At 71.3% G+C, this 44,851-nt stretch carries 43 protein-coding genes, 1 tRNA gene and 2 pseudogenes; 16 read left to right on the forward strand and 30 right to left on the reverse strand.

What is annotated here, in order from left to right; translation table 11 throughout:
- Positions 1–34 precede the first annotated feature (34 nt).
- The 3 genes from ACPXBU_RS14210 to ACPXBU_RS14220 all read left to right on the forward strand — a co-directional run bounded on the left by ACPXBU_RS14210 (position 35) and on the right by ACPXBU_RS14220 (position 2,004).
- Positions 35–637, forward strand: a complete 603-nt coding sequence (locus ACPXBU_RS14210) for an ATP-dependent Clp protease proteolytic subunit (protein WP_393366048.1) — start codon at positions 35–37, stop codon at positions 635–637.
- Positions 638–708: 71 nt separating this feature from the next.
- The gene (locus tag ACPXBU_RS14215; protein ID WP_425758335.1) at positions 709–1,476 is read left to right on the forward strand and encodes a hypothetical protein; all 768 of its coding nucleotides are present in this window, start codon (positions 709–711) and stop codon (positions 1,474–1,476) included.
- Between the two features lie 177 nt (positions 1,477–1,653).
- Positions 1,654–2,004, forward strand: coding sequence for a DoxX family protein (locus ACPXBU_RS14220; protein WP_393366045.1), 351 nt, complete (start codon positions 1,654–1,656; stop codon positions 2,002–2,004).
- Positions 2,005–2,105: 101 nt separating this feature from the next.
- On the opposite strand, the gene ACPXBU_RS14225 is transcribed toward ACPXBU_RS14220, so the two are convergent.
- The 3 genes and pseudogenes from ACPXBU_RS14225 to ACPXBU_RS14235 all read right to left on the reverse strand — a co-directional run.
- On the reverse strand, positions 2,106–2,795 hold the full coding sequence (locus ACPXBU_RS14225; protein ID WP_425758336.1) for an alpha/beta fold hydrolase: 690 nt from the start codon (positions 2,793–2,795) through the stop codon (positions 2,106–2,108).
- Positions 2,796–3,274: 479 nt separating this feature from the next.
- Positions 3,275–3,350 (reverse strand) — tRNA-Arg (locus tag ACPXBU_RS14230).
- 200 nt (positions 3,351–3,550) lie between these two features.
- Positions 3,551–3,916: pseudogene (locus tag ACPXBU_RS14235) on the reverse strand (transposase); the annotation flags it as partial.
- Here ACPXBU_RS14235 and ACPXBU_RS14240 point away from each other — a divergent pair.
- The 3 genes and pseudogenes from ACPXBU_RS14240 (at position 3,902) to ACPXBU_RS14250 (ending at position 5,446) form a co-directional block, all read left to right on the forward strand.
- Positions 3,902–4,111 carry a hypothetical protein gene (locus ACPXBU_RS14240; protein ID WP_425758337.1) on the forward strand — a complete coding sequence of 70 codons (210 nt, stop codon included), beginning with the start codon at positions 3,902–3,904 and terminating at the stop codon, positions 4,109–4,111. The pseudogene ACPXBU_RS14235 and the gene ACPXBU_RS14240 sit on opposite strands and share 15 nt — an antisense overlap.
- Positions 4,112–4,207: 96 nt before the next feature.
- Positions 4,208–4,774 (forward strand): hypothetical protein, encoded by a 567-nt coding sequence (locus ACPXBU_RS14245; protein WP_425758338.1) that lies wholly within the window; start codon positions 4,208–4,210, stop codon positions 4,772–4,774.
- A gap of 2 nt (positions 4,775–4,776) precedes the next feature.
- Positions 4,777–5,446 (forward strand): annotated as a pseudogene (locus ACPXBU_RS14250) (nucleotidyl transferase AbiEii/AbiGii toxin family protein).
- Positions 5,447–6,005: 559 nt separating this feature from the next.
- Here the strand turns inward: ACPXBU_RS14250 and ACPXBU_RS14255 are convergent.
- Entirely contained in the window at positions 6,006–6,470 is a 465-nt protein-coding gene (locus ACPXBU_RS14255; RefSeq protein ID WP_425758339.1) for a group II truncated hemoglobin, read from the reverse strand.
- 162 nt (positions 6,471–6,632) lie between these two features.
- Entirely contained in the window at positions 6,633–7,592 is a 960-nt protein-coding gene (locus ACPXBU_RS14260; RefSeq protein ID WP_425758340.1) for a hypothetical protein, read from the reverse strand.
- A gap of 189 nt (positions 7,593–7,781) precedes the next feature.
- On the opposite strand from ACPXBU_RS14260, the gene ACPXBU_RS14265 reads away from it, so the two are divergent.
- On the forward strand, positions 7,782–8,297 hold the full coding sequence (locus ACPXBU_RS14265; protein ID WP_425758341.1) for a TetR family transcriptional regulator C-terminal domain-containing protein: 516 nt from the start codon (positions 7,782–7,784) through the stop codon (positions 8,295–8,297).
- 17 nt (positions 8,298–8,314) lie between these two features.
- Here the strand turns inward: ACPXBU_RS14265 and ACPXBU_RS14270 are convergent, their stop codons facing one another.
- A complete protein-coding gene (locus ACPXBU_RS14270) occupies positions 8,315–8,821 on the reverse strand; it encodes a hypothetical protein (protein WP_425758342.1) in 507 nt (168 codons plus the stop codon).
- Positions 8,822–9,023: 202 nt separating this feature from the next.
- Here ACPXBU_RS14270 and ACPXBU_RS14275 point away from each other — a divergent pair, with 202 nt between their 5' ends.
- Positions 9,024–9,368: a DUF1801 domain-containing protein gene (locus ACPXBU_RS14275; protein ID WP_393366026.1), complete on the forward strand. Its 345-nt coding sequence runs from the start codon at positions 9,024–9,026 to the stop codon at positions 9,366–9,368.
- Between the two features lie 120 nt (positions 9,369–9,488).
- Here the strand turns inward: ACPXBU_RS14275 and ACPXBU_RS14280 are convergent, their stop codons facing one another.
- Positions 9,489–9,671 carry an NUDIX domain-containing protein gene (locus ACPXBU_RS14280; protein WP_425758343.1) on the reverse strand — a complete coding sequence of 61 codons (183 nt, stop codon included), beginning with the start codon at positions 9,669–9,671 and terminating at the stop codon, positions 9,489–9,491.
- A 163-nt stretch (positions 9,672–9,834) separates the two neighbouring features.
- Positions 9,835–10,206, reverse strand: coding sequence for a winged helix-turn-helix transcriptional regulator (locus ACPXBU_RS14285; protein ID WP_393366022.1), 372 nt, complete (start codon positions 10,204–10,206; stop codon positions 9,835–9,837).
- A gap of 46 nt (positions 10,207–10,252) precedes the next feature.
- On the opposite strand from ACPXBU_RS14285, the gene ACPXBU_RS14290 reads away from it, so the two are divergent.
- The gene (locus ACPXBU_RS14290) at positions 10,253–11,185 is read left to right on the forward strand and encodes an NAD(P)-dependent oxidoreductase (protein ID WP_425758344.1); all 933 of its coding nucleotides are present in this window, start codon (positions 10,253–10,255) and stop codon (positions 11,183–11,185) included.
- On the opposite strand, the gene ACPXBU_RS14295 is transcribed toward ACPXBU_RS14290, so the two are convergent.
- The gene (locus ACPXBU_RS14295) at positions 11,145–11,795 is read right to left on the reverse strand and encodes a CGNR zinc finger domain-containing protein (RefSeq protein WP_425758345.1); all 651 of its coding nucleotides are present in this window, start codon (positions 11,793–11,795) and stop codon (positions 11,145–11,147) included. The genes ACPXBU_RS14290 and ACPXBU_RS14295 overlap by 41 nt on opposite strands.
- 149 nt (positions 11,796–11,944) lie before the next feature.
- Between ACPXBU_RS14295 and ACPXBU_RS14300 the strand changes: the two genes are divergently transcribed.
- Positions 11,945–13,162, forward strand: a complete 1,218-nt coding sequence (locus tag ACPXBU_RS14300) for an MFS transporter (protein ID WP_425758346.1) — start codon at positions 11,945–11,947, stop codon at positions 13,160–13,162.
- 131 nt (positions 13,163–13,293) lie between these two features.
- Here ACPXBU_RS14300 and ACPXBU_RS14305 read toward each other — a convergent pair whose 3' ends face one another.
- Positions 13,294–14,715 carry a glycoside hydrolase family 6 protein gene (locus ACPXBU_RS14305; RefSeq protein WP_393366015.1) on the reverse strand — a complete coding sequence of 474 codons (1,422 nt, stop codon included), beginning with the start codon at positions 14,713–14,715 and terminating at the stop codon, positions 13,294–13,296.
- Positions 14,716–14,812: 97 nt separating this feature from the next.
- Positions 14,813–16,033 (reverse strand): DUF418 domain-containing protein, encoded by a 1,221-nt coding sequence (locus ACPXBU_RS14310; RefSeq protein ID WP_425758347.1) that lies wholly within the window; start codon positions 16,031–16,033, stop codon positions 14,813–14,815.
- A gap of 366 nt (positions 16,034–16,399) precedes the next feature.
- On the opposite strand from ACPXBU_RS14310, the gene ACPXBU_RS14315 reads away from it, so the two are divergent.
- Positions 16,400–17,782 (forward strand): lectin, encoded by a 1,383-nt coding sequence (locus ACPXBU_RS14315; protein WP_425758348.1) that lies wholly within the window; start codon positions 16,400–16,402, stop codon positions 17,780–17,782.
- A gap of 126 nt (positions 17,783–17,908) precedes the next feature.
- Positions 17,909–19,153 carry a PP2C family protein-serine/threonine phosphatase gene (locus ACPXBU_RS14320; RefSeq protein WP_425758349.1) on the forward strand — a complete coding sequence of 415 codons (1,245 nt, stop codon included), beginning with the start codon at positions 17,909–17,911 and terminating at the stop codon, positions 19,151–19,153.
- A 9-nt stretch (positions 19,154–19,162) separates the two neighbouring features.
- On the opposite strand, the gene ACPXBU_RS14325 is transcribed toward ACPXBU_RS14320, so the two are convergent.
- From ACPXBU_RS14325 to ACPXBU_RS14360, 8 genes are all read right to left on the reverse strand, one after another.
- Positions 19,163–19,513, reverse strand: a complete 351-nt coding sequence (locus tag ACPXBU_RS14325) for an STAS domain-containing protein (RefSeq protein ID WP_393366008.1) — start codon at positions 19,511–19,513, stop codon at positions 19,163–19,165.
- Positions 19,514–19,625: 112 nt separating this feature from the next.
- Positions 19,626–20,786 carry an alanine racemase gene (locus ACPXBU_RS14330; RefSeq protein WP_425758350.1) on the reverse strand — a complete coding sequence of 387 codons (1,161 nt, stop codon included), beginning with the start codon at positions 20,784–20,786 and terminating at the stop codon, positions 19,626–19,628.
- On the reverse strand, positions 20,783–22,381 hold the full coding sequence (locus ACPXBU_RS14335) for an IucA/IucC family protein (RefSeq protein ID WP_425758351.1): 1,599 nt from the start codon (positions 22,379–22,381) through the stop codon (positions 20,783–20,785). The genes ACPXBU_RS14330 and ACPXBU_RS14335 overlap by 4 nt, the downstream gene beginning before the upstream one ends.
- The gene (locus tag ACPXBU_RS14340) at positions 22,378–24,003 is read right to left on the reverse strand and encodes an IucA/IucC family protein (RefSeq protein WP_425758352.1); all 1,626 of its coding nucleotides are present in this window, start codon (positions 24,001–24,003) and stop codon (positions 22,378–22,380) included. Before ACPXBU_RS14340 ends, ACPXBU_RS14335 begins: the two co-directional genes overlap by 4 nt.
- Positions 24,000–25,172: an ATP-grasp domain-containing protein gene (locus ACPXBU_RS14345; protein ID WP_425758353.1), complete on the reverse strand. Its 1,173-nt coding sequence runs from the start codon at positions 25,170–25,172 to the stop codon at positions 24,000–24,002. Before ACPXBU_RS14345 ends, ACPXBU_RS14340 begins: the two co-directional genes overlap by 4 nt.
- Before the next feature lie 153 nt (positions 25,173–25,325).
- Positions 25,326–25,799, reverse strand: coding sequence for a hypothetical protein (locus ACPXBU_RS14350; protein ID WP_425758354.1), 474 nt, complete (start codon positions 25,797–25,799; stop codon positions 25,326–25,328).
- 237 nt (positions 25,800–26,036) lie between these two features.
- Complete coding sequence (locus tag ACPXBU_RS14355; protein WP_425758355.1) at positions 26,037–26,693, reverse strand: DUF305 domain-containing protein; 657 nt, start codon at positions 26,691–26,693, stop codon at positions 26,037–26,039.
- Between the two features lie 14 nt (positions 26,694–26,707).
- The gene (locus tag ACPXBU_RS14360) at positions 26,708–28,663 is read right to left on the reverse strand and encodes a sigma-70 family RNA polymerase sigma factor (RefSeq protein ID WP_425758356.1); all 1,956 of its coding nucleotides are present in this window, start codon (positions 28,661–28,663) and stop codon (positions 26,708–26,710) included.
- Between the two features lie 309 nt (positions 28,664–28,972).
- Here ACPXBU_RS14360 and ACPXBU_RS14365 point away from each other — a divergent pair, with 309 nt between their 5' ends.
- Complete coding sequence (locus ACPXBU_RS14365; protein WP_393365993.1) at positions 28,973–29,158, forward strand: hypothetical protein; 186 nt, start codon at positions 28,973–28,975, stop codon at positions 29,156–29,158.
- Positions 29,159–29,197: 39 nt separating this feature from the next.
- On the opposite strand, the gene ACPXBU_RS14370 is transcribed toward ACPXBU_RS14365, so the two are convergent.
- Positions 29,198–30,259, reverse strand: coding sequence for a DUF2855 family protein (locus ACPXBU_RS14370; protein WP_425758357.1), 1,062 nt, complete (start codon positions 30,257–30,259; stop codon positions 29,198–29,200).
- Positions 30,260–30,326: 67 nt separating this feature from the next.
- Positions 30,327–31,541, reverse strand: coding sequence for a PP2C family protein-serine/threonine phosphatase (locus tag ACPXBU_RS14375; RefSeq protein ID WP_393365988.1), 1,215 nt, complete (start codon positions 31,539–31,541; stop codon positions 30,327–30,329).
- Positions 31,542–31,811: 270 nt separating this feature from the next.
- Here ACPXBU_RS14375 and ACPXBU_RS14380 point away from each other — a divergent pair, with 270 nt between their 5' ends.
- Positions 31,812–32,840, forward strand: coding sequence for an ice-binding family protein (locus tag ACPXBU_RS14380; protein ID WP_425758358.1), 1,029 nt, complete (start codon positions 31,812–31,814; stop codon positions 32,838–32,840).
- 56 nt (positions 32,841–32,896) lie between these two features.
- On the opposite strand, the gene ACPXBU_RS14385 is transcribed toward ACPXBU_RS14380, so the two are convergent.
- The 8 genes from ACPXBU_RS14385 to ACPXBU_RS14420 all read right to left on the reverse strand — a co-directional run bounded on the left by ACPXBU_RS14385 (position 32,897) and on the right by ACPXBU_RS14420 (position 40,847).
- Positions 32,897–34,387, reverse strand: coding sequence for a glycoside hydrolase family 130 protein (locus ACPXBU_RS14385; protein ID WP_425758359.1), 1,491 nt, complete (start codon positions 34,385–34,387; stop codon positions 32,897–32,899).
- The gene (locus ACPXBU_RS14390; RefSeq protein ID WP_425758360.1) at positions 34,384–35,436 is read right to left on the reverse strand and encodes a glycosyltransferase; all 1,053 of its coding nucleotides are present in this window, start codon (positions 35,434–35,436) and stop codon (positions 34,384–34,386) included. The genes ACPXBU_RS14385 and ACPXBU_RS14390 overlap by 4 nt, the downstream gene beginning before the upstream one ends.
- The gene (locus ACPXBU_RS14395; protein ID WP_425758361.1) at positions 35,433–36,569 is read right to left on the reverse strand and encodes a glycosyltransferase; all 1,137 of its coding nucleotides are present in this window, start codon (positions 36,567–36,569) and stop codon (positions 35,433–35,435) included. Before ACPXBU_RS14395 ends, ACPXBU_RS14390 begins: the two co-directional genes overlap by 4 nt.
- 105 nt (positions 36,570–36,674) lie before the next feature.
- Positions 36,675–37,679, reverse strand: coding sequence for a glycosyltransferase family 4 protein (locus tag ACPXBU_RS14400; protein ID WP_425758362.1), 1,005 nt, complete (start codon positions 37,677–37,679; stop codon positions 36,675–36,677).
- The gene (locus ACPXBU_RS14405) at positions 37,676–37,849 is read right to left on the reverse strand and encodes a hypothetical protein (protein ID WP_425758363.1); all 174 of its coding nucleotides are present in this window, start codon (positions 37,847–37,849) and stop codon (positions 37,676–37,678) included. The genes ACPXBU_RS14400 and ACPXBU_RS14405 overlap by 4 nt, the downstream gene beginning before the upstream one ends.
- Before the next feature lie 313 nt (positions 37,850–38,162).
- A complete protein-coding gene (locus tag ACPXBU_RS14410; RefSeq protein WP_393365978.1) occupies positions 38,163–39,194 on the reverse strand; it encodes a medium chain dehydrogenase/reductase family protein in 1,032 nt (343 codons plus the stop codon).
- 91 nt (positions 39,195–39,285) lie between these two features.
- On the reverse strand, positions 39,286–39,828 hold the full coding sequence (locus ACPXBU_RS14415) for a TetR/AcrR family transcriptional regulator (protein ID WP_425758364.1): 543 nt from the start codon (positions 39,826–39,828) through the stop codon (positions 39,286–39,288).
- A gap of 137 nt (positions 39,829–39,965) precedes the next feature.
- Positions 39,966–40,847, reverse strand: a complete 882-nt coding sequence (locus ACPXBU_RS14420) for a helix-turn-helix transcriptional regulator (RefSeq protein WP_393365974.1) — start codon at positions 40,845–40,847, stop codon at positions 39,966–39,968.
- A gap of 132 nt (positions 40,848–40,979) precedes the next feature.
- On the opposite strand from ACPXBU_RS14420, the gene ACPXBU_RS14425 reads away from it, so the two are divergent.
- Positions 40,980–41,846, forward strand: coding sequence for an oxidoreductase (locus ACPXBU_RS14425; RefSeq protein WP_393365973.1), 867 nt, complete (start codon positions 40,980–40,982; stop codon positions 41,844–41,846).
- A 75-nt stretch (positions 41,847–41,921) separates the two neighbouring features.
- Here the strand turns inward: ACPXBU_RS14425 and ACPXBU_RS14430 are convergent, their stop codons facing one another.
- Complete coding sequence (locus ACPXBU_RS14430; RefSeq protein WP_425758365.1) at positions 41,922–43,469, reverse strand: MFS transporter; 1,548 nt, start codon at positions 43,467–43,469, stop codon at positions 41,922–41,924.
- A gap of 106 nt (positions 43,470–43,575) precedes the next feature.
- Between ACPXBU_RS14430 and ACPXBU_RS14435 the strand changes: the two genes are divergently transcribed.
- A complete protein-coding gene (locus ACPXBU_RS14435) occupies positions 43,576–44,055 on the forward strand; it encodes a winged helix-turn-helix transcriptional regulator (protein WP_393365969.1) in 480 nt (159 codons plus the stop codon).
- Positions 44,056–44,851: the final 796 nt, after the last annotated feature.

A 44,851-nucleotide genomic window follows, 5' to 3' on the forward strand; every position in this document is an offset into this window, starting at 1 on the left:
CCCACCGCTCGCCGGCGTGGTGGAAGGCGGCGGCATGATCTCCCACGGGGTACGGATGCTGGACGGCGCGCAGCCGTCCTTCGGCGACCAGGTGTTCGAGCGGCTGCTGCGGGAACGGATCGTCTTCCTCGGCACCGAGGTGACCGAGGAGTCGGCCAACCAGCTCTCTGCGCAGATCCTGCTGCTCGCCGCCGAGGACGCCGATCGGGACATCTTCCTCTACATCAACTCGCCGGGCGGGTCGGTGAGCGCGGGGATGGCGGTCTACGACACGATGCGCTACGTCCGCAACGACGTGGCCACGCTGGCGCTCGGGCTCGCCGGCTCGATGGGGCAGTTCCTGCTCTGTGCGGGCGCCGCCGGCAAGCGGTACGCGCTGCCGCACTCGCGGATCATGATGCACCAGCCCTCCGGCGGAATCGGCGGCACCGCCTCGGACATCACCATTCAGGCCGAGAACATGCTGCACGTGAAGCGGACGATGCAGGAGTTGACCGCCGAGCACAGTGGACGGACTCTCGACGAGATCCAGCAGGACTGGGACCGGGACCGGTGGTTCACCGCCGAACAGGCCCGGGACTACGGCCTCATCGATCAAGTGATCACCCGAGCCCAGCAACTGCCGACGCCGGTCTGATCCGCCCTGGCCTGCTGGCGCCGCCACCACTGGCGAAAATCGGGTAGCGGCCGCCTATTAGGGTCACGTCTATGCGCCGACTGATTCCCACCCTATCGATAGCCCTCGCCGTCGCCCTCGTCGGCGGCTGCGGCACCAAGTCCGACGACTCCGCGGCGCCCGGCGCCTCGGCCGCCCCGGCACCGTCCAAAGTCGAACCGGTCGCGGCCGTCAAGCAGGGCATGGACCGCAGCCTCGCGGGCACGCTCAGCATGCAAGCCTCCGTCAAGGCCGGCAACCAGTCGATCACCCTCGGCGGAAAGATGGACCCCGTCGCCAAGGCGATCCAGATCAGTGGCAAGGCCCCGGAACCGATCGAGGTCCGGCTGATCGGCAACACCGCCTACATCAAGTCGGAGTCGATGGAGGGCGAGAAGCCCTGGATGAAGATCGACCTCGGCAAGCTCAAGCCGACGAGCACGCTGCGTCAGTCGTTCGACCTCAAGTCGCAGACCGGCCTCGTCGGTGGCACCGTGTCCGCCCAGGAGGTGGGCGGCGGCCGTTACACAGGCATCGCCGATCTCAACAAGGCCGCCGAGGCCGCCAGCACCGAGGCCGGAATGCGGGAGGGCCTCCAGTCGACCGCCAAGTTGGCGAAGGACCCGACGGCGGTTCCGTTCGAGGCGACCCTCGACGCCGACGGACGCCTCACCGCGCTCTCCTACACCATCGCCACGAAGTCGCTGGGTGACCTCGTCACCGAGATGAAGATGAGCGACTTCGGCAAGCCGGTCACGGTGGAAGCGCCACCCGCCGGCGAGACCGAGGCTGCCGCCGACGAGATGTACGCGTTCCTCTGACCGACCGACACATCGTCGGCGGCACAGGCGTGGGCTGCGGGTCTCCCGCAGCCCACGCTGCGTCTGACACACCACACGACCCGGCGTGGCACGCGCTGTGCCCCAGGTCACAGCACCTCGGGTAACAATTCACGGCACCGACCCGTCCTTGAGGCAGACAACCACAAGGGAGGGCACATGTTCGCCGCTTACGTCACGCTCACGATCCTCGCCTCGGTCTTCACCGGCATCGCCGCCGTCACCTACCTGATCGGCCACGACTACCCGAAGGCCCAGATCGACATGAAGCGCCTGCCACATTCGTGGATGCCCCGGTTGGGCCTGACGCTGGCGGCCGGCTCCCTGGGGCTGCTGGCCGGTTTCGCCGTACCGCTGGTGGGCACCCTCGCCGCCGCTGGCCTCGTGCTGTACTTCGTCGGCGCGCTCATCGCGCACCTGCGGGTGGGTTCCCGCCACCTGGTCGGGTGGGCCGTCTTCTTCACCACCACCGTTGCCACGCTGGCGGTGAACCTGGCCTACCACTGGTGATCCGTGCCGGCAGACCTTCTCGTGGTTGCCTCGTCGTCGGCTGCCGATCGGGCCCGGCGGCGAGGTGGCAGGCACCTCAGGCCAGTCGGTGGACGGCGTCGTTACTCGGCGAGGAACGCCGTCAGGGTCCGGAGAAACTCGTCGGGGACGGCCTCGTGGACCATGTGACCGGCCGTGATCGTCGTCAGCCGCGCGTCGGCCAGGCGTTCGGCGAGTTCGACGAGATGCTCCTGGGGGATGGAACTCGCCGGGCCGCCACCGATGATCAGCGTGGGTGCCGTGATCTGGGCGACGATCTCGGCCCAGCCCGGATCCGGATCGTCGATCTCCGGTCGGATCTGCTCCACCAAGTGCCAGTCGAAGGGTAGGTCCCCCGCGGGACGCTCGGGGAGTCCGGGCGGGCGTGGGTGCAGATATCCGATGTCCTCGAGCACGAGCCTGCGGACGCTGTCCCGCCGTTCGGCGGCCACCCGGCAGGCCACCAGGCCGCCGAGGGAATGGCCGACCAGGTCCACCGTTCCGAGATCCAACCGCTCCAGGACACCGACGACGTCGTGCGTCAACAGTTCCAGGCTGTAGCTGCCGGGCCAGTCGCTGGCACCGTGACCCCGCAGGTCGACGGCGTACACCGTGCGCTCGGCGCGCAGACCGGAGGCGATCACGTCCCAGTCACGCGCGCTCCTGCCAAGGGCGTGCAGCAGCACGGCAGGCGTCCCGCTGCTGTCAACTGCGGACCACTCCCGCAGGGAGAGGTGCAGATCTCCGACCGCGACGTCCATCAACTCAGGCATGCCCCGAGCCTGACCAACAGTCGACCCGGAATTCAAGACATTCGTCCGTGGGCAGAAGAGCGGGCTCTCCCGCACCGGCTCGGGCGCGCATCAGAGCAGGCGCTTCAAGGCCTGGGTGAGTCCGTCGCCCTCTTACGCCAATTTGTCGGGCAACGGTTCCTCCCACAACGTCGGGCGCTGCTTCAGCCGCGCGGGACGGGAGCGCAACCGCGTCGTACCTGACGCGGCCCGCCGCTACGGCCCGGTCACCGGCCGCCTCTTGTCGATGACGGTACAGGCACCCTCGACGAGGGATCGACATCTTTAGATTGGATGCCGCGGATCTTCAGCAGTTATTGCACGGCACCAGCCCGCGTCGCCGGCCTCGCCTCGCCGCCGGGCACGGTTGCCACGAGCGTCGAGGGTGTCCGGATGGTCCGGACCCGAGCATCTGCCGACAGAAGACCCTGGCTGGCTTTTCGCTGGTCAAGACCTCGCGCTGGTGCCCCCGGCAGGATTCGAACCTGCGACACACGGTTTAGGAAACCGATGCTCTATCCCCTGAGCTACGGGGGCGCGAGGGCACAGTCTAGCGACCTGCGGGTTCACCTGGGGTGGCAGGGAGTGGCCCACGTTCACCCCCGTCACCCGGACCGCCGTTCTCCCAGCACAGGAGCACACCCGGAGCACACGAGCCCCGGTTTGCGACCGGCGGTCGGCCGTGATGGCCCGCGTTGGCATCGGTTGACCCGGGTTGGCACCCGCTGGAGGAGTCTCTACGCGAGTTCGTACAGTGCCACCTCTGCTGATCTTGGTTGTTTGGGCTGGTAGGGAGTCGTGTCGCGGATGCAGGCCCAGAGGACGTTGAGGCGTTGTCTGGACAGGGCGGCGGTGGCTTGGCGGTGGGTCTTTCCTTCGGCTCGTTTCTTGTCGTAGTAGGCGCGGGATCGTGGGCAGTGGGTCAGGGCGGTGAAGCTGGACATGCTGAACACCCGGCGTAGCCCGCGGTGGTAGCGGTGGGGTCTGACCTGGTGGCCTTGGCGGCGGCCGGAGTCGCGGGAGATCGGCGCGAGTCCGGCGTGCGCGGCGAGTGCTGCGGCGCTGGGATAGGTGGTCAGGGTGCCGGCATGGGCGACGCCCTCGATACCCTCTTCCTCGCCGGCCCGATCTCCTACGACGGCCTACTCGTCCAATGCGCCGGCCGCGTCATCCGCGCCGCACCCGGCAAGGACGTCGCCGAGGTCCACGACTACCACGACCCGGCCGCCCCCATCCTTGCCGCCTCACTCCAACGCCGCATGCCCGGCTATAGGGCCCTCGGCTTCACCAGAACATGAGTGCATCCGATCGCAATCACCATGGCTGGTCCTGCCGGTCACAGAGATATGACCAAAAGCCAAGCGCGCTTGGCCTAGCGTATTAGGCTGACGAGCATGAGCCAGTTCTCCGAAGATGAGCTGCATGAGATTGTCTCCCGGTACGAGGCGACGCGGGCGGCCGCGTTGACCGAGCGGGACGAGCAGCTGCGGGCGTTTCATGCGGCCGGCTGGCGGCCGGTGGATCTGCAGCGGATCACCGGGTACAGCCGGGAGACGATCCGTCAGGCGCTACGACCGGAGGTTCGGCGGGCGACCAACATCAGCCGGCGCAGGACATCACCCCAGCCGCCGGCGGACTACCAGCCCTACGGAGACCGGAAGCCCTACGTTGTGGCCGAAACCCTCGCCGCACTGCACGGCCCCACCAAAGGGACGGTGACGCTTCCGCGTCACCTCGACTGGTCCGGCCACGCCGAGTATGACCTGAGCCGGGCCGCGCGCCTGGCCAGCATGTACAAGGTGGTGCTCACCGAAGCCAGCACCGTCGAGGACCTGAACACCTGGCTCGACGCCGACCTGCTCCGGCGACTCTGGCCCACCCTCTGGCTGCCACCCCAGCTCCGCCAGCGCTGGGAAGAAGCCTTCCCCGAACTTGCCGCCACCCGCAACAACGCGGCATAGCGGTGGACCCCTTCCACGAACGCCTCGCCCGCACCGGACTCACGGCGGCCGATCGATACGGCTTCGCGCTGGCCGGCGGCTACGCGGTCCAGGCCGCCGGGCTTGTCGAGCGGCCCAGCGAGGACGTCGACCTGTTCACCGCCTGGGACCGCCGCAACGAGTTCACCGCCGCGGTCACCGCCGTCGTGCACGCCTACCGGGACGACGGCCTGACCGTCGAGACCGAGCGCCAGTACGACACCTTCGCCCGGCTGGCCGTCACCGACGGTATCCGGGTTTCCAAGGTCGAACTCCGCGTGGACTGGCGCGCCAACGAACCGATTCTCATGGCGATCGGACCGGTACTCCACCCCGACGACGGTCGCGAACAAGATGAGCGCCCTCTACGGACGAGCGTTCGCCCGTGACTTCATCGACATCGACGCCACGCTCCGATCCGGCCGCTACACCGGCGAAGCCCTCCTCGACCTCGCGCAGCGCGCCGACCGCGGCTTCGACCCGCGCGTCTTCGCCGACGCCCTCGGACAAGCCGCCCTGCTCGATCCTGAGGACTTCGCCCAGTACGGCGTCACCGGCCGAGCGCTGGACGATCTCCGCAACCGATTCACCGAATGGCGCCGTGAACTGCTCAGCGAGGAGGAATCCACTCGACCCGACGGCTCCGTCAGCTAGCGCTCCAGCTGATCTTCGGCAAGCGATCGCAGCAAGGCCGCAAAGCGACCGGCACACACAGGCAGAAAGCAGAAAGCCGCAGGCCATCGCCCTGCGAACATCGACGGAGCGTCGGTTTAGGAAACCGATGCTCTATCCCCTGAGCTACGGGGGCGCGAGGGCCTAGTCTCGCGACCTGGGGTTCAGCTGGGGTGGCAGGGAGTGGCTCACGTTCACCCACGTAACCCGGACCCCCGTTCGCCCAGGCCAGGGAGGGTCGGCTGCCATCTGGGCGACGACCCGGCCGCGGTGGCAGGGACTGGCCCCCGTTCACCTGCGTTGACCCGGGGTGACTTCCGCTGGAGACCACACAGCGACCACATCACCGAGATCAACATGGGCTTGTCAGGAACCCGAAAGGCCACGATGACCGCATGCTCCGGTGCGCCACCACGGATCCGTCTCGCCCGTCCCGACGCGGACGCCGTCAGCACCTCATGGTCGCGACGGACATCGGCGCCCCCTCATCGCGGCAGGTGCGGACGTCCATGGCAGCTGGCCGGAGGGAGCCTCAAGGCCGTCAGGGTCTTCCAGATGCCGAATCAGACTGCCGCGACCACGTCCACGCGGGAACTTCACGGATCGGATGCAGCTGGTCGTCGCTCTCGGCATGCGAGTTCTGCTGGGCCACGCGGGCGCCGAACTCGAGGTGTTCGCGCACGGCCGCGCGGAAAGCGTCATCGTCCGGTAGGCCGGCTTCGTCGATCGCTTCGAGGTAGAGGGCGATGAACCGCTCCCGCTGCTCGTCGGTGATCTTCAGATGGCGGTGGACATCGATGATGTGCTGAAATCCCAGTCCGCCGGTGAACCTGTCCGGGCCGCCGAAGGACTCGGCCGTGAACCACGTGAGGTGTTCGACATGGCTCGGCTGGCGAGCGGGGAACACGCCGCGCAGCACGGGGTCGTCCAGCACCTTCGTATAGAACAGTTCCTCGAGACGATGCAGCGCCTCGTCGCCGCCGGCAAACTCGTACAGAGTGGACATGGACTCGTCCTTCGTTGCCTGGACTGAGCGACTGGCGCGCTCGACCGCTGTGAACGTACCTCGTAATGACAAGCATGGTGACCTCCGCGTCGACCTGGAGTGGCACGGATTGGCCCGGGGGTTCGACGGTGCTGCGGCGGGCCGGTGGCAGAGCCGCACATGTCAGAGGCGGAAGATCCGAACTATCAACCCGGCGTCGTGCATCGTGTGTGGCGCGAAGGCGTGGTACGCCCAGGCGTGCACCCAGGCGTTGCCGGTCCGTACGGTGAGCCAGGTCTTGAATGCGCCGGGCACCGTGTAGATGAGGAGTACGAACAGGATCGTCAGCGTGGCCTCGCGTGGCGACCCGAACCTGCCCCAGCCCTCGAACACGTGCAGTGCCGCGTACGTCAGGCCGCCGAGGACGAGGGTCGCGGTGGTGGAGCCGGTCAGACGGGCGTATCGGGGGACGAGGATGCCCTGCACGAAGATGACTGTGGGCAGCACCGTGCCGGCGAAGTACAGCACGAATGTCAGTGGCACTCCGACGGCGAGTTGGCCCGGGGCCAGGCCTGCGAACGCGTGACCGAGCACCACCCATTGCGCGAGCGATTCGAGGACCAGCACGGCGAGGATGAGGATGACGTCGCCGCGCCGATCCGCCGAGCGCAGACACAACTGGCGGGCGGTGTAACGCCGCCGGAACCACAGGAGTGGCAACAGCGCGTAGACCACGACGTTGTACGTGGCCCAGCCGAGCGCCTCGGCGGGCCCGACCGGATCGGTGGTGCCGACGAGCGTACCGGCCAGGTGGAAGCCGATCGGGTGCCAGCCGAGCGCTCGGGCGATGAGCAGGCCACCGAGTTGGGCGAGGACGCCGTACGCCAGGACGAGTCCTGTTTCCCGGCGAGCGGTCGGGAGCGTCGGTGCGTGCTCGGCGATCATCGGTGCGGGTCGAGCGCGGGTGAGCGCGAATGTGACGGCGGCGAGCAGCACCAACTCGACGAGGGTGGCCTGAGCGGCGATCACCTGGCCGATCCCGGATGGCGGGTCGTGCTGCGCCGGCCAGTCGAAGGGTGCGTCGCCGGGCGCGAGAATTAGTACCGCGCCGTTGAGTGCGATCCAACCGACCACCGCTGCCATGAACCAGGGATGTTCTCGACGTGACACAGATGCCCCCGTTTATCTAGCACAGTTGTGTTAGCACAAGAAGGTAGCACGAGTGTGTTATAAAAAGTGGTGCCGAAGTTGGTGGATGCGCAGGCCCGACGGACCGAACTCGCTGAGGCGGTCTGGCGGATCGTGATGCGCGACGGCCTTGAGCAGGCATCCGTGCGAAACGTGGCACGCGAGGCCGGCCTGTCGATGGGTTCGTTGCGCCACTTCTTCACCACCCAGTCCGAGCTTCTCGGATTCGCCCTACGGCTGGCGGGAGAACGGATCGAGGAGCGGATCCGAGCCGTGGACACCACGGGCGACCAGCGTGCGGTGGTCCGGTCGATGATCGACGAGATGCTGCCGCTGGACCGGCCACGGCGCGGCGAGTGCGAGGTGTGGCTCGCGTTCACGGCACGCGCCGTCGTCGAACCGACAATGGCCGGCCTGCGCAGGGACATCGACAAAATCCTCACCGACGCCTTCATCACAATGATCCGGCGACTGGCCGACGCCGGTGCGCTCCGGCCCGGACTCGATCAGTTGGTCGAGGCGGAGCGTCTCTATGCCCTCGTCGACGGCGTGATCCTGCACGCCCTCCTGCGCCCCGGCCGGACGTCGAACGCAACCGCCAAGGCCACCGTCGCTGCGCACCTCGACCAGATCGCGCCAGCCACCGCGGACGAACGCTGATCAGCCGTACGGCGGCATCACCCGCCGTAGAGGTGAACGCGGTGGTCGACGTCATGGTCGGGCCTGCGGGAGATGAACTCGTCGCGTCGCACCTGGTCGTTGGCCACGAGAATCAGCCAATCCTCGTAGTACCAACTCGGATTGCACGCGCAGCTGGTGACGGTGAACCGGAAGTTTGCCCGGTACCGGCCGACCTGCCCGGGAAGCAGCGTGAAGAGACGGCCTGGACCACTCTGGCGAGGGTAGGCGGCCCGGCCGGGTAGCCGGTCGACGACCAACCTCGCGGTTTCCGTCGACAGCCACAGGCCGAGGTCGTGAGCACGCCCCACACCGCCACCGACTACCTCGTCCTGGCGCGTGTATCCGTTTGCCTCATCGGCGAGTACGTCGTGGACGACCACGTCACCGGCCGGCAGTGACGGAGGAAGCAGCACCGGACGACACAGCCCGCGTCGCGCATTCGCCTGCGGCGCGCCGCGGGCAGCCGCGCCCCACCGCACACGTATCCGCTGGACGGTGATCACGACTCACTCTGGCCCGCCGGGGCGGCGACGCACCAGTCGTTTTCGGCATCGTCGACCCCCGGCGCACCGGGGCAGACGGGCCGGGGGTACGGCCGGCGGATTCGCCCGAGGCGGGTGGCAGTGCAGAGTAAGAGCGAGGCGGTCACCGACCCTCGGCTACGACACGTCCGGAAGACCAGTGAGCACCGATCAGGGAGAAACTGTGAACGACGAGGTCACCCAGTACATCAACAAGACGCAGCCGTGGCAGGTCGAGGTCTGCGAGAAGCTGCGCGCGATGATCGACAAGACGGTTCCAGGCGTGGAGGAACGACTCCAGTACGGCAAGCCGCACTACCTCAAGAACGGCCACTACGCGGCCGTCATCGCGGTGGCCAAGGCCAAGGTCTCGTTCATGGTGTTCAACGCGACGGACGTCCCCGCGGTCAAGGGGTTCCTCCGGGCGATGGGCAACGGCGAGCGCAAGACCGTCGACATCACCGAAGGGCAGGACGTCGACTTCGACGCACTCGCCGACATCCTGGGTAAGACCAGCGCTGGCCTGTAGCTACGGGCGTGCCGCGATCGACTTGTGGTGCCGGCCGACGTCCGTCCTGCGGCGTGGGCCGGCACCGTGCCCGTCGAGTGCGCGGCGCGAGACCAACCTCGACAAGCCGTGGGGATCTGGTCAGTCGAAGACGTGACGACGCTGGACCTCGAAGCGGAGCGGGCTGATGTCGTACTCGATCTCCCCCAGCTTGCGCACGACGGTGAGCCCCGTCAGCCCGGTTTCTTCGCGGGCCTCGCGCAGCGCGGCGTCCGCCGGATCCTCACCTGGGCGGACGCTGCCGCCCGGCACCTGGATGCCCACCTCCTCGTAGCTGAAGTCGGCTGGTGCTCACCTTCTCGGGCATGGCGCCTCCCTCCGCTGGATTCCTGATGCGCCGACCCGCGCCGTAGCCACTTTTTTGTGGGTACTTGTCGGCGCGTCGGGCGTCGGGTGAATCTGGTTGTGGCGGGTCGCGGGGCCGGGATCACGGGGAGGTGGGTGATGGCGCGGGAGGCCCGTCGGCCTCGGTGAGCTTCTCCAGGCGACGGTGGCCCCAGTCGGCGACGGGAGCCAACGCCTCGGAGAGGTCCCGGCCGAACGCGGTCAGGGAGTAGACGGTCTTCAGGGGCAGCACCTCGTGCACCTCCCGGTGCACCAGCCCGTCGGTCTCCATCTCGCGGAGCGCCTGAGTCAACACCTTCTCGGTGAGACCCGGCAGTTGCCGGCGCAGCTCGCCGGGACGGCGGGGACCGGATTCCAGCAGCCAGAGCAGCGCCGTCTTCCATTTGCCGTCGATCACGGCGATCGCGGCGGTCACCCCGCAGACGTTCAGGTCCTGTGCACGACTGCGCGTCATCTTCGTCCTATTCGCTCTTTTTCCTATACTTTCTGGGAGCTGAAGCATGTCCTCGTACTCCGAAAAGTCTGTCACGGTGCTGGGCCTGGGGCCGATGGGGCGGGCCCTGGCCGGCGCGTTCGTGGACGCCGGCCTGCCGACCACGGTCTGGAACCGGACCCCGGGCCGGGGACGGGACCTGGTCGAGCGGGGTGCCGTCGCCGCCCGGTCGGCCGAGGAGGCGGTCGCCGCGAGCGGGCTGACGGTGGCCTGCGTGGTGAACTACGACGCCTCGGACGCCATCCTGAGACGCGACGCGGTCACCGACGCGCTCAGGGGGCGCACGGTGGCGAACCTGACCGCGGACACTCCGGGCCGGGCCCGGGACACCGCGCAGTGGGCGGTCGGGCACGGCATCGGGTACCTGGACGGGGCGATCATGACGCCGACCACCTCCATCGGGACGCCGGCCGGAGTGTTTCTCCACAGTGGCCCGTCAGATCTCTATCGGGTGCACCGTCAGGTGCTGGACGCGCTGGGCGGCACCCACACCCACCTGGGCGAGGAGATCGGCCGGGCCGCGGCGTACGACATCGCGTTGCTCGACATCTTCTGGACCGCGATGGCGGGCTATGCGCACGCGCTGGCGGTGGCGCGGGCGGAAGGTGTCACCGCGCGGGAGCTGGCACCGTTCGCCGCCGGCGTCGGCGCGATCCTTCCGCCGATCTTCGAGCAGGCCGCGGAGGAGGTGGACAGCGGCACCTTCTCCGGCGAGGACAACCCCATCACCTCGGCGGTGTCGTCGATGGCCCACATCGTCCACACCTCCGAGGCTCACGGCATCGACGCGGGCGTGATGCGCGCGGCCGAGGGCATGGCCCGCCGCGTGATCGGACTGGGCCACGGCACCGACGGGTTCACCCGGGTCACCGAGGTGCTGGGGCGCTCTCGCCTGCTGCCTACGAGCGTGCCGTCCGGGCGGCACGGCGACGCTCGGTGAGCCGCCGCGCCTTCACCACGTTGCCGCAGTCGGCCATGCGGCACCAGCGACGGGACCCGCTGCGGCTCTGGTCGAGGAACAGCCAGCCACAACCACCTTCGCGCACCGGGCAGCGGCGCACCCGGGTCAGGTCGGCCGTCAGCATGACGTCGAGGGCGGCCCCGGCGATCCGGTCGGGCACCAGCATGGTCGGCACCGTGCCGTAGGTCAGCCGTACCCGCGACGAGTCGAGCACGAATCGTGCTCGGGCGGCCGCGCCGGACCAGCGCTGGTGGAGGGCGACGAGCGCGGCGCCGGCCGCGACCGGGTCACCCGCCGTCGCGCCGTCCGCGTCCGTGATCGTCGCGAGCAGGACGAGATGCAGTCCTTCACGGATGTCCCGCACGGCGGCCAGTCCCGCCTGCGCGGCCGCAGGCTCGTCGCACCACGCCCGGTCGACCTGGTCGGCCTCCACGTCGCTGAGCACGCCCACCCGGACCGACCAGCGCAGCAGGGCGGAGCTGTCGGACAGGAAGTCGTGCGGCGACCCGCCCCCTCGTTCGAGTGTGTTGACCAGGTCGAGCACCGGGTGCCCGCCGACCAACGGCAGCTGGGACACGTCGAGTGGCATGCCGAAAAGGCTACCCCCTAAGCCATCGAAGGAGGTTACGCACCGATCGGGGAACGAGATTCCCACCGGTCTATGCTACCGTCAAAACCCTCTTAGCTGGAATCACACCGGAGCGGCTTGGACCGCGTTCAGGATCTGGGAGGTGGCCGATGGCGCACCAACGACGCGCGGCCTATGCCCTCGCCGCACTGTCCGCCGCCACCTTCTGTTACGTCACCACCGAGGTGCTTCCGATCGGGTTGCTCACCCTCATCGCGCCAGACCTGGGGCGCACCAGATCCGAGGCCGGCCTGCTGGTGACCGGGTACGCCGTGGTGGTCATGATCGTGGCGCTCCCGCTGACCCGGGTCACTCGGCGAGTGCCCCGACGCCCGCTGCTCGCCGGCGCACTCGGTGTGTTCGCCGCGGCGACGACGGTGTCGGCCTTCGCGACCTCCTACGAGGTGCTGCTCGCCGCGCGACTGGTGTCCGCCACCACCAACGGGGTCTTCTGGGCGGTGGTGTTCCCCGTCGCGATCTCGATGTTCCCTCCGCACATCCGAGGCCGGATCGTGGCTCGACTGTCGATCGGCAACGCTCTCGGCCCGGTCCTCGGCGTGCCACTGAGCACCTGGTTGGGCGGGCAGGCCGGGTGGCGGGCCGCCTTCGTCGCGATGGCCGTCCTCGGCTTCGTCACCTGCCTCGCTGTCGCCCTGCTCCTGCCGAGCGTCACGCCACTTCAGGGTGCGGGCGATGTCGGGCCCCTGCCGGATCGACACCGCTTCGTTCTGCTCCTCGTCGCCACCATCCTCGCGGTCACCGGCGCCATGGGCGCGTTCACCTACATGACAGTCTTCCTCCTCGACGTCAGCGGGTTCGCCGCCGCATCTCTCGGCCTGCTGCTCTTCGTCCAGGGCTCGTTCGGGGTCGCCGGCACCTGGGCGGTCGGCCGGGTGCTGGACCGGTTCCCGCTCGGTGTCGTGCTGGGTCTCCTCGGGCTCATCACCGCCGCGATGCTCGGCCTCTACGCGGTCGGCGGGAGCAGGGCACTGACGATCCCGTTGCTCGCCGTGGCGGGGATGTCCTTCAGCTCGCTGATCGCGGGAATCCAGCACCGCGTCATGCAGGTGGCCCCGTCGACCACCGACATGGCGTCGGCCAGCCTCAGCGTCGCGTTCAACGTCGGCCTCGCCGCCGGCTCGCTCATTGGCGCGGGCCTGCTGGCGACGATCGGGGTGCGCGTCATCCCGTTGTTCGGTGGCCTGCTGACGGCCGCGGCGTTCGCGTTGCTCGCCGGCCACGAGATGTCCCGCCGGAGAAGACACCGGGAGAGCGCCAGTCGTCGTCCCGACCTACCATCGGTCGGACAATCCGTGGCTCAGGTGTGAGTCGTGGACGAGAGCGCCTGAGCCGACGCATCCGCCGGCTGCCGTCCCGGCTGATCCGTCGCCGGCCCCGACGCGGACGGGCCCGGGGCGGAGCGTGGTGCTCCGCGCCGGGCCCGTGACGTCGAGTGGGGTCAGCTGGCCGCGCAGATGGCCGTCGCGCCCGGGCCGGTGCCGGTGCCCTGGAAGCCGAAGTTCGTCGACTGCCCGGCGCCGACGCGTCCGTTGTAGCCCACGTTCGTGAAGCTGACGGTCCCGCTGGTGCCGCTGGCCTGGGCGCTCCAGACGCCGGTGACCGCCGCGCCGCTGGGCAGCGTGATGGTCGTGGTCCAGCCGTTGATGTCCGCGGAGCCGGCGGTGACCGTCACGCTCGCGGTGAAACCGCCGGACCACTGGTTGACCACCACCGACGCGGAGCAACCGTTACCGGTCGGCGGCGGGGTGGTCGGCGGCGCCGTGGTCGGCGGCGCGGTCGTCGGCGGGGCCGTGGTCGGGGGCGCCGTGGTCGGCGGGGCGGTCGTCGGGGGTGCCGTGGTCGGCGGGGCGGTCGTCGGGGGTGCCGTGGTGGGCGGGTTGGGAACGCCGTTGGCCAGGCTGTAGGCCAGGTCGGGCTGGAACGAACCGGCCGTGTAGCGGCAGCCGTCCGCCTCACCCGGCGGCTTCACCCAGAGGTACGCGTCGATGTTGCTGTCGCCGGTGTTCGTCGTCGGGTACTGCCCGATGCGCCTGTCGCTGTTGTCGTCACCGCACCAGTCACCACTGGCGCCACCGTTACGGCTGGTGTCGATGACCTGGCGCTTGCCCGAGAGGCCCATGCCGTTGAGGGCGGAGATGACCGCCCGGCCGAAGTTCGCCTCGCTGGAGGTGGAGTTGTAGTTCGACACGTTGCTGAAGAAGCCGTCGGCGTACTGCACGCCGGCCGCCCGGAGCCGATTGGCCGTCTCACCCGCGCTGTTCCAGGTGGAGTGACCGGCGTCGAGGTACACCTTGGCGTTGGGGTTGCCCGACTTGATGGTCCGGGTGGCCGTCGAGATCGCCTGATTGCGCGCGTTGATCTCGCCGCTGCTCAGGCACGTCAGCAGGGCGAGCGAGTCGGTTTCCAGGATGATGATGACGGTCTGGTTGCCCAGTCCCCTGGCGAAGTTGGACACCCACGTCTGGTACTGGTTGAGGTCCGGCGCCCCACCGGCGCTCGCCCCGCCGCAGTCCCTGTTGGTGATCTCGTAGACCGCCAGCACCGGGATCTGTTGTGCCGCGTTGGCGGCACCGATGAACCCGGACACCTCGGACTGCACGGTGGAGGGGTTGAAGTTGGCGAACCAACGGGCCTGGGGCTGACTCGCGATCTTGTCGCGGATGACGGCCGCCCGCGAGTCGCCGGGGTTGGCGGCGACCCAGCGGACGACTGCCGAACTCGGGTCGCGGTAGAGCGATCCGGACAGCGTGCCGGCGGAGGCGGTGCCGACGGTGAGGCAGACGCCGACGGCGGTGGCGCCCGCGACGGCCGCCAGGCTGGTGGCTACCGATCTGCGGCGGAGCGAGGAGAGGATAGCCACGACGTGTTGCCTCCTGGTCACATAGACGTTTCCAAGTTGGTGGGAGCGTTCCCATGGACGGTAGCGGAGGCACGCTTCGCTGCCAAGACGTGGAGACCTATCGATGCAATGCCGGGCTGGTGTCGGCGGCGCGCAGCGGTGGCCACTGCCGCTCGGTCCAGGCCCGCAACAACCACTCCATCGGCCCGTACTGGAACCGCGCCATCCACGCCGCGCTGACGGCGAGCTGCACGCCGTAGATCGCGACCGCGATGAGGATGACGACAGCGGGTGCGACGGTGCCGGCGAGGCCCAGGCCAACGCCTGTGAACACCAGCACGCAGAGCAGCGACTGACCCAGGTAGTTCGACAGGGACATCCGGCCGGCCGGCGCGAGTACGGCGACGACCCGCCGCCCCCGGTCGCTCCTGAAGAACTGGAGCAGGCTGGCCGCGTACGCCGCCGCGAGCAGAGGCGCGGTGAGCACGCCCGCCGTCAGACCGGTCAGGTTGGCGGTGCCCCCGCCCGAAGCGAAGATCACGCCACCGGCCAGGCCGATCGGATAGCCCACCTGCTGCACCCGGCGCAGGAGCTGCCGGTTCTCGCCGACGGTGGCGAGTAGCCGGCGTCGCCCGGCCGCGTAACCGAAGAGGAAGGCCGAGAAGGCGAGCGGCCCCTGCACGAGGAGCGCGCCGACCATCGCCGGCAGCTGGCGTACGTGCTCGGCGATCACCGAGCCGAGCCCACCCTGCAGTGCCTCGGTCGACCTCTGCCCGGCCGCGAGTGCCGTCGCCGGATCGGTGACCAGCTCCACCCCGCCCGTGGCGGCGAGCGCGAGGACGAAGCCGATCCCGCCGGTCACCAGTACGGCGATACGCACCGCGGTCCCGACGCTGACTCGCCGCATGGCGAAAAGGACCAGACCGAGCAATGCGTACGTGGTCAGGATGTCGCCGTGGAACAGCAGCACCGCGTGCAGGATGCCGATCACGAAGAGCCCGGCCAGTCGTCGCCGGAATCGTGGTGCGAAGTCGACGTTTCGCCGTGCGGCGGAATCGAGCTGGAGCGTGAAGCTGTAGCCGAACAGAAAGGAGAAGAGCAGATACGCCTTCATCGCGAAGAGCGCCTCGACCAGCCACACGACCGCCTGGTCACCCCACGAGTCGTGCGCGGGATCCGGAACCAACTGGAAGGCGTAGCCGGAGGCGAAGAAGGCGATGTTGACGATCAGGATGAGGAGCAGCGCCGCGGCGCGCAACGCGTCGACGTCGACGATCCGAGTGGGCTTGTTGGACGGTGCCCGATTCCTGGCAATCGGGTCTTCGATGGAAGGGTTCATTGGCCACCTCCGGAGCATCAGGAGTTGTGTTTAATGACTCTCCCGTAACGCTATGAAGTGGCCCGCCCGGATGACAGCCAGTGAGCGGGAGGGCTGTCGGTGGGGTAGGCCCTACCCCCAGAATTCCCCTCCGTGCTCGCAACCTGCCGGACACAGCATTGACATACTTCACTGTCCGATCTAGCGTCGGGTCGAATCGATTCGAGGCCGAGTCGGGGCCCCGGCACCAACCGGGGGCGACCGGTCGAAGGTGTCGGGCATCCACGGTGTCGGCCGCCGACGATTCGACGACCACCTGGTCCCGCGTGGGCGGCGAGGCCAACCGTGCGTCTCAGTCAGTTCGTGTCGAGTGGCAGGAGCCCCATCGTGACAAGACGTAGACCCATCCTTGGCCTGTTGGCAACGGCCGCGGCTGTCGTCGTGACCGTGAGCGCGGGGGCACTGGCCGGCGGCCTGGGCACCACCGCGTCGGCCGCGGACATCGCCCCGGCCGCGGCGACCGCCGGGTGCGGCAAGGCACCCACGTTGACAAGCGGTCAGCGGACCATCCAGAGCAGCGGCCAGAACCGTAGCTTCATCCTGCGGATCCCGGACAACTACGACCGGAACCACCCGTACCGGTTGATCTTCGGATTCCACTGGAACGGCGGCACCGCAGGCGACGTCGACGGTGGCGGGTCGGACGGGGCGGCCTGGTCCTACTACGGGCTGCGGCAGCAGGCGAACAACAGCACCATCTTCGTCGCCCCCCAGGGCAACGGCAACGGCTGGGCCAACCCCAACGGCCAGGACGTCACGTTCGTCGACAACATGATCAGCCTGATCGAGGCGGACCTGTGCGTCGACACCACGCAGCTCTTCGCGCTCGGCTTCAGTTACGGCGGAGGCATGAGCTACTCGCTCGCCTGTTCCCGGGCGACAGTCTTCCGGGCCGTCGCGGTCTACTCGGGCGGGCAGCTCAGCGGCTGCAGCGGCGGCACCCAGCCGATCGCGTACATGGGGATCCACGGCATCGGGGACCCGGTGCTGAACATCTCCGCCGGACGGTCCCTGCGGGACAGGTTCGTCCGGAACAACGGGTGCACCGCGCAGAACCCGCCCGAGCCACGAGCGGGCAGCCAGACCCACGTCATCACCACCTACTCCGGCTGCCGAGCCGGCTACCCGGTGGTGTGGGCCGCCTTCGACGGTGGGCACGGCCCCGGCCCGGTGGACGGCGGCGGCGAGAGCGGCGCCCGGACCTGGACCAAGGGCGAGGTGTGGAGGTTCTTCACCCAGTTCGGCAGCACCGACCCGACGCCGACCCCGACCACGTCACCCACCACGTCGCCCACCTCCAGCCCGACCACTCCGCCACCGGGCGGCACGTCGGCCCTGCGTAACGCGTCCTCCGGGCGGTGCCTGGACGTCAACGGCGCCTCGCAGACCAACGGCGCGGCGGCGATCATCTGGGATTGCCACGGCCAGAGCAACCAGAGCTGGACCGCGACCGCCGCCGGGGAGCTGCGCGTCTTCGGCGGAAAGTGTCTCGACGTCAACGGCGCCGGCACCGCGAACGGCAGCTCGGTGATCATTTGGGACTGCAACGGCCAGTCCAACCAGCGGTGGACGGTAAACGCCAACGGCTCGATCACCGGCGTTGGTTCGGGCCGGTGCCTGGACGTGGTCAGCAGCGGCACGGCCAACGGCACGCGCATCCAGATCTGGGACTGCAACGGCGCGGCCAACCAACGATGGAGCCGCAGCTGAACCCGGCGAACGTCGCGGGACAGCAACGGTAGATCCGGCTCGGCGGCGGAACCACCCGGTTTCGCCGCCGAGCCGCGCCGCTGGCAGACCATGTCGGCGCCTCCGTTGGTTGCCTATGCTCGACGGGTGGAGGACAACGATCAGGCCGTGCTGGCCGGGATGCTCCAGTCAGCCGAGGAGGCCGCTCCGGTCGAGGCCGTCGAGGCCGTCACCGGCACCATCGCCACGGCGCTGGACGCGCTCGACGTCTCGCTGCTCATCGCCGACCTCAGCGGCCGGGCACTGGTCCGGCTGACCCACCAGCCGATCACCGGCCGCCCCGGTCGGCGTCAGGGCACGGAGGCCGCCGAGGTCTTTCCGTTCGACGGTGGGCCCTACGAGCAGGCGCTGCGCCAGCAGAGCACGCTCGTGCTCCCCGGAGACGGCCACTGGACGGTGCTCGCACCCGTCACCGAGCGCGGCGAGGCCATCGGCCTGCTGGAAATAGGCCTGCCCGACGAGCCGGACACCGCCGCGATCGCGGAGATCACTCGCACCGCACACGCGCTGGCGTTCGTGGTCATCGCCAACCGCCGGCACACCGACCTGTTCGAATGGGGGCAACGCAGCACCCCGTTCACGCTCTCCGCCGAGATCCAACGCCGCCTGCTGCCCGCCTCGTTCACCTGCGAGGCCGGCTCGTTCGCGCTCTCCGGCTGGCTGGAGCCCGCCGCCAGCGTCGGCGGGGACACCTTCGACTACAGCGTGGCCCGCGACGTGCTGCACGTCAGCGTCACCGACGCGATGGGCCACGGCGTGGCCAGCGCGCTGACCGCCACCCTCGGCGTGGGTAGCCTGCGCAACACCCGCCGCCGCGGCGACAGCCTGATCGCACAGGCCGAGGGAGCAAACCGGGCCGTCGCCGAGCACGCGAACGTACGCGGGGCCTACGTGACAGCCGTGCTGGGCCGCATCGACCTGGCCACCGGTCGGTGCGAGTTGCTCAACGCCGGGCACGTCCCGCCGATGCTGGTCCGGGACGGCCGGGCCACGCCGCTGGAGTTGCCCGCCAACTTCCCGCTCGGCATGTTTCCCGACGAGGGCTACCGCAGCGGGCTGGTGCCCCTGCGGCCGGGCGACCGGCTGGTCATCGTCACCGACGGGATGCGCGAACGCAACGCCGCCGACCTGGACCTGCCCGCCGCCCTGCTCGGCATCTCCCACCTGCATCCCCGCGAGGCGGTCCGGGCGCTGTCCGACGCGGTGCTGGCAATCGCCGGACCGGTCCTGGCCGACGACGCGACCCTGCTCATCATCGACTGGTACGGGGGTGACGGATCACGTTCGAGCACCGCCGGCGCGGACACCGCCCGCGCCAGCACCTTCCCCTAGTGGCTGCGGTCACGACACCACCCGCGCCGCCTCCTCGGCGTCGTCCACGGTGTCGAAGACGTCGATGACGCGGTCCACCGAGGTGATCGACAGCACCGTGCGCACCGAGCGACCGACCCCGGCCAGGGAGAGCGAGCCGCCCCGCTCCCGCAGGTCCTTGTAGGCGACCACGAGCGTGCCCAGGCCACTGGAGTCCAGGAAACCGACGCCGCTCAGGTCGACCACCACCACCTGCACGCCGCTCTCCACCAGCTGACGCAGTTGGTCCCGCAGCTCGGGCGTGGTGCTCATGTCGAGGTCACCGGCGACCTCCACCACGGTGCCGATCCGCCCCTGCCGCGTCGACAGCGTGAAGTCCACGTAACCCCCTCGATACGGCCGTCACCGGCAACTCGGCAACACGTCGCGCCGTATCCACGGTGCCAGAAACCAGCCGCGATCGCTCGTTGACGCGTCCCCCCAGCGGCGTGCCCTACGAACTCCGCAGCACGACCGCGTCGTCTCGGGCAGCCCATTCGGCGGCCACCCGAAGCGGGTCACCGGTGCGGAAGAGCGGCGGTTCGTGCAGCAGGAAGTCCCGGTGGCTGATGTTCCAGGCGTACGCGCCGGCCATGGCGAAGGCCAGCACGTCACCCACGCCGATCGGCCCGGCGGTGGCCGAGGAGGACAGGACGTCCTTCGGGGTGCAGAGCTGCCCGACCACGGTGACCGGCCCGCCGTCGGTGCGCGCCACGTCGGACCCGCGCCGCCGGTGCACGGTGAACGGCTGCGGGTGTCCCTTCGCCGCAGGCGTGCGCAGGTGGTGGGTGCCGCCGGCCACCACCGCGAACCACTCGCCGTGGGAGCGCTTCACGTCGATGACCTCGGTGAGGTACGCCCCGCAGTAGACGGTGACCGACCGGCCCGGCTCGATACGCAGCCGCACCCCGGGATGCGCGTCGAGGACGTCGGCCAGCGCCCGGCCGTAGCCGACCCAGTCGAATCGTGCGGCCGGGTCGGCGTAGTCGACGGCCATCCCCCCGCCGACGTCGACCTCGACGGCACCGACCGCGGTGACCGCCCACTCGACCACGGCGGCGGCGACCGCGCCGGCGAGCGGGGCGTCCAGCCCGCTGGCCAGATGCGCGTGGACTCCGCGTACGTCGATGCCGGCGGGCGGGCGGCGGGCACACTCCACCGCGTCGGCCGGGTCCATGCCGAACGGGCTGGGCCCGCCGCCCATGAGCAGGCTCGCGCCGGGCGCGTCGACCGGCAGGTTCACCCGGAGCAGCACCTGGGCGGACCGGCCCGAGGCGGCGGCCAGCGCGCCGAGTCGCCGCAGCTCGGCGGGAGACTCGACGTGGACGCGGCGGACTCCGGCGGCCAGCGCGGCGGCGAGGTCCGCGTCGGTCTTGCCCGGCCCGGCGTACGCGGCGGGGGCGCGGCCCGGCAGCACCTCGGCCAGTCTCCGCAGCTCGCCCCGGCTCGCGGCCTCGAACCCGTCCACGACCGGGGCGAGGGTCCGCAGTACACCCGGGTCCGGGTTGGCCTTCACCGCGTAGAGCAGCTCGACCGGCCGGGGCAGCGCCGCCCGGATGGCTGCGGCGTGTGCCGCCAGCGCGTCGAGGTCGTGGACGTAGACCGGGCGGGTCACCGGGCCCGGCCCATCGGGTTGGGCACCGGCACGAACGGCGCGGCCCGGTCCGCGTCGCGTCGCCAGCGCACCAGGAGGTTGGCCTTCGCCACAAGCGGCTCGCCGTCGAGCAGCGCGCGCAGCTCGGGCGGGTCGTCGAGGTCGGCGGCGATCGCCTCGACGACGGCCCGCAGCTCCTGCCACAGCCGCCGTTCGATGCCCGGCCGCGCGTCGGCGAGGGCTCCGCTGATGCCACCGAGGTGGTTGACGAACAGGCAGTAGACGATCCGGTGGCGGGCGTCCGAGGGGCCGTAGCGGACCTGCGCCGGAACGCCGTCCGGCCAGGTGGCCCACCTGTCGGCGGCGAGCTTCACCCCCTCCAGGTCGCGCAGCAACATGCGTACCGGTCGGCGGTCGGGGTCGAGCACGACGACCACGTTCTGCAGGTGCGCCTCGTGCACCACGCCGTGGCTGAGCCAGCAGCGCAGCACCGCCGGCACCAGCAACTCCACGTACGCCCGCCACCAGGCCACCGGGTCCGGTGTCGCCAGCGGCTCGGCGGCCAGCGCCGCCGCGAGGATCGGGGTGTCCCCGGGTCGCAGGTGCGGGCGCAGGCCGGTGCGCAGGATCGTCCCGTACGCCTCGTCCGGGCCGGGGACGTCGACAGTGCGGTAGGCGGGCTCGGCGAGCAGCCCGACCCCGTCCGGCAGCGGCACCCGGGCCAGCAGGTCCGTCAGGGCGACCGCGCCGGTCAGTTCGTACCTGGCGTTCTTGCGCAGGCAGTTGGTGATCCGCACGTGCAGGCTGGTCTTGACGAACAGGTCGGCCGCCGGGGCGTAGAGGGTGCGGACGCTTGCCGTCGGCCGCACCGGCACGCCGGCCTCCCCCAGGTCACGCAGCCCGGGGTGGGTCGGCGGGAGCAGTGACAGCTGCCACGGATGCACCGGCAGGACGCGGTGCCCGCGTGGGGGCCGGGGCGGGTCGAGGGCGGCCACCAGCGCGTCGAACGGCCCGACGCCGGCGACCAGATCCTGCGGTACGGCGAGCCAGCGCAGCCGGAACGAGGTACGCAACTCCGGCGCGTACGCCCGCCAGTGGTCCGGGTCGCCGCTGCGCCACTTCGGGGTGGGGTGGTGCGGGTGGCCGAAGACAAGTGACTGCTCCGAGTCGACGTACGCGTCGATGGCGGGCTCGCCGGTGGGGGCGGGATCCTCGGCCGGGCGTTCGGCGAGCAGCCGGGCCACGGTGTCCCGGCTGGCCCGGACCTGCTCGACGAACTCGTCGTTCGCCAGGCCGGTACGGGTGGTGAGTTCCGCCGCGACCAGAGCGGCCAGCCCGTCGGCGTCCAGGTCCTCCCAGCGCCCGTCGTCGGTCATCCGCTGCACCGGGCCGGCGTAGCGGTGCGCGCCGAGCGACGCGACCCGCGCGACGGCGCAACGCAGCGTGACGTGCGGGTGGCGCAGCAGCACCCGGGCGGCACCGTCGACGACGAGCGGCGCACCGTCCGGCGGGGCGAGCTCGCGGATCAGGCAGCCGAAGACGGCGTGGGCGGCGGCCAGGTCGGCGAGCTGGCCGGTGGCGGTGACCGGCCGGGGGCACAACCGCACGCTCGTCATCGTGTCTCCCGGAGGTAGTTCGGGCCGGTACGCAGGTAGTACTTGTTGATGTCGGTGCAGCCCAGCCGCTGCTTGGGCAGCAGGGTGCCGGCGGTGAGCATCGCCTTGATGGGCAACTGGGCGGCGCGCAAAACCTGGTCGGTGAGGGTCCGTGCCGCCGGCCCGTCGCCCCACCGGTCCCGGGCGGCGGCGAGTCGGGGCGCCAGCGCCTCGGCGGGGGACGGCACCGGCAGCCCCCGGGCGGCCAGGGCGAGCAGGGGCGCGGCGGCGGCCAGGTGCAGGGTGATGGTGATGAACACGTCGGCCAGCTCCTGCGGATCGCGCGCCCACATCCGGTCGTCGTGCAGGGTGAGCCCGCGCGGGCCACCGTACCGCGTGTCGAGTCGAGCGCCGTCGTTGTCCTTGTAGAGCAGGCCGACCGTGGCGTCGGGGTACACCAGCAGGTGGATGTTCTGCGGGTGCGCCTCCAGGGCGATGCCGTGGCGTAACCACAGGTGGACGTGCCAGTCGAGCAGCAGGTCCAGGTAGGACTCCAGCAGTCTCTCCGGCCGGTCGGGGCTGATCCGGGCCAGGACCGTGCCCGCCACCGGATCGGTCGCGGCGAGGGCCGCGACCGGCACCACCTGGACCCCGGCCAGGTCACGCGGAAACCGGCGCAGCAGGAAGCCGCGCCGCTCGTCGCCGTCGACGTGCGCCCAGGTGCTCTCGTCGGCGTGCCGGATCCGCCCGGCGAAGGCGGGTTCGGCGTTGGCGGTCCGGTCGAGCAGCGCCGCGACCGTCGCGCCGTCGGCGAGCGAGCCCGGCTGCAGGGTGCGTCGGTTGCGGGCGCCGAGGCTCGCGGTGGGTAGCGGCAGCTTGAGATGCAGGTACGGGTCCTCGTCGAGCGCCACCGTCCGCATGGAGAGGGTGGGCCGCACCGGGGTCACCGGCAGGTCGGTCACCGGGAGCGCGTCGCGGGCCACGGTGATCGGATGCGCGGGCAGCAGTAGCTGATCCGGTCGCGGTGCGCGGGGCCACCAGGACGGCAGCTCGCCCGCGAGCCGGACGTCCCGGGCGGGGGCCGCGTACCAGCGCAGCGCGAGACGCGGGGCGTGCTCCGGGGCGTACCGGAGCAGTTCTTCGTCGGTGAGACCGTGCCGGCACCTGTCGGTGGGGTAGACGGGGTGGCCGTGGTGGGCGGCGAGCACGTCGTCCAGGAGCGCCGCCGGCAGCCCGGTCGGGGTGCTCGCGCGCGCGGCGGCCACCTCGGCGAAGACCCGTGGTCGGTGCCGAGCGGCGAGCCGCCGGGCCCGGAGGTCGGCGCGGCACTCGGCGTCGAAATCGCGCCAGCCGGCCGCCGCCTCGGCGTTGTCCCGTGGGGCGAGCAGCGTCAACAGCCCGGCCAGGGTGTCCGTCCGATGGGTGGCGCCGTCGGCCAGCACCAGCACCGTCGGCGCGGCGCTGCGCAGGGCCTGCTGGAAGCCGTCCACCCGCACCGGAATGCGTAGCAGGCCGGTGGGGTGCGGCACCTGCCACCAGCCCGGCCCGTCCGGGCGGCCGGTGCTGAGCAGACCGAGGTGGTCCTCGCGCAGCAGGGCGTCGAGCACCCGGGTGAACACCTCCCGCTCGCAGTCGTCGCTCACTCGACGATGGTCCACGTGAGGTCGGCGCGGAAGGCTGCCAACGACGCCCGGACACTGTCCCGGTCCGGCCCGATCGCGTGCAGCACGGCCAGGTAGTCGCGGTTCGTGCCGGTGTGCTCGGCGAAGCGGCCCACCGCGCGCAGCGGGCGGCAGCCCAGCCGGACCTCGCCGTGCCCGGTGTCCAGCGGGCCGGGCGCGGCGGTGAGCCGGCCCGACCGGTCCGCGCAGACGTACTCGACCTGGGCGTACCTGTCCACGGTGGTGGGTAGGCCGAGGGCGGCCACCGGTTCGCCGAGGTGCACCCGGATGACGTGTTCGAACAGCGGCACGCCGAGCAGTTCGGCGAGGATCAGGTCCATCCGGTCGCCGATGAGGCGGTAGTTCACCTCGATGAGCCGGACCCGGCCGTCGTCGGAGACGACGTACTCGGTGTGGCAGGCGCCGAGGCCGACGCCGAGCGCGTCGAGGCACGCCCGCAGCTGGGTGCTCGCCGGCTCGGTCGGGGGTGACCAGGCAAGGCTCTCCTCGGTGAAGGTCGGTGGCGGGCCGAGGGCGGTGCGCCACCCGCCGAGGGAGGCGAGATCCGTGCCGTCGCCGAGGGTTTCGAAGGTCCGCACCTCGCCGGCGAGATACTCCTCCACCACCAGGGCCGCGTCCGGCCGCCGGCCGCGGATCTCGGCGACCCGGGCGACCAGTTCGGGTCGGTCGGCCACCAGGTACGCGTCCTCGCTGGCCACCCCCTCGCGGGGTTTGACCACCGCCGGAAACATCCCGGCCGAAACCTCAGGCGCGGTGCCGGGGTCGACGGTGACGGTGCGGACCAGATCGAGGCCGGCAGTCGCGATGGTCCGCCGGGTCGCGGCCTTGTCCTTGCAGAGACGGGCGGCGTCCGGGTCCTTGCCGGGCAGGCCGAGCTTTCGGGCGGCGATCGCGGTGGCCTCCTGGAGATGGTCGCTGTTGGACAGTAGCGCCACCGGCCGGTTCGACGCCGTCGCCGCGACCACCGCGCCCGCGTCCCGGACCGCGCAGCGCGTCACCGGTGCGTCCGCCGGCCATTCGGTGGGCCGGTCGGTCAGCACCGTGGCCGACAGCCCCAGCGACTCCGCCGCCGGGAGGAACCCTTCCAGGACAGCGTCGGTGGGGTTGAGCGCGGTCAGATAGATCCTCATACCGCCTCCGTCGACTACCCGATGTCGCGATTAGGGTAGCCTACCCTTATTGGGCGTTCTCGATCAGCACGGCAGCTCGGTCAGCACGGCAGCTCGATCAGCACGGCAGCTCGGTCAGCTCAGCAGTTCGATCAGCACGGCGGACGGTGGGCGTCAGCTGTTGGCGTTCCAGAAACCGACGAGGGTGGCGGTCCACCAGCCGAGCTGGGAGAGGGTGGCGGCGGCGACGCCGGGGAGCAGGGCGGACCAGGGTGGACGGCCCCGCACCGCGACGAGTCGTTCCCGGACCCGGCCGAGGAACAGCCCGTTGACCCCGACCAGCAGCACCGCGAGCAGCTTGACCCAGACCAACCCGGACGACGTGTCCGGGCCCAGGGCGGCGCCGCTGGCGAGCAGACCCACCAGGCCCAGCCAGATGAGCAGGTGCGCACCGCGCGCGGCGGTCAGCACGGTGCCGAGCGGTTCCCGGCGCAGCAGCCAACGGAGGCTGAACCAGTCCACCGTCAGCACCGCGCCGAAGCCCACCACGAGGCAGGTCAGGTGGCAGAAGAGGGCAACCATCCGCCAACCCGGCGAGAGGGTGACGTGTGGCGCGGCGAGGATCGCGAGCAGCCATCCGACGCTCACCGTCAGGATCGAGGCGGTAACGGCGGCGCGCCCGGCCGCGCGACGATGACCACCGCGCCAACCCGCCGTCGGTGTCGAGTCGGACAGCGACGTTCTCCGCGTACGCCGCGTCGCACGCCGAGCGGGGCCGGCGGCGTCCGACGTGCCGGCACGGTGAGCGGGACGTGACGCCCGCGACGAGGGAATGTCGGCCCGCAGGTCAGCTGCCCGCATCGGCCGGTCCTTTGGGCGGCATGCTCAGTTGACCGGGGCTGCCTCGGGCGCGCCGGGCCGACTGTCCAGGGTGCTCAGCTCGGTGGTCCGCGTCTGCTGGATCCTTCCGGCGAGCGCCTTCAGCTCCGGGCTCCCACCGGCGGTCTGCTCACCCCGGCACAGCACCACCGTCTGCGCGAGGTGCGCTCGGAGCAGGGCAGCCGCCCGGGCCGGCACCTCGGCGTCCGGCGCGCCGCGCAACTCGGCGAGGCTGGCGTCGGTGACCATGCCGGGCATCTGGTGCCCCTCGTGGATGTTCAGCTCCGCGACGTTGCCCGCGGCCAGCAGCCCACGGAGGTCCCGCAACTCCGTCTGATGGGCCTCCCGGACCTCGCCGAGAAGGGCCCGCAGCGACGGATCCCCGTCCGCCGGCCGGGTCTCGAGGTGCTCGATCAACGCGAGCACACCCTCGTTCATCGGGATCAGCAGTTGGATAAAGGCGTCGTCGGTGCCGTTGAGCAGCACGGGCGCGGTCGTCACCGGAGCGGCCGGCGGGGCGGTGGGCGGCTGGTCGGCGCTGCCCCAACCCCGGGTGAGACCGACGGCCAGCGCCGTCGCGACAAGGGTCACGGCGACGCCGACGATCCGCCAGGCGCACGCGGTGAACCCGTGGCGCGCGTCGCCGGTCCGGTGTTCGTCCATTCGTCCGCCCCCGCTCACCGGGCGGCTTGGAAGGCGCGGCCGACGACCGTCGCCTCGGTGCCGTCCGTGAACAACCCGGATCGGTCCTGGTCGGTGGCGGGCAGACCGAACCAGGCGTAACGCTGCACGTAGGGCAGTCGACCGAGCATGGCGGTGGCCGCGGTGAGGAAGGCCGCCTGCTGCTCCTGGCTCGGGAACTGTTGACGGCCGGAGTCGAAGCGGATCAGGGCGAACTCGGTGAGCCAGATCGGTTTCCGGTAGCGCTGGTAGACAGCCTGCAGATACTGCCGGAGTTGGTCGACGGCGGTGGCGCTCGTGAAGTCGGCGCCGAACCAGTGCAGCGTGATGAAGTCCACCCGGTGGCCCCGGGCCTGGGCACCGGTCATGAACCGGTCCAGCCACCCCTGCGGATCGGGCCCGCCCCAGGCCACCGCCGGGCTGCCCAGCCTGCTGCCCGTCGCCATCAGCTGCGGCCACAGGTCCAATGCCTGCTCGACGGTCATGTTCGCCTGCTCTGGCAGGTCCGGTTCGTTGAAGGTGAGCAGGTCCGGCCCCGCCGCCTTGGCCCGGGCCAACTCGGCGGCGGTGACGTTCTCCGCGCCACGGATCATGGGCACGAACGTCACGCCCCGCGGCGTGCTGATTCCCGGGTGCTGGGTGCCCCACGTGTAGTACCAGCCGGCCTTCGAGTTCGCCAGCGCCTGACTGGCGCCGGCGAAGTTCCACACCCCGACGCCCTTGCGGGCGGAGCTGACGGCCGGGGCGACCGGCGCCTTCGACGAGGGTCGGGCACTCGGCGACGGCGGGCTGCTCGGCGGGGCGACGGCGGTGGGCGCCGCGGACGGCGGGGCGGCCCACGAGGGTGCTGGTGGATCCTCCGGCAGGATCACCACCGCCGCGGTGATGGCGAGAACGGCCGCGGCCACCCCGGCGGCGAGAGAGGGGAGCAGGCCACGAGGCCGGTTCACCGCGAGGTCGAGAGCGCTCGGGCCACCGCCCCCATCGGTGGGCACACCACCGGCTGGGCTCGGCCCGGCGGCTGGGCTCGGCCCGGCGGCTGGGCTCGGCCCGGCGGCTGGGCTCGGCCCGGCGGCTGGGCTCGGCCCGGCGGCGTGTCCGGCCGTCGCGGGCTCATGCCCGACGGCCTGCGCACCGGCCGGAGACACCGCCGCGCCCGGGAAGTGGGCGCTGAGATCCGCCGGCAACGGCAGCATCGGCAGCCCGGCGAGCAGCCGGTCGATCGGCAGCAGGGTGGTGCCCAGCCGCCCACAGAACGCGCAGTCGCGGACGTGTCGGGCCAGTCGCTTGCGCCACAGCGGGCTGGGAGTGCCATCCCAGTCGGCGGTCGCGGTCGCCAGGTCCGGGCAACCAGGGTGGGCGCGCAGCGCGCGGACCACGCCGCGGGCGCTCTGGATCTGCTCCTTCATCCGGTGGATCCGCACCGCGACGTGTCCGGGCGACAGGCTGAGCGCGTCGGCGACCTCGTTGCGGGTGATCTCGCCGGTCTCCTCCAGCCACCACAGCGAGAGCAACTCCTGGTCATCCGGGTCGAGCCAGCGGGTCGCCTCGGCGACCTCGCGTCGCTGGTCGGTGAGACCGAGCCGGAGGATTGTCATGCCGGCGAAGTCGGAGGCGGGGTCGGGCACGTTGTGGATGACGTCGAGCCCGGCGTCGCGGTTGAGCGCGACACGTCGGCGCTGTTCCCAGTCACGCACCTGCCGGATGGTGATCGCCACCAGCCAGGACCGGTACGCCGCCGGGTCGTTGAGCGCGGGCAGGTGCCGGATCACCCGTACCAACGTCTCCTGGACGACGTCGTCGACGTCGGCGTGCCCCCGCAGCGCACGCCCGACGATGTTGTAGACCAACGGGAGCGAGGCCGCGACGACGTCGTCGAGGGCGCGCTGGTCGCCCTGTCGGGCCGCGACGACCAACCCGACATCGGGTAGTGCTCGACCGGCTGACGGCATGGCTGTCACTCCTCAGGTGCTCATCCGCGCGGACCGCGCTGTGTGCGCTGACCGCCCTCACGATCGGAGACTGGCACCGGCAGGTGGGATTACAGAATTCTCCGTCGTCGGCGGTCCGGTCGGACCGGGGTCCGTCGGCGGCGCGTGCGGATCGACAGCGCCGGGTATGGTGCGAGGTGTCGGTGTCGCCGGGTGTTCGCCCGTGCACGACACCCTGATCGGGCGCCGCCGTGCGGCGCCGACCCGGCACTCATCGGGCGAGACGTCCCGTGGCCCGGCCGCACTCCCTCACCGAAGACAGGATCCTGCATGACATCGAACGACAACGGCCGACCGGCCCTGTTTCTCGCCACGGCGAACGCCGACGGGCCGGACGGGTCGGCGGTGCCCGTCGACGGCAGCGCGGAGGCCATGCGCCGGCTGCGTCACCCGTTCGCGGTGCAGCCTGCCCCGCAGAGCCCGACCGCCGGCGACGACGGAGATCGGCGCGGCTGATCCGGCCGGGCGCTCCCGTGCCGGCAGCACCTCGCCGCTTCACAGTTGGACGACGTGCCCCACCCGTGGCGGCGTACGGCCGGCGAGGACGTCGAGCCAGGCACGTTGGAGGGCCTCCGGCCCGGCACCGACCTGGACGTCGAGCCACCCGCCCACGATGGCGGTGAAGCGCTGCCAGGCCTCGGTGAACCGCTCGTCGAGCCCCGCACGCCCCCAGTCCTGGCCGCGCTTGCGCATCTGGACCGGCGCGAAGAACACCTCTTCGGCGGCGTCGGCGTTGGGCGTCTGGTTGGTGAGGCCGACCGCGATGTCCCGGACCAGCCGGTCGCCGAGTCGCCGACGCAGGGCGGCCCGGGTCGAGGGTGCGCCGGACAGGTCGAGGTAGACGGACGCGACGGCGTCCAGATCGTCGATGTCGTCGTAGGAGACGACCTCGTCGTAGCAGCCGAGCGAGCGGGTGAAGGCCAGGTTGCCGGGCGAGGTGAGCCCGACCAGGCGCGGCCCGCGACCGTGCAGCTCGAACGCGGCCGCGTACGCGGTCTTGCTCGACGCCGACGACAGCAGCAGCGTCTCGGCACCGTAGAAGTCGTTGTCGGCGACCTGGTCGGCCAGCATGAACGAGGTGAAGAACAGCGGCCGGAACAGGATCAGCAGATCCTCCTGGTCGGGCCGGTACGCCGGGTCACCGGTGGTCGACCGGTACGCGTTGTACGGTGACGGCAACTCGGCCCGGTGCGGGCTCGCGTCCCGGAACCCGGACGCGTCCACCCGGTCCGGCCGCACCAGCAGGTGACCCGCGGGCGGGAGGTAGCCGTAGATCCGCTGCCCCGTCTCGACGCCCGGGACGGTCGACGTGACCACCTCGGCGAAGCCCCAGAGCGGCGGCAGGCCCCACTGCGGCCCGAGCCCGCGCGGCGGGAAGAACTGCCAGTATCGCATCGCGTCGCCGAGGACCGCGTAGGTCACGTTGTTGGCGGTGAGACCGACCCGGTCCACCCGCAGCAGCGCCTCGCCGTCGGCCACCGCGGGCGGGTCGCCATCGACGAGCGTGGTCTGCCCGAGGTCGTCACGTGCCACGGCGAAGGTCCATGAGTCGGCCATGAGGTGACGCTAGACACCCCTCCGGACCCAGACAAGTGCACTGGGAGTGCAAAATCCCACTCTCGGGTCAGGATCGGGACGCGGCGAGATCGCGGAGGTGTGCGAGCGGCAGGTGCGGTGGTCGCCACTCCAGGAAGAGGGCCGTGGCGTCGTCCTCCAGCCGGTCGTCCTGGTAGCCGACGACGGCGCGCACCAGGCGACGCATCGTCTCCGGGCTGGGCAACCCGTCGTTGAGGGCGCGGTTGACGAAGTCGACGAGCCGGTCCAACCCGAACTGTTCCCCGTCCGCGCTGCGCGCGTCGGTGATGCCGTCGGTATAGGCGAGGATGCGGTCGCCCGGGTGCAACTCCTCCACGTGCACCCTCGGGCGGTGCGCCGACAGGTGGCCCAGCCCGAGCGGCAACGCGGTTGGCCCCGGCAGCTCCCGAATGGCCTTGCCGTCGCGCAGCAACATGGCGCCCGGGTGACCCGCGTTGATCACGCTGAGTCGGCCGGTCCGATGGTCCAACTCGATGAGCAGCCCGGTCGCGAAGAAGTTCGGGTGCTCGGAGCGCACCCACCTGTCGATGCTGATCGCCGTGTCGACCAGGTCGAGGCCGCAACGGCGCGCGTTGCGGTACGCGCTGACCACGAGTGAGGCAAGCGTGCTCGCCTTGATGCCGTGCCCGCAGGTGTCGAAGAGCCCGACACTGAGCACGTCGCCGTTGAGCGCGTAGTCGAAGATGTCGCCGCCGACGTCGTAACAGGGTTCGAGGATGGCGGTGATCACCAGGTCGTCGGTGGCGAAGGTCAGCGGCGGCAGCAGCCCCCACACGATCTCGGCCGCGACCTGCATCGGCAGACGCCGTCGCATCCGTTCGACCACGTCACCGTAGAGCCGCCTGTTGACCAGGATCTGGGCGATGTTGACCGCCACCTCCCAGGCTGGCCCGTCCATGGCCGCGTCGGCGGCCGCCGGCGAGACGATCTCCAGCACGCCCATCCGCTCGCACCCGAGCAGCAGTGGCACCCAGACCCGATCCGGGTTGTCGGGCGCGCGCTGGATGTCGAGGTTGGTGAAGGCCCGGCCGGCGAGGGTCGTCTCGATCGACAGCTCGTCCCGCACCAGACCCGCGCCGAGCAGCGGCACGAGCAGGGACTGCGTGTAGTCGGCCAGGTAGATCACGATCTCGGTGGCGTCGATGCCGGGCGCCGCCCCGGCGACGAGCTGAGCCAGCTCGTCCGGGCCACTTCGGGGTGCGTTGAGCTGGAGCCACCGCACCATCTCGCCGACGTCGCCCACGCTGCACCTCCCCCGGTCCACTCCGAACCGTACGGCCACGGCAGGACGTGCGGTGACGCTACCTTGCCCGGCCGCGTTCCTCGCCCGCCGATCACCCCCTCCCGGCCGGTCGGTTGCCCTTTCGTCCCAACCGTCACAAGCATCTCAGTCGTTTCGCAACTATTGCGTACTAGGTGTGCAAAAGTCCGTTTGAGCAATTTTGTGGTGCGGTGTGGTTCCGGCCGCTGCACAACCGGCGTCTGGTGAGATGCCTTCGCGAAAGGGCACGTCGTGACAACCAAACTATTCAGCCATCCGCGCCGCGCGACACTGTCCGCACTGGCGGCCGTTGCCGCCAGCGGCACAGCCGTCGCCGTGCTGATCTTCAGCGGCACCGGCGCGAGCGCCGCCGAGGCGCCCGTCGACCTCGGCACGGCGGCGAACTTCTCCGTGCTGGCCGGCTCCATGGTCACCAACACCGGGCCGACCTTCCTCGCCCAGGACCTCGGCGTCAGCCCCGGCAGCGCCGCGACCGGCTTCCCGCCCGGCCTCGTGGGCGGCGAGACGCACCTTGCCGACGCCGTCGCACTGCAGGCCAAGAACGACCTGACCACCGCCTTCAACGACGCGGCCGGCCGGACCCCGTTCACCGTCCTGCCCGCGGAACTGGGTGGCACCACGCTGGTCCCCGGGGTGTACCGGATCGGCGCCGCCCAACTGACCGGAGCCCTGACCCTCAACAGTCAGGCCGACCCGGGTGCCGTCTTCATCTTCCAGATCGACTCCACCCTCGTCACCGCGTCGGGCAGCAGCGTCGTCTTCATCAACGGCTCCTCGCCCTGCAACGTCTACTGGCAGGTGGGCAGCTCGGCCACCATCGGCACGGGCAGCCAGTTCGTGGGCAACATCCTGGCCCAGGAATCGGTCACCATGACCACCGGCGCCACCCTCCAGGGCCGCGCAATGGCCCGGACCGCCGCGGTCACCCTGGACACCAACACCATCAACGCCCCCGTCTGCCTCCAGCCGACGGGCACGCCCACCCAACCGACCGGCACGCCCACGGGTACACCGACGAGCACGCCGACGGGAACCCCGACCGGGACACCGACCGGAACACCGACCGGAACACCGACCGGTCAGCCCACGGGTACGCCCACCGGGCAACCCACGGCCGTGCCCACCCGCACGAGGCTGCCCGTCACCGGCGGCAGCGGCGGCAGTGCTCTGGTGCCCGTGCTGAGCGGGATCGGCGGTGTCGCCGTCGCCAGCGGCGCGGCCCTGCTACTCCTCTACCGACGTCGGACGACCGACTCCTGATCGAGGCGCCCCGGCGGCCGGTAACCAACCGGCCGCCGGGGCGGCACCACCGACTGTCACCCGTCCCGCTCACCCGATGGCGGAGACTCCACCATCGCGGCGCGCAGGGCGGCCAACGACACGGTGGCGAAACCCACCCGGGAGTCGCTCGCCCCGTACGGCAGCCACACCTCACCGTCGTGGATGAGCGCCCCGCAGGAGTAGACGACGTTGGGTACGTACCCGTCCCGGTCGTCCTCCTCCGGCGACAGGAGCGCACCGGGAAGGTGCGCGACGACCCGCTCCGGTCGGTCCAGGTCCAGCAGGAGCGCGCCGATCGCGTACCGGCGCATCGGTCCGACGCCGTGGGTGAGCACGAGCCAGCCGGCGTCGGTCTCGATCGGGGATCCGCAGTTGCCGACCTGGATCAGCTCCCAACTGTCCCGCGGGCCGTGCAGCGGGATCGGGGCCTGCCAACGGTTCTCGCCGTCCAGGACGGTCAGGCCGATGGTCTCGCCGTCGGCGCGACACAGCGCCAGGTGCCGGCCGCCGACGGTACGCGGAAACAGCGCGACCCCCTTGTTGCGCGCGCCCGGCCCGCGCATCGGGGTCGTCTCGAAGCGGCGCAGGTCACTGCTGACCAGCGCACGGGTGGCGATGCTCCGGCCGTCGTAGGCGGTGTAGGTGGCCCGGTACACCGGCCCGGACCCGTCGACGAACCGGACGAACCGCGCGTCCTCCATGCCGTTGCTCTCGGCGGGGGTGGCCGGCCAGAGCACCCGTTGGTGCAGAGCCGTGTCGGCGGGGAAGGCCGTGGCGTAGCTTCCGGCGTTTGTGCGACGCAGTTGTTCCAGGGTGCCCAACCCGGTGCTGCGGGAGAGCAACTCGGGTGGCAGGTTGGCGAGCAGCCGCTCGAAGGTGGCCTCGTCGTACCGCTCGGGCAGGGCGTCCAGCACCGTGGCGGTGACCTCGTTGTCGCAGTCCTCCTCGGTGAGGCCGGCGACGAGCAGGTCCCGGCGGTGCCGTACGCCCATCCGCTGCCCGACGGCCAGCGGGCCGGGCCGATCGGCGACGGTGAGCTGACGCCCGGGTCCGAGGACCGCGGTGGCGAACCCGATGGACGACAGATGACCCTCGCCGATCTGCCGCAGGCTGACCGCGACACGCAACTGCCCGACGCCCAGACCGGTCTGGTCCGGGTGGGCCACCATCGACGGGTTGCAGAGGGCGGCGGCCTCCACGGCGTACTCGTGGCTGAAGTAGGCGCCGACGAGCAGCCGGCTGGTCGGCGAGAGATCCCGGGCCCGGGCTGCGCGGTGCCGGACGAGGTCGTAGTGGTGGTGGAACGTGCCGGCCAGGTCGCGGTGCCGGGCACCGAAGCGGTCGAAGGTGTCCCGCAACAGCCGGCCGGTCTCGGCCTCGTCGAGGCGCGCGACCCGGTCGATGAGCGCCCGCGCGCGGGTACGCACCACCGCCGCGTCCTCCCCGGGGACGAAGAGCTTGACGATGACCCGCCGTGGATCCGGGGCGAGAGTGGCGTCGTGCCGGACGGCCAGACTCCGGATCACGACCACCGCCGGGCGTGCTGGAGGGTGGAGAGGAGTGCGAGAGTCGATTCGGCGCCCTGGTTGAGGTTGGGTCCGTTTGCGGTCAGCCCGTCGTAGCCGCCGCCGGTCGCCGGATCCCACATCGGCGTGCCGAGGTCGTTGTCGCCGAGGAACCACCCGACCGCCTGTCGTACCCCGGTGTCCCACTCGGGGTCGCCGGTGACCATGGCGGCCGTGGCACAGGCGTCGGCCAGCGCGGCGACCTCGATCGGCTGCTGGTCGTGGCGCAGCCGCACGGCGCCGTGCCGCCACCCGCCGGCCGGTACGACCGACAGCCGCCCGTCGCGTAGCTGGACGTCGCGCAACCAGGCCAACATCCGCAGGCCGTCGTCCAGCTTCGGACCGCCCTCGCGCAGTTGGCTCGCGGTGATGACCACCTCGGCGAGGGCGGCGCTCGCGTAGGTCAGCTCCTGTCGTGGCCACGGCCAGCGCGGGTCGGAGCCCGCCGGGCCGACCGTGCTGGCCGCGTCCGCGAGCAGGGACGCCGCGGCGACGTGACCCGGGTGGCGGCGGAGGACCTCGGCCGCGCCCAGGCCGGCAAAGGCCATCGCGTGCGGTGCCCGGGTACGGCGGCCGGCGCCCCGGCTGAAGGCGACGAGCGCCTCCTCCCGTACCCAGGGTGCGGGGCTGCGGGCGACGGCCGTGCCCAGGCCCCACAGCGCCCGACCCCACCAGTCGCCGAGCCCCGGTTCGTCGGCCCAGCGCCGATCGTGCCCGAGCCGGTTGTGGAAGGCGCCGTCGGCGCCCTGCGCGTGCGTCAGGAACGCCAGGTAACGCTCCGCGAGCCGCAGCACCTCCTCGCTCGGGTCCGGCTCGCGACTGACGACGACCAGCCCACGGGCCACGTCGTCGGTGCAGTAGCCGTGTTCGCGACGGGCGATGGCGTGCCGGGCGTGCTCGAAGAGACCCGTGTCGTCGCTCATCCGGATCAGGTGCGCGAAGCTCGGCGCGGGCGCCGTCGCCCAGCGTTCCCGGGGGGAGGTCCGGGGCCGACCGGTGGTCGTGGTCATGCCGGTACCGCGCTGACCGCCGGCGGGCGGGCCTCGCTGAGCTGCTCCGCGAGCGTTTCGTAGCGGGCCGCCACCGCCGGCCAGCGCAGGTGCGCGGCCAGCGGCCGGACCCGGCCGGCGAGCCGCGCGGTCAGGCCCGGCTCGGTCAGGATCCGCCGGATCGCCGCGGCCAGAGCCGCCGGGTTCTGCTGGGGTACGACCAGACCCGGCCCACCGGTCAGCAGCTCCACGGCGTGCGGGAACGCCGTGGCCACGACGGGCACCCCGGCGGCCACGGCCTCGATGAGTACGCCGGAGGTGACCTGTTCGCGGCTGTCGTAGGGCAGCACCACCACGTCGGCGGAGCGGATCAACCGACCCAGCGCCTCCTGGTCGTGGTAGACGTCCTGGTAGTCGACGGCGTGCGCGATGCCCAACTGGGCGCCGAGCTGGTGCAACCCCGCCCGGTACGCCTCGCCCTGGTGTTCGACAACCTTCGGGTGGGTCCGGCCCGCCACCGTGTAGGTGGGTGTCGGTTCCAGGTCCTGCAACCGCGCGAGGGCACGCAACGACCACTCGACACCCTTGCCGGGGCCGAGCAACCCCCAGGTCAGCAGGTGCGGTCGGGAACGCCGCTCGACGGGTACGTCGGCGAGCTCGGCGGCCCCGTGCGGGATGACCGTCACCTTGCCCGCGGGAACGGCGTACCCGACGAGCAGCCGGTCCCGAGCGGTCTCGGTCATCGTGACCACCGCACCGGCGGTGGCCACGATCCGCTCCAACAGGGACTTCTGCCGGGCGGTGGGCTGACGCAGCACGGTGTGCAGGACCACGATGCTCGGCACGGTGAGCCGCCGCAGCAGCGGCAGGACGTCCTCGCCGTCGTTGCCCGGGTAGATGCCGTACTCGTGCTGGACGATCGCCACGTCGAAGGTGTTCAGGGCGGCCGCCGCGTCCCGCCAGCCGGTGGGGGTGAGCGCCGACCAGGTGTGCACCACCCCGGGCACCGGCCGCTGGTCGTCGCCGTGATCGGTGACCCGGACGATGCCACCGCGAGTGCCGTCGGCGGTCAACTGGGCGGCGAGTGCGGAGTTAAAGGTGGCCAGCCCACACCGGGTCGGTGGGTGGGTGCTGAGGAATCCGTAACTGGGCATGAACGTGGTGCCTTTCCGGTTGTCGGCCCCTGCCTGCGGACAGGCGGGCCTCACGCGGGAACGGCGCACGCCGGTCAGCGTGTGTGACCGGCGGGGCGGGTTTGTTCAGCCGTGGACGAGCTTGTCGTAGACGGCGAGATAGTCGGTGACCATCCGGTCCGCGCTGAAGCGCCGCAGAGCCCGCTCCCGGCAGTGCGCCCGGTCGAGGCCGCTGACCCGGGCGACCGCGTCCACGGCCTGGTCGACGGTGTGCACGAGGAAGCCGGTCACACCGTCGTCGACGACCTCCGGCATGGACCCCCGCCGGTACGCGACGACCGGGGTGCCGCAGACCATCGACTCCACCACCGACAGCCCGAACGGCTCGTCGAAGGCGATCGGGTGCAGCAGCGCGGTGCTGTCCCCCAGCACCTCGGCCCGCCGCCGTGGGCCCACCGACCCGAGGAACACGACCTGGTCACCGTCGATGTGCGGGGCCACCTGTTCGGCGAAGTACCGCTCGTCCTGCACGATCCCGCAGATGGTCAGGGGTCGACCGGCGCGGCGGGCGATCTCGATCGCGGTGTGGGTGCCCTTGTCGGGATGGATCCGGCCGAAGGCGGCCAGTCCGGGGCCGGCGTCGCCGGTGAACGGCAACCCGCCGACGTCGACGCCGTGGTGGACCGTGGCGACGTAGTCGAGCGCCGGTGCCCGGTCGGCGTCGGAGATCGACACGTACGACGAGCGGGCTCGGGAGTAGGCGGGGACGATGTCCGGGCCGGAGAAGCCGTGCACAGTGGTCAGCAGCGGAGCGCGGCAGTGCTCCGCGAACGCCAGCGGAAGCCAGTCGAGGTGACTGTGCACCAGGTCGAACTCCGCCGAGCGGGTCAGCGCGTGGGAGACGTGCATCGCCTCCCACACCCGGCCGTCCAGGTCCGGGTCGTCCGCGTAACCCCGGGGGCAGACGCCGTCGAGGTGCGCGGAGGTGACGGAGTCCAGTGTCGCGAAGAGCGTCACGTCGACGCCGCGGCTGGCCAGCCCCTCCGCGAGCAGGCCGGTCACCTGCTCCCACGGGCCGTAGTGGTGCGGAGGCGTACGCCAGGCGATCGGTCCGAGCAGGGCAACCCTCACGGAGATGGCGCGTCGGCGAGGTCGGCCGGGTCGAGGTGCAGGGTGGCGAGCAACCCGGAGTGCTTCGCCGGGTCCACGCGCTCCGGCAGCTCGCGCTCGACCCAGTCGGCCCGGGCCTGCTGGCCCCGCTCGCGAAGTGCGGTGACGATCCGGTGCCTGGCGATCCTCATCTGGTGCTCCCCTGTTAGGCGTTCACAACGATCATTCGCACGGACGGCGGTGGTCCGGACACCGCCATCGGCGACGGTGATGACAAGCGAACCCGACAGCCGGGACGGGGTCGGCGATCGACAACACGACCAGCCGTGCGCGGCGATGGGGATGACGAGCGGTTACGCCCTCTGTGGGCTGGTGGCGGACGGCGTCCGGCGGCCACCGGGATCCCGGGCGACAGGTTCACCGTACGCCCTCGTGGTGCGCGAGCGCACCCGCACCGGCCGCCGGGCCGGTCGGGTCGCGCCCCCGGCCCACCGGATCCAACGATTAGGGTTCCAGCACCACCTTGCCCGCCCGGCTGCGCGTCTCGGCGAACACCAGCGCGGTGGAGACCTCGCTGAGCGGGTAGCGGGCGGCGATCTGCGGCACGATCACTCCTTGCCGCAGGAGGTCGAGCACGATGCCCAGGTCGGTATTCAGGCGACGGCGGAACGCGGCACGGCGGGTGAGGTGTCCGGCCCAGAAGTTGTAGAAGCCGGCCCGGTGGCCGTTCGGCAGTGCGTGCCAGGTGTAGAGGCGGGACAGCAGCTTCACGAAGACCCACGCGACCGACTGGCCGGAGTCCACGGCGCCGGCGTTGCCGTAGACGACGAGCGTGCCGCCGGGGGCGAGCAGGCCGTACGAGGTGCGGACGCCCGGGCCGCCCACCGGGTCGAAGACGGCGTCGACACCGCCCGGGGACAGCTCACGCACGCGCGTGGCCACGTCCGGGTCACGGTAGTCGAGCGGTTCGACGCCGAGGTCGCGCAGCGCGGCGTGATGCCGTGCGGCGGCGGTGCCGATGACCCGCAGGCCGAGGTGGCGTCCGAGTTGGACGAGCACGGTGCCGACGCCACCGTTCGCGCCGTGCACGAGGATGGTCTGCCCGGCCCGCAGGCCGGCGCTCCGCAGCATCTGCCAGGCGGTCACACCGTTGACGACGACGGTCTCGGCGGCGGCGGGGTCCACCTCGGCGGGTACGGGGGTCAGGGCGTCGATGTCGACGAGCGCGTGCGAGGCCCAGCCGCCGGTCTTGGTGACCGCCGCGACCCGGGTGCCGACGAGCGAGTCGTCCGCGTCGGGGCCGACCGCCCGGACCGTGCCGACGAGGTCGTAGCCGGGCACGAACGGGAACTTCGGCTGGCCGGGGTAGCGGTCGTGACGCATCTGCTGCTCGGCGAAGGAGATGCCGGTGGCCTCGACCTGGACGAGCGCCTGACCTCGGGCGGGGACGGGCATGGCGCGGCGGCGCAGTTGCAGTCCGTCGGGCTCCACCACGCCGGGCAGTACGACTTCGGTGATCATCGCATCGGTGGTCATCGGGACTCCTCCTGGTTTGTAAGTGTGCACTCACACACATATTCGGGTGAAAGGGTGGGCCGCTGTCGCGGCCCAGGGGTCGGCGGTCAGGTCAGGGGTGACGGATGCCGGCGGTCAGCGCGCGGGCCCACGACTCGGGGACCTGCTCCAGGCCGGCGGTGACGATCAGGTGGCAGAGCTGCCCGTACGCGAAGAACCGCTGCACCTGCGCGTCGTCGGCGCCGGACCGGTCCCGCACGAAGGTCGCGATCCGCCGGTAGCCGGCCCGCACCGCCTCGGCGATCTCCGGGATGTCCGTGACGGCCTGCGCCTGCACCTGGAAGAGGAGCAGGTCACGGTCGGCGATCAGCTCCGCGTACGCGCCGCCCATGGCGTCCAGGATCTCCTCGGGACCGCTGCCCGTGGCCTGCTCGGCTCCCGCCTCGATCGCCACGGCGATCCGCTCGAAGCACGTGTCGGCCGCCGCCACGAACAACCCGAGCTTGCCGGTGAAGAGCCGGAAGACGTACGCCTCGGAGATGCCGGCGGCGGCGGCGACGGCGGTGACCGGGGTGGCGTGGAAGCCGGTGCGCGCGAACGCCGACACCGCGGCGTTCAGCACGGTGACCCGGCGGGCTTCGGCAGTCGATCGCATGTTTGTAAGTGTGCACTCACAAACAAGGAACGTCAAGCCGGTCGCCGGCTACCGTCGACGCCGCCGCGTTCGCCACCGCGGTGTCGCAGGTGGCCATCGCCGCCGGCCGGGACGAGTCAGTCCCGGCCCGCCCTCCCTCACTCCAACGGGTAGAGCCGGGCCGGGTCACCGGGTCGGAGGCTGTCCGGGATGTCGTCTGAGGTGCTGGCGGCGATCGAGCCGAGCAGCGCCAGGGAGCGCGCGGACTCCGTACCCGGCTCGGCGTGGTAGATCACCAGCAGTTGCCCGTCGGCGCCCGCGACGGCGAGCTTGTCGCAGTACAGGTCGAGGTCACCCACCTCCGGGTGACGCAACCGACTGACCACGCCCTCCCGCCGACGCACCTCGTGCCGCGCCCACAACTGGCGGAAACAGTCGCTCTTGAGCGACAGCTCCCCCACCAGCGCCGTCAACCGGGGATCGTCGGTGGCCCCGCCCGAGTCGGCGCGCATCTGCCCCACCACACTCTGCATCGCCTGCCGCCAGTCGCGGAACAGCTCCCGCTCGGCCGGGTCGAGGAACACCGCCCGGAGCCGGTTCGCCCCAGGGGCGAGATTCGGCGACAGTGCCCTCGCCATCGGGTTCGAGGCCAGGATGTCGAGGTATCGGTTCTGCACGAAGGCCGGCATGTCGAGCTGCCGCAGCAGGTGCAGGATGCTGGCCGGCACCCGCTCGGCGGCCGGTCGGACCGCCCGTCGCGACCGCGCGCGGCTCAGCCCGATCAGGTACGCGGTCGCCTCCGGATCCAACCGCAGCACCCCGGCGAGGGCATCGAGGACCTGCACCGAGGGATGCCGTTCGCGACCCTGCTCCAACCGCAGGTAGTAGTCGGCGCTGATGCCGGCCAGCATCGCCACCTCCTCGCGCCGCAGTCCCGGCACCCGGCGCAGGCCCACGCCCGGACCGAGCCCGACGTCCTCGGGCCGGGTCTGCTCCCGACGGGCACGCAGGAAGTCGCCGAGCGGATTCGTCGCGTCCATGCCACCGACGGTAGATCGCCCGGCCGCCCGGTGACTGGCTGTGTCACTACCAGGAACGGCTCGCCCTGTCGCCCGGTCGGCCGCCGGCGCACAGTCGACGCATATCCACTTCGATTACGGATAGAGGACGACATGAGCGAGAACCTTCCCGGCGGGTCCCTGACCCCGGCTGACGGCCTCACCCTGAGCCGGATGGGCTACGGCGCGATGCAGTTGGCCGGCCCGGGTGTCTTCGGCCCGCCCCGCGACCACGAGCAGGCGCTCGCCGTGCTCCGCGAGGCCGTCGACCTCGGGGTCCGGCACATCGACACGAGCGACTTCTACGGGCCCGTCGTGGTGAACGAGCTGATCCGCGAGGCGCTGCACCCGTACCCCGAGGATCTGCACCTGGTCACCAAGGTCGGCGCGCGACGCGGCGCCGACCGCTCCTGGATCCCGGCGCTGTCGCCGGACGAGCTGAAGGCCCAGGTCCGGGACAACCTCCAGCACCTCGGCCTGGACGTCCTCGACGTGGTCAACCTGCGGGTCGGCGTGGCGGAGGGCACCGGCGACGATCCCCTCTCCGAGCAGTTCGGCGCCCTCGCCGACCTGCGGCAGGAGGGGCTGATCCGGCACCTCGGGCTCAGCAACGTCACGCTCGCCCAGCTCACCGAGGCCCAGGCCATCGCCCCGGTGGTCACGGTCCAGAACCTCTACAACGTCGCCAACCGCCAGGACGACGCCCTGGTGGACAGGTGCGCGGCGGAGAACATCGCGTTCGCCGCGTTCTTCCCACTCGGCGGGTTCACGCCGCTGCAGTCCGACACGCTCAACGACGTCGCCGCGCGGGTGGGCGCCTCGCCTCAGCAGGTCGCCCTCGCCTGGCTGCTCCAGCGCTCCCCCACCACCGTGTTGATCCCGGGCACCTCGACGCTGGCGCACCTGCGGGAGAACCTCGCGGCGGCCGACCTGAAGCTGCCGGCCGACGCGATCGAGGAGTTGGACGCCATCGGTGCCTAGGGCGGGATTCAAGGCCCTCGGTCGAGCCGAGGCGGAGTCCGGGCGACGGTCCGGCCAGGGGCTTTGACACCCGCCCTAGTGCTGGTGCGGGCGGTTGCGGACGAGGGCGAGCGTCAACACCGCGGTGACGAGGAAGACGATGCCGTTGACCCGCAACCCGGCCTGGACGCCTGAGGTCAGCGCCTCGGCCAGCGCCGCCCGTACCGGATCAGGCAGCGGTTGGTCGCCGGTGACGCCGGCGGCCACCGCCGTGCGCACGGCGGCCGCGGTGGGTTCGCCGACCTGGTGCGCGGCCAGCCGGTCGGGCAGGTCGGCAAGCATCGTGGTGGTCAGCAGCGTGCCCAACAGCGACGAGCCGAGTACGGAGCCGACCTGGCGGGCGGCGTTCACGGCCCCGGCGGCCATGCCGGCCTGCGCGGGTACGACGCTGGCCAGGGCTGCCGCCGTCGCCGGGGCCACCACCAGACCGCTGGCGGCGCCGAACAACGCGAACAGCGCCCAGCGACTGCCGAACGACGCGGTGGGCCCCTGGGTCGCCAGAGCGAAGCTGGCCACCGCACCCAGGACCAGGCCGAGGGCGATCGGCGCCTTGAAGCCGGTACGACGGATCGCCCGCCCGGCGCCGAAGGCGGCGAGCACGTAGGCGCCGAAGAGCACGAGCATCCGCCAGCCGGTGTCCAGCGGGCTGAGCGCCTGGGCACGTTCGTGGAAGAGGACCAGCAGGATCGCCACGCCGGTGAAGCCGAACAGCGACACGGCGGCAACGACCATGACGGCGCTGAACGACGCGGACCGGAACAGCCGTACGTCGAGCATCGGCGCGCTGGCCCGCAACTCGACAAGCACGAACCCGACAAGTGAGACAAGCGCGGCGATCCAGGCCACCAGCACCACCGGGCTGGTGTAGCCGTCCTTCCCGCCCTGGATCATCGCGTAGACGGCAGCGGCGATGGCGACGGTGCCCAGCAGCAGGCCCCGTACGTCGAGTCGGGCGGCGCTCGGCCGAGACTCGGCCACCCCGACGGCGGCCACGACGAGGGTGATCACGCCGAGCACGATCGTGGACAGGTAGACGCTGTGCCACCGGTGGTGCTGAAGCAGCGTGCCGGCGATGAGTGGGCCGATCGCGAGCCCGATGCCGGAGGCCGCCGACCACGCGGTGATGACCTCGGTACGTCGGTGCGGGTCGGTGAAGGTCGCGCCGAGGATCGCCAGGCTGTTGGGCAGGATCAGGGCCCCGCCCAGGCCGGCGACCAACTGCCCGACGATCACCCAGGCCACGGTCGGGGCGCCGGCCACGACGGCGGCACCAACGATCATCGCGATGACTCCGGCAGCGAACACGCGCTTGCGCCCGTAGCGATTGCCGAGGGTGGCGGCGGACAGCACGACGCTCGCCACCATCAGGGTGTAGGCGCTCGGAACCCAGATCAGGGTGGTCGGGTCGACCCGCAGGTCCCGCTGGATCGTGGTCAGCGCGGAGACGGTCGCGGTGATCTGGAGAAACGTGATCATCGCGCCCAGACACATGGCGATCAGGGTCACCGGGCGGGAGCCGCGCAGCGCGGAACGGCCGGCCGCGGCCGGTCCGGGCGCGGGTGGGGCTGTGGTGTTGCTGGTCACGGGGTTTACCTCAGGGGCCGAGTGGGCTGGCTTGCATATGCTGAAGTCAGCGCATCCCAGTGAAGCACCTGACTAACCACCATGCAAGTCAGGTAGGCTTGACGGCATGGAGGACCTACGGGACGACCGCGACTCCTGGTCGAGTGAGAACTGCTCGGTGGCCCGGGCGATGGACATCGTGGGCAGCAGGTCAACGGTCCTGATCATGCGCGAGGCCCTGCTCGGCACCCGCCGCTTCGACGACTTCGTCCGCCGGGTCGGCGTCGGCGAACCCGCCATGGCCGCCCGACTCAAGGAAATGGTCGCCGCCGGCCTGCTCGAACGGATCCCCTACCGGGAGCCAGGGCAGCGCACCCGCCACGAGTACCAACTCACCCGCAAGGGCCGCGAACTCCTTCCCGTCATCACCGCCCTCCGCAACTGGGGCGACACCTGGGCCGCCGACGACGCCGGCCCGTCCATCGTCGCCACCCACCACGACTGCGGCCAACCGGTCCGCGCGGTGCTCCGCTGCGCGGCGGGCCACGAGATGACGGACGGCGACATCGACATCGCCGCCGGCCCGGGTTTGATCCGGCGCGGCTGACGGCTGAGGACCGGGCGGTTCGGCCTGATCCAGCGAGGTCGGAGTCTCGGGCTGCAGCGGGCGCGATCCGGGCGCGCTGAGGTTCGGTGGTGACCCCGATCGACCAGGACCGGCGGGGCCGGTTTCGGGTTCGGCCGGCCCAGGCGGGCCGGGCGTGGCCGACTTCGAGTTCCGCGGGCCCAGGCGGGCCGGCTTCAGGTTCCGCAGGCCCACGCGGGCCAGCTCCGGGTGCCGCAGGCCCAGGCGGGCCAGCTCCGGGTGCCGCAGGCCCAGGCGGGCCAGCTCCGGGTGCCGCAGGCCCAGGCGGGCCAGCTCCGGTTCCTCGGGGCCGGGCCGGGCCCGGCAGGGCCGGCTTCGGGTTCAGCCAGGACCGGGTTCGGGTTGGTCCGGGTTCGACCGACTTGACGGCTGGGGCCGCCGGGCCAGGCGCAATTCGACGCGCCCGGCGTACGGGCCACCGCGTCAGGCTCGATTCGCCACGGCCTGGCACGCCGCCGTCCGGCGATTCGACGCGGCCTGACGTGCGGACCGCCGGGCCAGACTCGATCCAACGCAGCCCGATATGCGGACCGCCGGCCCACGTGCAACACCTCGCGGAAGGGCATGCCGGCGGCCGGCCGGAGACCCCGACAGCGCCAGCGGAGCACCGCCGCACGATCGATCTTGGTCACTGAAAACTGTCGTACATCTGTTCTAGTGTTTGGTCATGGTTGAGGCGCTGGCGCAGGCAGACGAGGCGGTCGCCGCCTGCGTCGACGACGCCGCCTGGGCCCTCACCGAGGATGAGCTGGTCGCC

This window comes from Micromonospora sp. DT231 (assembly GCF_049847025.1).
Lineage (GTDB): Bacteria > Actinomycetota > Actinomycetes > Mycobacteriales > Micromonosporaceae > Micromonospora.

Excerpts from the sequence above, each read along its gene's own strand:
- ACPXBU_RS14240 (WP_425758337.1), top strand. The coding sequence starts at position 3,902 with ATGGGCGACGCCCTCGATACCCTCTTCCTCGCCGGCCCGATCTCCTAC.
- ACPXBU_RS14245 (WP_425758338.1), top strand. The coding sequence starts at position 4,208 with ATGAGCCAGTTCTCCGAAGATGAGCTGCATGAGATTGTCTCCCGGTAC.
- ACPXBU_RS14220 (WP_393366045.1), top strand. The coding sequence starts at position 1,654 with ATGTTCGCCGCTTACGTCACGCTCACGATCCTCGCCTCGGTCTTCACC.
- ACPXBU_RS14405 (WP_425758363.1), bottom strand. The coding sequence starts at position 37,849 with ATGAGGATCGCCAGGCACCGGATCGTCACCGCACTTCGCGAGCGGGGC.
- ACPXBU_RS14420 (WP_393365974.1), bottom strand. The coding sequence starts at position 40,847 with ATGGACGCGACGAATCCGCTCGGCGACTTCCTGCGTGCCCGTCGGGAG.
- ACPXBU_RS14415 (WP_425758364.1), bottom strand. The coding sequence starts at position 39,828 with ATGCGATCGACTGCCGAAGCCCGCCGGGTCACCGTGCTGAACGCCGCG.
- ACPXBU_RS14355 (WP_425758355.1), bottom strand. The coding sequence starts at position 26,693 with ATGGACGAACACCGGACCGGCGACGCGCGCCACGGGTTCACCGCGTGC.
- ACPXBU_RS14425 (WP_393365973.1), top strand. The coding sequence starts at position 40,980 with ATGAGCGAGAACCTTCCCGGCGGGTCCCTGACCCCGGCTGACGGCCTC.
- ACPXBU_RS14335 (WP_425758351.1), bottom strand. The coding sequence starts at position 22,381 with ATGACGAGCGTGCGGTTGTGCCCCCGGCCGGTCACCGCCACCGGCCAG.
- ACPXBU_RS14390 (WP_425758360.1), bottom strand. The coding sequence starts at position 35,436 with ATGACCACGACCACCGGTCGGCCCCGGACCTCCCCCCGGGAACGCTGG.
- ACPXBU_RS14360 (WP_425758356.1), bottom strand. The coding sequence starts at position 28,663 with ATGCCGTCAGCCGGTCGAGCACTACCCGATGTCGGGTTGGTCGTCGCG.
- ACPXBU_RS14345 (WP_425758353.1), bottom strand. The coding sequence starts at position 25,172 with ATGAGGATCTATCTGACCGCGCTCAACCCCACCGACGCTGTCCTGGAA.
- ACPXBU_RS14215 (WP_425758335.1), top strand. The coding sequence starts at position 709 with ATGCGCCGACTGATTCCCACCCTATCGATAGCCCTCGCCGTCGCCCTC.
- ACPXBU_RS14285 (WP_393366022.1), bottom strand. The coding sequence starts at position 10,206 with ATGACGCGCAGTCGTGCACAGGACCTGAACGTCTGCGGGGTGACCGCC.
- ACPXBU_RS14255 (WP_425758339.1), bottom strand. The coding sequence starts at position 6,470 with ATGTCCACTCTGTACGAGTTTGCCGGCGGCGACGAGGCGCTGCATCGT.
- ACPXBU_RS14295 (WP_425758345.1), bottom strand. The coding sequence starts at position 11,795 with ATGCCACTCGACGTGTCCCAGCTGCCGTTGGTCGGCGGGCACCCGGTG.
- ACPXBU_RS14310 (WP_425758347.1), bottom strand. The coding sequence starts at position 16,033 with ATGAACCCTTCCATCGAAGACCCGATTGCCAGGAATCGGGCACCGTCC.
- ACPXBU_RS14210 (WP_393366048.1), top strand. The coding sequence starts at position 35 with ATGATCTCCCACGGGGTACGGATGCTGGACGGCGCGCAGCCGTCCTTC.
- ACPXBU_RS14435 (WP_393365969.1), top strand. The coding sequence starts at position 43,576 with ATGGAGGACCTACGGGACGACCGCGACTCCTGGTCGAGTGAGAACTGC.
- ACPXBU_RS14290 (WP_425758344.1), top strand. The coding sequence starts at position 10,253 with ATGTCCTCGTACTCCGAAAAGTCTGTCACGGTGCTGGGCCTGGGGCCG.
- ACPXBU_RS14410 (WP_393365978.1), bottom strand. The coding sequence starts at position 39,194 with ATGACCACCGATGCGATGATCACCGAAGTCGTACTGCCCGGCGTGGTG.
- ACPXBU_RS14395 (WP_425758361.1), bottom strand. The coding sequence starts at position 36,569 with ATGCCCAGTTACGGATTCCTCAGCACCCACCCACCGACCCGGTGTGGG.
- ACPXBU_RS14300 (WP_425758346.1), top strand. The coding sequence starts at position 11,945 with ATGGCGCACCAACGACGCGCGGCCTATGCCCTCGCCGCACTGTCCGCC.
- ACPXBU_RS14225 (WP_425758336.1), bottom strand. The coding sequence starts at position 2,795 with ATGCCTGAGTTGATGGACGTCGCGGTCGGAGATCTGCACCTCTCCCTG.
- ACPXBU_RS14365 (WP_393365993.1), top strand. The coding sequence starts at position 28,973 with ATGACATCGAACGACAACGGCCGACCGGCCCTGTTTCTCGCCACGGCG.
- ACPXBU_RS14260 (WP_425758340.1), bottom strand. The coding sequence starts at position 7,592 with ATGGCAGCGGTGGTCGGTTGGATCGCACTCAACGGCGCGGTACTAATT.
- ACPXBU_RS14370 (WP_425758357.1), bottom strand. The coding sequence starts at position 30,259 with ATGGCCGACTCATGGACCTTCGCCGTGGCACGTGACGACCTCGGGCAG.